The sequence below is a fragment of the Acinetobacter sp. ABJ_C4_1 genome (genome assembly GCF_044538495.1).
Lineage (GTDB): Bacteria > Pseudomonadota > Gammaproteobacteria > Pseudomonadales > Moraxellaceae > Acinetobacter > Acinetobacter nosocomialis_A.
This window is the reverse complement of the sequence record NZ_JBIUCQ010000020.1, coordinates 1-49,740: the sequence shown is the minus strand read 5'-3', so window position 1 is coordinate 49,740 and position 49,740 is coordinate 1. Positions and strand designations below refer to the sequence as shown.

The 49,740-nt window shown below is 38.3% G+C and carries 45 protein-coding genes and 1 pseudogene; 19 read left to right on the top strand and 27 right to left on the bottom strand.

Annotated elements, in window-relative coordinates:
• Positions 1-609: 609 nt before the first annotated feature.
• Positions 610-1,842: a tyrosine--tRNA ligase gene (gene tyrS, locus ACIF8R_RS17395; protein WP_024438169.1), complete on the bottom strand. Its 1,233-nt coding sequence runs from the start codon at positions 1,840-1,842 to the stop codon at positions 610-612.
• Between the two features lie 61 nt (positions 1,843-1,903).
• On the opposite strand from tyrS, the gene ACIF8R_RS17390 reads away from it, so the two are divergent.
• Both ACIF8R_RS17390 and ACIF8R_RS17385 read left to right on the top strand, forming a co-directional pair.
• Positions 1,904-3,031: an anhydro-N-acetylmuramic acid kinase gene (locus ACIF8R_RS17390; protein WP_396482221.1), complete on the top strand. Its 1,128-nt coding sequence runs from the start codon at positions 1,904-1,906 to the stop codon at positions 3,029-3,031.
• A gap of 126 nt (positions 3,032-3,157) precedes the next feature.
• Complete coding sequence (locus tag ACIF8R_RS17385; RefSeq protein ID WP_396482219.1) at positions 3,158-4,003, top strand: alpha/beta fold hydrolase; 846 nt, start codon at positions 3,158-3,160, stop codon at positions 4,001-4,003.
• A gap of 56 nt (positions 4,004-4,059) precedes the next feature.
• On the opposite strand, the gene erpA is transcribed toward ACIF8R_RS17385, so the two are convergent.
• The 4 genes from erpA to ACIF8R_RS17365 all read right to left on the bottom strand — a co-directional run bounded on the left by erpA (position 4,060) and on the right by ACIF8R_RS17365 (position 8,138).
• Entirely contained in the window at positions 4,060-4,395 is a 336-nt protein-coding gene (gene erpA, locus ACIF8R_RS17380; protein WP_000993572.1) for an iron-sulfur cluster insertion protein ErpA, read from the bottom strand.
• Positions 4,396-4,519: 124 nt separating this feature from the next.
• Positions 4,520-5,524, bottom strand: a complete 1,005-nt coding sequence (locus tag ACIF8R_RS17375; protein ID WP_024438166.1) for a putative solute-binding protein — start codon at positions 5,522-5,524, stop codon at positions 4,520-4,522.
• A 346-nt stretch (positions 5,525-5,870) separates the two neighbouring features.
• Positions 5,871-6,878: a putative solute-binding protein gene (locus ACIF8R_RS17370; protein ID WP_311070333.1), complete on the bottom strand. Its 1,008-nt coding sequence runs from the start codon at positions 6,876-6,878 to the stop codon at positions 5,871-5,873.
• Positions 6,879-7,133: 255 nt separating this feature from the next.
• Positions 7,134-8,138 (bottom strand): putative solute-binding protein, encoded by a 1,005-nt coding sequence (locus ACIF8R_RS17365; protein ID WP_396482216.1) that lies wholly within the window; start codon positions 8,136-8,138, stop codon positions 7,134-7,136.
• A gap of 252 nt (positions 8,139-8,390) precedes the next feature.
• Here ACIF8R_RS17365 and ACIF8R_RS17360 point away from each other — a divergent pair, with 252 nt between their 5' ends.
• Positions 8,391-10,322 carry an ATP-binding cassette domain-containing protein gene (locus ACIF8R_RS17360; protein ID WP_263612613.1) on the top strand — a complete coding sequence of 644 codons (1,932 nt, stop codon included), beginning with the start codon at positions 8,391-8,393 and terminating at the stop codon, positions 10,320-10,322.
• 266 nt (positions 10,323-10,588) lie between these two features.
• Entirely contained in the window at positions 10,589-11,146 is a 558-nt protein-coding gene (locus ACIF8R_RS17355) for a VTT domain-containing protein (RefSeq protein WP_396482214.1), read from the top strand.
• An 88-nt stretch (positions 11,147-11,234) separates the two neighbouring features.
• On the opposite strand, the gene cybC is transcribed toward ACIF8R_RS17355, so the two are convergent.
• The 5 genes from cybC to dnaA form a co-directional block, all read right to left on the bottom strand.
• A complete protein-coding gene (gene cybC, locus ACIF8R_RS17350; RefSeq protein ID WP_022575180.1) occupies positions 11,235-11,630 on the bottom strand; it encodes a cytochrome b562 in 396 nt (131 codons plus the stop codon).
• Between the two features lie 37 nt (positions 11,631-11,667).
• Positions 11,668-14,136, bottom strand: a complete 2,469-nt coding sequence (gene gyrB / locus ACIF8R_RS17345; RefSeq protein ID WP_263612614.1) for a DNA topoisomerase (ATP-hydrolyzing) subunit B — start codon at positions 14,134-14,136, stop codon at positions 11,668-11,670.
• 52 nt (positions 14,137-14,188) lie between these two features.
• The gene (recF, locus tag ACIF8R_RS17340; RefSeq protein ID WP_396482212.1) at positions 14,189-15,271 is read right to left on the bottom strand and encodes a DNA replication/repair protein RecF; all 1,083 of its coding nucleotides are present in this window, start codon (positions 15,269-15,271) and stop codon (positions 14,189-14,191) included.
• Positions 15,272-15,285: 14 nt separating this feature from the next.
• On the bottom strand, positions 15,286-16,434 hold the full coding sequence (gene dnaN, locus ACIF8R_RS17335) for a DNA polymerase III subunit beta (RefSeq protein ID WP_396482210.1): 1,149 nt from the start codon (positions 16,432-16,434) through the stop codon (positions 15,286-15,288).
• A 97-nt stretch (positions 16,435-16,531) separates the two neighbouring features.
• Entirely contained in the window at positions 16,532-17,929 is a 1,398-nt protein-coding gene (gene dnaA, locus ACIF8R_RS17330) for a chromosomal replication initiator protein DnaA (protein WP_396482208.1), read from the bottom strand.
• 670 nt (positions 17,930-18,599) lie between these two features.
• Here dnaA and rpmH point away from each other — a divergent pair.
• The 5 genes from rpmH to mnmE all read left to right on the top strand — a co-directional run bounded on the left by rpmH (position 18,600) and on the right by mnmE (position 22,701).
• Positions 18,600-18,734, top strand: a complete 135-nt coding sequence (rpmH, locus tag ACIF8R_RS17325) for a 50S ribosomal protein L34 (protein ID WP_000831329.1) — start codon at positions 18,600-18,602, stop codon at positions 18,732-18,734.
• Positions 18,735-18,764: 30 nt separating this feature from the next.
• Positions 18,765-19,157: a ribonuclease P protein component gene (rnpA, locus tag ACIF8R_RS17320; RefSeq protein WP_396482206.1), complete on the top strand. Its 393-nt coding sequence runs from the start codon at positions 18,765-18,767 to the stop codon at positions 19,155-19,157.
• Between the two features lie 10 nt (positions 19,158-19,167).
• On the top strand, positions 19,168-19,488 hold the full coding sequence (gene yidD / locus ACIF8R_RS17315) for a membrane protein insertion efficiency factor YidD (RefSeq protein ID WP_311087029.1): 321 nt from the start codon (positions 19,168-19,170) through the stop codon (positions 19,486-19,488).
• A 5-nt stretch (positions 19,489-19,493) separates the two neighbouring features.
• Positions 19,494-21,254 carry a membrane protein insertase YidC gene (yidC, locus tag ACIF8R_RS17310; RefSeq protein WP_311087028.1) on the top strand — a complete coding sequence of 587 codons (1,761 nt, stop codon included), beginning with the start codon at positions 19,494-19,496 and terminating at the stop codon, positions 21,252-21,254.
• Between the two features lie 91 nt (positions 21,255-21,345).
• Positions 21,346-22,701 carry a tRNA uridine-5-carboxymethylaminomethyl(34) synthesis GTPase MnmE gene (mnmE, locus tag ACIF8R_RS17305; protein ID WP_396482204.1) on the top strand — a complete coding sequence of 452 codons (1,356 nt, stop codon included), beginning with the start codon at positions 21,346-21,348 and terminating at the stop codon, positions 22,699-22,701.
• Positions 22,702-22,746: 45 nt separating this feature from the next.
• On the opposite strand, the gene ACIF8R_RS17300 is transcribed toward mnmE, so the two are convergent.
• Positions 22,747-23,010 carry a metal/formaldehyde-sensitive transcriptional repressor gene (locus ACIF8R_RS17300; RefSeq protein ID WP_100291111.1) on the bottom strand — a complete coding sequence of 88 codons (264 nt, stop codon included), beginning with the start codon at positions 23,008-23,010 and terminating at the stop codon, positions 22,747-22,749.
• A gap of 242 nt (positions 23,011-23,252) precedes the next feature.
• On the opposite strand from ACIF8R_RS17300, the gene ACIF8R_RS17295 reads away from it, so the two are divergent.
• On the top strand, positions 23,253-23,951 hold the full coding sequence (locus ACIF8R_RS17295) for a DsbC family protein (protein WP_396482203.1): 699 nt from the start codon (positions 23,253-23,255) through the stop codon (positions 23,949-23,951).
• A gap of 47 nt (positions 23,952-23,998) precedes the next feature.
• On the opposite strand, the gene ACIF8R_RS17290 is transcribed toward ACIF8R_RS17295, so the two are convergent.
• From ACIF8R_RS17290 to ACIF8R_RS17255, 8 genes are all read right to left on the bottom strand, one after another.
• Positions 23,999-24,250 carry a GlsB/YeaQ/YmgE family stress response membrane protein gene (locus tag ACIF8R_RS17290; RefSeq protein ID WP_000269732.1) on the bottom strand — a complete coding sequence of 84 codons (252 nt, stop codon included), beginning with the start codon at positions 24,248-24,250 and terminating at the stop codon, positions 23,999-24,001.
• 173 nt (positions 24,251-24,423) lie between these two features.
• A complete protein-coding gene (gene hpt / locus ACIF8R_RS17285; protein ID WP_002051884.1) occupies positions 24,424-24,951 on the bottom strand; it encodes a hypoxanthine phosphoribosyltransferase in 528 nt (175 codons plus the stop codon).
• 214 nt (positions 24,952-25,165) lie between these two features.
• Entirely contained in the window at positions 25,166-26,491 is a 1,326-nt protein-coding gene (gene guaD / locus ACIF8R_RS17280; protein WP_396482200.1) for a guanine deaminase, read from the bottom strand.
• 56 nt (positions 26,492-26,547) lie between these two features.
• Positions 26,548-27,603: a Rieske 2Fe-2S domain-containing protein gene (locus tag ACIF8R_RS17275; protein WP_396482198.1), complete on the bottom strand. Its 1,056-nt coding sequence runs from the start codon at positions 27,601-27,603 to the stop codon at positions 26,548-26,550.
• Positions 27,604-27,893: 290 nt separating this feature from the next.
• Positions 27,894-29,054 carry a glutathionylspermidine synthase family protein gene (locus tag ACIF8R_RS17270; RefSeq protein ID WP_396482196.1) on the bottom strand — a complete coding sequence of 387 codons (1,161 nt, stop codon included), beginning with the start codon at positions 29,052-29,054 and terminating at the stop codon, positions 27,894-27,896.
• 21 nt (positions 29,055-29,075) lie between these two features.
• Positions 29,076-29,441 (bottom strand): hypothetical protein, encoded by a 366-nt coding sequence (locus ACIF8R_RS17265; RefSeq protein ID WP_396482194.1) that lies wholly within the window; start codon positions 29,439-29,441, stop codon positions 29,076-29,078.
• A 187-nt stretch (positions 29,442-29,628) separates the two neighbouring features.
• Entirely contained in the window at positions 29,629-30,585 is a 957-nt protein-coding gene (locus ACIF8R_RS17260) for a TerC family protein (RefSeq protein ID WP_396482192.1), read from the bottom strand.
• Positions 30,586-30,903: 318 nt separating this feature from the next.
• On the bottom strand, positions 30,904-31,500 hold the full coding sequence (locus tag ACIF8R_RS17255; RefSeq protein WP_396482190.1) for a phosphatase PAP2 family protein: 597 nt from the start codon (positions 31,498-31,500) through the stop codon (positions 30,904-30,906).
• A 135-nt stretch (positions 31,501-31,635) separates the two neighbouring features.
• Between ACIF8R_RS17255 and ACIF8R_RS17250 the strand changes: the two genes are divergently transcribed.
• Positions 31,636-32,886, top strand: coding sequence for a low temperature requirement protein A (locus ACIF8R_RS17250; RefSeq protein ID WP_001266006.1), 1,251 nt, complete (start codon positions 31,636-31,638; stop codon positions 32,884-32,886).
• 70 nt (positions 32,887-32,956) lie between these two features.
• On the opposite strand, the gene mpl is transcribed toward ACIF8R_RS17250, so the two are convergent.
• Positions 32,957-34,330 carry a UDP-N-acetylmuramate:L-alanyl-gamma-D-glutamyl-meso-diaminopimelate ligase gene (gene mpl, locus ACIF8R_RS17245; protein ID WP_396482188.1) on the bottom strand — a complete coding sequence of 458 codons (1,374 nt, stop codon included), beginning with the start codon at positions 34,328-34,330 and terminating at the stop codon, positions 32,957-32,959.
• Positions 34,331-34,571: 241 nt separating this feature from the next.
• Here mpl and ACIF8R_RS17240 point away from each other — a divergent pair, with 241 nt between their 5' ends.
• From ACIF8R_RS17240 to ACIF8R_RS17225, 4 genes are all read left to right on the top strand, one after another.
• Complete coding sequence (locus ACIF8R_RS17240; protein ID WP_396482186.1) at positions 34,572-34,934, top strand: DMT family protein; 363 nt, start codon at positions 34,572-34,574, stop codon at positions 34,932-34,934.
• A 183-nt stretch (positions 34,935-35,117) separates the two neighbouring features.
• Positions 35,118-35,630 (top strand): 5-(carboxyamino)imidazole ribonucleotide mutase, encoded by a 513-nt coding sequence (gene purE, locus ACIF8R_RS17235; protein ID WP_000994663.1) that lies wholly within the window; start codon positions 35,118-35,120, stop codon positions 35,628-35,630.
• A 9-nt stretch (positions 35,631-35,639) separates the two neighbouring features.
• Positions 35,640-36,761 (top strand): 5-(carboxyamino)imidazole ribonucleotide synthase, encoded by a 1,122-nt coding sequence (locus tag ACIF8R_RS17230; RefSeq protein WP_396482184.1) that lies wholly within the window; start codon positions 35,640-35,642, stop codon positions 36,759-36,761.
• Between the two features lie 678 nt (positions 36,762-37,439).
• On the top strand, positions 37,440-38,738 hold the full coding sequence (locus ACIF8R_RS17225) for a lytic murein transglycosylase (protein WP_396482182.1): 1,299 nt from the start codon (positions 37,440-37,442) through the stop codon (positions 38,736-38,738).
• Between the two features lie 61 nt (positions 38,739-38,799).
• On the opposite strand, the gene ACIF8R_RS17220 is transcribed toward ACIF8R_RS17225, so the two are convergent.
• The 6 genes and pseudogenes from ACIF8R_RS17220 to ACIF8R_RS17195 form a co-directional block, all read right to left on the bottom strand.
• Positions 38,800-39,174 (bottom strand): hypothetical protein, encoded by a 375-nt coding sequence (locus tag ACIF8R_RS17220; RefSeq protein WP_077164428.1) that lies wholly within the window; start codon positions 39,172-39,174, stop codon positions 38,800-38,802.
• A gap of 101 nt (positions 39,175-39,275) precedes the next feature.
• Entirely contained in the window at positions 39,276-40,289 is a 1,014-nt protein-coding gene (locus tag ACIF8R_RS17215) for a M57 family metalloprotease (RefSeq protein ID WP_396482180.1), read from the bottom strand.
• 81 nt (positions 40,290-40,370) lie between these two features.
• Positions 40,371-41,288, bottom strand: a complete 918-nt coding sequence (locus ACIF8R_RS17210; RefSeq protein WP_396482178.1) for a matrixin family metalloprotease — start codon at positions 41,286-41,288, stop codon at positions 40,371-40,373.
• A 329-nt stretch (positions 41,289-41,617) separates the two neighbouring features.
• Positions 41,618-43,558, bottom strand: a complete 1,941-nt coding sequence (gene dnaK, locus ACIF8R_RS17205) for a molecular chaperone DnaK (protein WP_289736561.1) — start codon at positions 43,556-43,558, stop codon at positions 41,618-41,620.
• Positions 43,559-43,710: 152 nt separating this feature from the next.
• Positions 43,711-44,265, bottom strand: coding sequence for a nucleotide exchange factor GrpE (grpE, locus tag ACIF8R_RS17200; RefSeq protein ID WP_086223625.1), 555 nt, complete (start codon positions 44,263-44,265; stop codon positions 43,711-43,713).
• Between the two features lie 128 nt (positions 44,266-44,393).
• A pseudogene (locus ACIF8R_RS17195) lies at positions 44,394-45,322 on the bottom strand (LysR family transcriptional regulator).
• A 107-nt stretch (positions 45,323-45,429) separates the two neighbouring features.
• Here ACIF8R_RS17195 and ACIF8R_RS17190 point away from each other — a divergent pair.
• Entirely contained in the window at positions 45,430-46,296 is an 867-nt protein-coding gene (locus ACIF8R_RS17190) for an MBL fold metallo-hydrolase (protein ID WP_396482176.1), read from the top strand.
• A gap of 391 nt (positions 46,297-46,687) precedes the next feature.
• Positions 46,688-46,918 (top strand): hypothetical protein, encoded by a 231-nt coding sequence (locus tag ACIF8R_RS17185; RefSeq protein ID WP_002051903.1) that lies wholly within the window; start codon positions 46,688-46,690, stop codon positions 46,916-46,918.
• Positions 46,919-47,086: 168 nt separating this feature from the next.
• Here ACIF8R_RS17185 and ACIF8R_RS17180 read toward each other — a convergent pair whose 3' ends face one another.
• Positions 47,087-47,413: a hypothetical protein gene (locus tag ACIF8R_RS17180; protein ID WP_086223627.1), complete on the bottom strand. Its 327-nt coding sequence runs from the start codon at positions 47,411-47,413 to the stop codon at positions 47,087-47,089.
• 210 nt (positions 47,414-47,623) lie between these two features.
• Here ACIF8R_RS17180 and ACIF8R_RS17175 point away from each other — a divergent pair, with 210 nt between their 5' ends.
• Positions 47,624-48,694 (top strand): alpha/beta hydrolase, encoded by a 1,071-nt coding sequence (locus tag ACIF8R_RS17175; RefSeq protein ID WP_289736556.1) that lies wholly within the window; start codon positions 47,624-47,626, stop codon positions 48,692-48,694.
• Positions 48,695-48,839: 145 nt separating this feature from the next.
• On the top strand, positions 48,840-49,397 hold the full coding sequence (locus ACIF8R_RS17170) for a peptidylprolyl isomerase (RefSeq protein WP_396482173.1): 558 nt from the start codon (positions 48,840-48,842) through the stop codon (positions 49,395-49,397).
• Positions 49,398-49,740: the final 343 nt, after the last annotated feature.

Sequence of the window (49,740 nt, the reverse complement as noted above, 5' to 3'; positions counted from 1 at the left end):
AAAACTTATTCTCAAAACCAACTTATCATCAAATTCATCACTTAAAGCAATCAATTCAATCTCAAGTAACTGTTTTTCAACAAGTTTCTATCTGCATCACCGCCGATGGATGTGCATTATAGACTATTAAATCCCATTGGCAAGGGGTATTTCAGCCTTTTTCTCTTGAGTGCCGTTTTTTTCTACTATTTTGCGAAAAAAGTGATATATATGGCTTTTTTTTAGGCATTTTCACTACTTTTATTAATTTTATTTTGAGAAAAATACTGTTCTTCTTAGATTTTACATGTCTTCTTATAGAACTTATACGCCTATATAGCATTTTAGATTCCAAAGATTCCAAAGATTCCAAAGATTCCAAAGATTCCAAAGATTCCAAAGATTCCAAAGATTCCAAAGATTCCAAAGATTCCAAAGATTCCAAAGATTCCAAAGACAGAATAGAGCAAATACTCTAGTTATTGATTAATACTTTTATTATTTCCTTATTCTTTTTTCTACTTATTAAGTTAATTACAAATTGTTCCACGTGGAACGCTTAATTGATTTTGTGATCCAGAAATAAAAAAAAAGCAGGACTACTCCTGCTTTTTTTACTATATAACTTTCTTAGTCAGTGAAAGTTACACGTGCAATTGCTTTCTTACCTGACTGAATAATGAAAGTCCCATTTTCTTTTACAGAGAAACCTGCATCAACTACATTCCAGTCAACTTTTACTGCACCACGTGCTACTGCATCTTTTGCAGCTGCTGCATTTGGGTTTAATCCTGCTACACGTAGAATCGTAGCAATGAAGATCTCTCCACCAAACTCACCACGTGAAATAGTCACTTCAGGTGTATCTTCTGGCACCTCACCTTCTGTAATACGGTTACCCGCACTCTTATGAGCATTGGCAGCAGCTTCGGCATCATGGAAGCGTTCAACCAACTCAAGCGCAAGAATACGTTTTACTTCTTGTGGATTACGCCCAGCAGCGATTTCGTCTAATAAAGTTTTGATCTCATCAAGAGATTTGAAGCTTAATAAGTCGAAGTAGCGTTCGATTAAAGAGTCAGGCATTGATAATACTTTTTGGTACATTGCACCTGGAGCATCAAAAACACCAATATAGTTACCTAAAGATTTAGACATTTTATTTACGCCATCTAAACCTTCTAGAATCGGCACAGTGATACACACTTGGGATTCTTGGCCATAACGGCTTTGTAACGTACGACCCATGAGTAAGTTAAAGGTTTGGTCTGTACCGCCTAACTCAACGTCAGCTTCAAGCGCAATTGAGTCATAACCTTGAACTAAAGGATATAAGAACTCATGAATTGCAATTGGCTGATGGTTGCTATAACGCTTAGTAAAATCATCACGCTCTAACATACGTGATACGGTTTGTTGACTTGCTAACTGAATAAGGTCAGCAGCAGACTTTTGGTTAAACCATTCTGAGTTAAAACGTACTTTTGTTTTATTCGGGTCTAAGATTTTAAAAACTTGTTCTTGATAAGTTTTAGCATTGGCTTCGACTTGTTCACGTGACAACGGCGGACGAGTTGCGCTTTTACCAGTTGGGTCACCAATCATCGCTGTATAGTCACCAATCAAGAAGGTAACTTCATGGCCCAAGTCTTGGAACGTTTTTAGTTTGTTAATAAGAACCGTATGTCCTAAATGTAAATCTGGTGCCGTAGGGTCAAAACCAGCTTTAATTTTAAGAGGACGATTCTCTTTAAGCTTTTTCAGTAAATCTTCTTCTGAAATAATTTCGTGCGTGCCTCGTTGGATGAGGGCAAGCTGTTCTTCGGCGGGCAAGAAATTTGACATCACAAAACCTAAACACATCAGTTATTCAATTTGTGCGATATACTAACATTTTTTCAGCGTCTTGCAGGGGAAGTTGCATATGAGCGCAATCTATATCGGCGTAATGACTGGCACTAGTATGGATGGTGTAGATATTGTTGCGGCTTCATTTAAGCCACTACAGCTTCATGCCACTCTTACAGTTCCATTCGAACCCGAGTTACGTGATGAGCTTATGGCATTAACTTTACCCGATGACAATGAAATTGACCGTATGGGTAAAGCTGATGTTGCTCTAGCGAAAATGATTGGTCATGGGATTAATAGCTTAATTGAGAAGCACCAATTAGACCGTAGCCAAATTAAAGCGATTGGTTCGCATGGGCAAACTATTCGTCATCGTCCAGAGCATGGCTTTACGTTACAAATTGGCGATCCCAATATTATTACTGAAATCACTCAAATTCCGGTTGTTTCAGATTTCCGTCGTAGAGATATGGCTGCAGGCGGACAAGGTGCTCCATTAGTTCCAGCTTTTCATCAGGCATTATTTCAACATCCAAGTATTCATCGTGTGATTTTGAATTTAGGTGGCATTGCCAATGTAAGTATGTTGCCTGCCAATAATGCTGACGGCGTATTTGGTTTTGATACGGGACCTGCGAATATTTTGATGGATGCATGGTGTCATCGCCATACAGGTCATCCATATGATGAAAATGGCGATTGGGCTGCTTACGGTCATCCTATTCGTTCATTACTCGACCGTCTTCATGCTCATGAGTATTTTTCTAAAGAGCCACCTAAAAGCACAGGTCGTGAAGATTTCAATATTGACTGGTTAGATGATCAGTTAATCGATTGGCGTAATGATTTAACTTATGATGAGTTAGAAGATACACCTGAAAATATTCAAGCCACCTTATTAAAGCTTACTGTACGTGCTATTCAAAAAGCGATTTATCGCTCTGACATGGAAACAGGTGAAGTATATGTATGTGGTGGTGGAGCTTATAACTCTTATTTGTTAGAACAATTACGCTGGCGTTTACGTAAGCACAATTGGTCAGTTCAAACCACAGATGTTTTAGGACTTTCCCCTACTTGGGTCGAGGCTACAGCGTTTGCTTGGTTAGCAATGCGTTTTGTGAATGGTTTAAGTGGTAATTTACCAGCAGTAACCGGTGCATCTGATTTTAGAATTTTAGGAACAATCACGGCGGTATAAGATTTTTTATAAGTTCTTTTACCTAGATTCGACCTCATAGCACATTTACTGACCCGAAATGCTGTTATTTAAATGTGCATAAAAACTCATGATAAATGCCAACAAAAATAAGTAAGGCATGTTGTTATGGATTTGACCAACCGTATTCATCAATACACACGTGGGGCCTGGACATTCGATGTGGTTGATTCAGGCCCTATCGATGGTCCGCTCGTAGTTTTATTACATGGTTTTCCTGAGACAGCCCATAGTTGGGAGCAAACCTCTGAACTATTGCATCAACATGGCTTTAGAACGCTTGCGATTCATCAACGTGGGTATAGTTTAAATGCTAGACCGCAAAGCCGCTTTGAATATGCTTTAAGTGAGCTAGTCGAAGATGTAGCGAGTTTTATTGAGCAGCTTGGTCGGCCAGTTTATTTAATTGGGCATGATTGGGGTTCTGTAATTGCGTCTAGTGTAGCTATGAAGTATCCACAATATATTCAACATCTCACTTTAGTTTCTGTCCCCCATCAAGCTGCATTTTTAAAAGCTTGTTTTAGCAGCAGACAACTTTTTAAATCTTATTATTTTGCAATTTTTCAGCTTCCTATTCTGCCTGAACTTTTATTTAAAAAGATACCTAAATTAGGCCGTAACTTTCTTAAGTCATCTGGCATGACCGAGCAGCAAATTGAAATATTCGAGACTGAGTTTATAAAAGAAAATAGGCTAACTACGGCGTTGAATTGGTATCGTGGATTTTTCTGGGAGAAACCTCAGAATCCATTTAAATTAATAGATGTGCCAACTCTGTTTATTTGGGGTAAAGATGATATTGCCGTTACTGAAAAAAGTGCCGAGCTAAACTCACGTTATTTTAAAAATAGTTATAAAGCCATTTTCATGAACGCTTCTCATTGGATTCCTTATCAGAATGCACCTGAACTGGTTCAATACTTTTTAGAATCTATAGATGATCGCGGATAATTTCATCAATAAAAAAACCTCTCAAAATAGAGAGGCTTTTTTATTTAAAATTCTTTTTAAATCGAGAATGAAGAACCACAACCACAAGTTGTTGTCGCATTTGGATTCTGCACAATAAAGCGTGAACCTTCAAGGCCTTCAACATAATCAACCACTGAGCCAACTAAATATTGATAGCTGAGTGAATCAACCAGCATCTTTACATCGCCATTTACAAATTCAGCATCATCTTCATTTACGCTTTCGGCAAAATTGAAGCCATATGAAAACCCTGAACATCCACCACCTGTTACATATACACGTAACATGAGATCGTCATTCCCTTCACTATCACGGAGTTGGCGTACCTTATTGGCAGCATTATCTGTCAAAACTAGAGCTTGGGCATTCATGATGATTGTTCCTCGGATTTTGCTGTGCCTTTCAAAATAAAAAAGACCCTATATTGAGTATAGCATAATCAATATAGGGTCTGTCTTCGAAGTTTAAAGCGAATCTTGAGTATTTTTATCAAGATTATTTGTAATTCTCATCTTGTAAGCCACATTCGAAGTTTTTCGCATCTTGTTTACAACGGAATTGCCATAATAGTTTCATCATCCGTTTATCATAAACGCCGCGCTTTGTAAGGTTAATTCGTGATTCACGCATAAGCTTTTGATAGCCTGGTTTATCCGCAGCCGGTACATCCATCCAGTATTTTTGCGGAATATCCGCTTTCATTTTACCTAAGATAGTAAAGGCACGTGGTAACTGGCCTGCCACCCACTCTCTAGATTTTTGACCAAATCCAGCTGGGAATTTATCTGGACGGATAATAATATTTCCAGTCACTTGTAAGATTGGATAGTTAACGATTGCTCCTTTCGTACCTAAGCCTTTTTGTAGTTCTAAAGGTTTAAAAGCTGCTGCTGGTGCACCAATAATATCGACCTGATGATTATTAAATTTAGCGCCAAAGTTCGTCACATCTGCACTCACAGCCTGTGCACCGACCTGCTGAACCATAATTTTTTGTGCTTCATCATAGTCAAGAACAGCAATTTTTTTACCCGCAGCTTTCGCTACTGTATTAATACTACGGTCGTTTACTAAAAGGTAAGCATCCCCTACCGGAATAACACCCACGACCTCATAGCGTCCGTTGACCATATATTTACTAAAGGTTTGACTCGCTAAACCTTGCATGACTTTAACAGCAAGTTTGAGATCTGGAATCGCACCAATTGCATCTAATGAACCTGTAAATGAGTTAAATTGACGTCCGCGCATACCTGATACGCTAATGCCGTCACATTTACCAGCTTTAAAATCTTCAGCAATCACTGCTTCGTTTTGATTTACTTTGAGTTCGATATCAGCTCCCCAGTTTTTCGCTGCAAGCTGATAATCTTTCATGAGTGCATAGACATCACCATTTTTACCAACGAAGTCAAAAACACAAATGGTTTGTTTGGCCTCGGCTGCAAATGAAATTGTTGTGAGTCCCATCGCAAGTAAAAGCGTTTTGGAAAATCGCATATTCTTTTCCTTTCCTTGTAGATTTTTTGTTTTTGGCATCAAGAAATTTCACGCTGGTTGGCATGATTCTCATGAGATATGCTTCATCTAAAATTCACGATTAAGATATTTTTACGAGCAATTATGTTTATATGAGCTCAAGTAAAGAAAAATAACTATTTAAATATCTATAGTAGCTCTTTGATCACTCACATCCTTGTTCCCTTTTAATACCTTCATATATCCAGATGAAGTTTTATCCTTAATTTAGATTAGCGACTTTTTAATTCATCACAATGGCTGAATTGACAGCCTACATAAAGCAAAAAAGCCTAGAATAAATCTAGGCTTTTAAGTTCAATATGAATTATTCGCCAGGCATTGAACATTCAAAGTTAGCTTTGTCTACAGAACAGCGTGCTTTTTTCAATACAGACATCATACCTGCATCGTAAATACCACGTTTAGTTAAATCCATACGACCATCACGTAACATTTTTTGGTACTTGAGTTTGTCTTCAGCACTTAGGTTCATTTTGTATTTACCTGGAATTTGCGCTTCTAAACGGTTAATCATCGCAAAGTTTTTAGGTAATTGTTTTACAAACCAGTCACGAGACTTTTGACCAAAACCAGCTGGGAATTTATCTGCACGTAATACAAGGTCAGCAGTTACATGTAATACTGGGAAGTTCCACATTACACCATTTGCACCCAAACCTTTGTTCAATTCTAATGGTTTGTATGCATAAGCAGGTGCACCTACCATATCTACCTGACCATTGTTAAATTTAGCAGCAAAGTTTGAAATATCAGAAAGAACTGCCTGAGCACCTACACGTTGCACCATAATTTTTTGTGCATCGTCATAGCCTAATACGGCGAATTTTTTACCCGCAGCTTTTTCAACAGAGCTGATGTTTTTGTCACGTACGAAAATGAATGCTGAACCTAATGGAGAGATACCAGCAACTTCGTATTTTTTACCACCAAGGTTAGTTGTCATTTTTGCAGCATTACGTGCATCTAATACATAGGTAATAGCACGTTGCGCGATTTGGTTATTAGGAACACCACCAAGCGAGTCGATTGATCCTGCGAATTTGTTATATTGGCGTGCACGCATAGCAGTCATTGCTACAGCATCACATTTACCAGCTTTGAAATCATTATCTGCAACAGCCTCGTCCTGACGAGGAACCAAGTTAATTTCAGTACCCCAGCCTTTTGCAGCTAGAGCCCATTCTTCCATCATTTTATATGAGTCGCCTGCTTTTCCTAAGAGGTCGAATACACACACGGTACTCGCTGCTTGCGCTGAAGCAGAAAAACCAACAACAGAAGCGGCAGCCATAGCAAGTACGATTTTTTTCATTTTCTTCATCCTTCCACGGAACAGATTTTTTGTTTGAAGTTTCCTTTCAAACACAGATATTAATCATGTTTTTTAGAAAAAAATAGAGCTTTTACTCAAATATTTTTATCTAATTGGATCATTGTTTGTTCTATTTAAATTATTTATGAGAAGTAAAAATCTCTAATTTTCCGTAAGTTACTTTTTATATTCACAATTTTCATACCCATATTCAGCTTTGAAATATGTGTAGCGATTTTGTGATTAAAAAACAATCTACTCTCCATTAAGCGTACATTCAAAATTTGTACGTTCAATGGTACATCGGGCACGCTTCAACACACTCATCATTGTCGCATCGTATACACCTTGCTTTGTTAGACCAAGGCGACCTTCCCGTAATATTTTTTGGTATTTCAATTTATCTTCAGCTGAAAAATTTAATTTAATTTTAGGTGGTACTCCAGCTTCTAACTGTTTCACCATTGCAAAATTCTGCGGCAACTGCTTAATAAACCAATCACGAGACTTCATTCCAAAATTGGCTGGGAATCTATCACTTCTTGCAATTAAGTCCCCTGTAACGTTGACCACGGGAAAAGTAAACATGGCTCCATTTGTTCCAATACCCTTGCCTATTTCTAAGGGTTTATACGCATAAGCAGGTGCGGCAATCGCATCGACTTGGCCACTATTAAACTTTTTCACAAAATCGGTAATTTCTGACGGAATAGGATGTGCACCTACACTTTCCACCATAATTTTTTGAGCTGCGTCATATTGTAAAATAGCAAATTTAGTACCACGTACTTTTTCAATTGAGTTCAGGTTTTTATCTCTTACAAACAAGTAAGCCAAACCAATCTGGACAATTCCAACAACCTCATAGTTTGTTCCATTTTGTGCAGTTACCATGCGATGTTTATTGCGCTGGTCCAAAACATAACTAATTGCCTTTTGAGCAATGGCATTACTGGTCACACCACCAATCGCATCAATCGAGCCTGCAAATTTATTGTAATTTCGCGCTCGCATTGAGGTCATATAAGCTGCGTCACATTTGCCCTCACGCAGTCTACGATCTACTAAAGCTTCGTCTTGAAATGGAATTAAAGTAATGTCAGCCTGCCAGCTTTTAGCTGCAAGTGCCCACTCTTCCATCATTTTGTAGGATTCACCCGATTTTCCCAATAAATCGAATACACATACATTTTGTCCGGCATGTACTGTTCCCATAGCACAGCAAAATACTGTACCAATTATCCCCAATCCTTTTTTCATTTGACTTTCCTTAGTCTAGTTTTATTAGGAGTTCATTTATCAACCAAGTTTTAAATTGTTTTTATTTTAGCCATATTTTTTAAAATGTGGTCTATCTCGTTAAAAATTTAGATATTTTCAGACGAATAGCTTAAATAGAGATAGGTTAAGCCATGCAATCTCAGCATTTATAAACTAAAACTCTGAAAGTTTTGTCTTCACGGTCAGTTCTCTTTAAAATACAGCATCCCTAACTCACCTCGATAAGACAAGATGATTCAATTTGACCAAGTTTCTTTACGCCGCGGTGGACGTGTTCTCTTTCAAAAAGCGTCTATGCAATTACACCCAGGTTGGAAGATTGGTCTGACTGGGGTCAATGGTGCAGGTAAATCAACGTTATTTGCAGCATTACTGGGCAGCTTAGGCGCAGATGAAGGTACACTTACTCGTCCTTCAGTCTGGACTGTGGCGCATATGGCGCAAGAAGTTAAAGCTCTAGACATGCCTGCCCTCGATTTTGTTCTATCTGGTGATGAAGAATATTGGGATATTCAAAATAAGCTTGCTCAACCAGATCAACTCACAGATTCAGACTTGGCTAAACTACATGGCCGCTTTGATGAAATTCACGGTTATTCAGCGCCATCTAAAGCTGCCCAGCTCATGGCAGGTCTTGGTTTTCTAGAGCATCAATTACGTTTAAATGTTGCTAGTTTTTCTGGTGGATGGCGTATGCGCTTAAACTTGGCGCGTACATTAATGAGTCGTTCTGATTTATTATTACTAGATGAACCAACCAACCACTTAGATTTAGATGCAATTTTGTGGTTAGAAGATTGGCTTAAAGCCTATGAAGGTACTCTCATCCTCATTTCGCATGACCGCGATTTTTTAGATGCAATTACAGATCATATTCTTCACATCGAAAATCAAGAACTGACGCTTTATACGGGTAATTACTCCACATTTGAAACAACTCGAAGTGAACGTTTAGCACAACAACAACAAGCTTTTGAGAAGCAACAAGAAACACGTGCTCACCTACAAAAATTTATTGACCGTTTCAAAGCAAAAGCCACTAAAGCTCGTCAGGCACAAAGTCGTATTAAACAACTTGAGCGTATGCAACAACTCGCACCTGCTCATGTCGATACGCCGTTTACTTTTAGTTTCCGTGAACCGACCAAAATGAGTTCACCCTTGCTGACGTTAGACAATGCCAGCATAGGTTATGGCGATAAGCAAATTGCTGAAAAAATTAAACTTCAAATTACACCGAACTCACGTATTGGTTTACTTGGTATGAACGGCGCAGGTAAATCAACTTTGATTAAGAGCTTGGTCGGTGATTTACCACTTCTAGCAGGTGAACGTAAAGCTTCGGAGTTGCTTAATATTGGCTACTTCGCACAGCACCAAATGGATGCTTTAGATGGCCATGCTAGCCCGATGCTTCAACTTGCTCGTTTGGCAGATAAACAAATTAGTGAAGCCACCTTACGCTCGTTCCTTGGTAGTTTTGGGTTTAGTGGTGAACGCATGGATACACCATGTGAAAGCTTTTCTGGCGGTGAGCGTGCTCGTTTGGCTCTAGCACTGATTGTATGGCAGCGTCCAAACGTTTTAATTCTGGATGAACCAACGAACCATTTAGATCTTGATATGCGTCATGCACTAAGCATGGCTTTACAAGATTTTGAAGGTGCTGTTGTTCTGGTTTCTCACGAACGTCAACTTATTGCTAGTGTGTGTGATGAGCTTCTTTTAGTACACGGCGGCAAATGTACCGAATTTGAAGGTGATTTGCAGGATTATGCTAAATGGTTACGTGAAGCACGTCAGCAGCAAATCAATGCTCAAACTGCTGTAGCAGCAAATAACTCATCATCTGCTGCCCCTGCTCCAACTAAAGTTGATAAAGAAGCACAGCGTAAAGAAGCCGCACGCCGTCGTGAACAGACTCGACCTATTCGTAAAAATATTGAGAAGGTTGAATCACAAATTGAAAAGCTTCAACCGCGACTTGCTGAAATTGAAGAAGCTTTAGCGGATAGCTCATTATATGAAGCGAATCGTAAAGACGATTTGCTGAAATTGATGAATGAACAGACTGAGCTGAAGGCTAAGCTTGAACAACATGAAGAGCAACTTTTAGAACTCATGATGGAACTTGAGGAAATGGAAGCCTCTTTCGAAAACTAAGTTCTTGCCAGTACTGGTATTTTTAAGGACCAGTACTGGCTTTTAGTTCAAATCAGACCTTTATTTGCGCTACTATATAAAAATTTGAATGACTTTTAATAATATTTCATTCAGCTGTTAAATTTTTGAGATAGATTCAAATTTGATAACATATAAGACTTAAGCTACATCTTAAGGGTTGCGATACACAGATAATTTAACTAAATTCTGTAACTTCGTTTTTACCCTTCTTGAGTAGGTATTTAATTCGGGATCAGACAAACTGAATGAATTTTATTGATTTTCTTACTAATTTTGAACATTTTTTACCTATTTTAATTCAGGAGTATGGCGCATGGGTCTATGCCATACTCTTTTTGATTATTTTTTCTGAAACAGCTTTTGTATTTATGTTCTTTTTACCTGGAGATAGTTTACTTCTCACTGTAGGGGCGCTTTGCTCAGTGATCGAAATGATGCATCTGGGTTATATGATTACTTTACTTACCGTAGCTGCCACCCTAGGCTATATTGTGAACTACTCTATTGGTCGTCATTTTGGTAACCGTATTTTTGAAGCAAAATCACGCTTTATTAAAAAAGAATATTTAAATAAAACCAACCGTTATTTCTTGCAACACGGTGGGAAAACTATTCTTCTGGCACGTTTTATTCCTTTTGCACGTTCTTTTGCACCATTAGCTGCGGGCTCTAGCAATATGAGTTATGGAAAATTTTTAATCTATAATGTCGCTGGAGCTATTTTGTGGATTTGTATTCTCTTAACAGCAGGATATTTGTTTGGCCACGCGCTCATTCAGGTTACAGACTTAGTAGAAAATTGATCTTTTAAGGTTTAATACACTCAAATAGACCAAAAAATAAAGGGAATGATTCAATCATTCCCTTTATTTTATTTAGATCAAAATGAATTTATCTAAATTTTTTGTGGTTTTCATTACGGATATTAACCAGATTAATTGCTTCTGATTTTGCTTGGTCTAATTGGCCCTTATCAACCAATACAGTCACTCGATCAATTTCAGCAACCAACTGATCTAAACCCGCTTGATATTGTTTTACCTGTACATTTTCCGGCGGTAAACCTTCCAACTTATGAGGTAAAGATTTTTTTGAAGATACTGCTGCCTGACGCATAATCACAAGCTGCTGTTTTGCGTTATTGAGATCTTTCGCTTCAGCAAAGGCTTTTGTGCTCTTTGCTAAAGTTTTCATGTCAGCTTCCAACAAGTCAGCTGCAAATGCAGAATGACTCACTAAAGCTGCACATGAAATCAGCATACTTGCTATAAACTTTTGACTCATCATCTTCTCTCCTTAGACTGATTTAGAATCTAGCTATCAATTAAGCATCAATATCTGCATTTAATGCATTTTCTTCAATGAAGGCACGACGTGGTTCAACGTCATCACCCATTAAGCATGAGAACATACGATCTGCTTCGATTGCATCATCAATAGTCACCTGTAACATATTACGGTTTTCAGGGTCCATTGTGGTTTCCCAAAGCTGCTCAGCATTCATCTCACCCAGACCTTTATAGCGCTGGATCATCATTCCACGACGCGAATCTTGCAAAATGTGCTGCCATACCTGATGGAAGTTAGCCACTTGAATACGGCGATCACCCTTCTGTAAATATGCACCATCTTCAATTAAATTGAACCAACTCTTAGAGTTCTTCAATAAACGTGCATATTCTGCTGAGTTTAATAAGCCAGCATCAAGCAAGTAAGCATGTGGCAAGTTATGAACATATACCGTCACACGTGGCCAATAATGCGCTGTTTTCTCACCTTGAGCATTTTCACGTTCGAAGGTTTCAAGCGTAATTTCAGGACGCAAACTTGGCTGTAGTCTTTGTACAGCTTCGCGTACTTGATCTGCCCATTGCTGAACATAAGCCTGATCGTGGTTCTGATCAGCTTTAAACGCCTCTACTTCAAGTAATGCATCAAGTAAGCTTGCTGGATAACGCAACGTTAAACGTTGTAAGCTTTTTTGTGAAACTTGATAATCTTGAATTACTTTTGCTAATGCTTCGCCTGTAATTGCAGGTGCTTCTGCACTAATATGCAAAGCAAGCTCATCAATTGCATTTGAAATTAAATAAGTTTCCAAGGCATCATTATCTTTAATATATTGCTCTTGCTTACCTTTTTTCAGTTTATACAAAGGTGGCTGTGCAATATAGATATGACCACGCTCCACCAACTCCGGCATTTGACGGAAGAAGAACGTTAATAACAATGTACGGATGTGCGAACCATCGACGTCGGCATCGGTCATGATAATAATTTTATGATAACGAAGCTTGTCAGGATTATATTCTTCACGGCCAATACCACAGCCAAGTGCTGTAATTAATGTACCGACTTCCTGACTCGAAATCATTTTGTCAAAGCGGGCACGTTCAACGTTCAAGATTTTACCTTTCAAAGGTAAAATAGCCTGCATTTTACGGTTACGACCTTGCTTGGCACTACCACCAGCAGAGTCACCCTCGACAAGATATAATTCAGAAAGTGCTGGGTCTTTTTCCTGACAGTCAGCTAATTTACCTGGTAAACCAGCGATATCTAATGCGCTCTTACGGCGTGTCATTTCACGTGCCTTACGCGCAGCATCACGTGCACGAGCAGCGTCAATAATCTTACCAGCGATTGATTTTGCAGCTTGTGGGTTTTCAAGTAAGTAAGCAGAGAACTCTTTATTCATTGCTTGCTCAACCGCCGGTTTTACTTCACTTGATACCAATTTTTCTTTCGTTTGAGACGAGAACTTTGGATCAGGAACTTTAACCGAAATAATCGCCGTTAAACCTTCACGCGCATCATCACCAGTCACATTGACTTTTTCTTTCTTGAGAATGTTTTCATTTTCAAGATATTGGTTTAAGCCACGTGTTAATGCCGCACGGAAACCTGCTAAGTGCGTACCACCATCTTTTTGTGGAATGTTGTTTGTGAAACAACGAACATTTTCTTGATAGCTATCATTCCATTGCAATGCAACTTCTACAGCGATACCGTTATCTGCATCAGCCGTAAAATGGAAGATTTCATTCAGATGGTTTTTACCTTCGTTAATGTATCTAACAAACTCAGATAAACCGCCTTCATAATCATAAACATGCTCAAGATTAATGCGCTCATCACGTAAAACGATACGTACACCAGCGTTTAAGAAAGAAAGTTCACGTAAGCGGCGTGCTAAAATTTCAACGTTGAAAATGGTTTGACTAAAAGTTTCTGCACTTGGCCAGAAGCGTACAATCGTACCCGTGTTATCCGTTTCACCAATCACACGTAATGGATATTGCGGATCACCATGTTGATATTCTTGTTCATGTACTTGGCCAGCACGATTAATAATTAAATGTAATTTACTAGAAAGTGCGTTTACAACTGAAACACCTACACCGTGCAAACCACCTGAAACTTTATAGCTGTTGTCATCAAACTTACCGCCTGCATGCAGAATAGTAAGAATAACTTCTGCTGCAGAAACACCTTCTTCAGGGTGAATATCTGTTGGAATACCACGGCCATTATCTGAAACACTCACAGACTCATCTTCGTGAATCGTGACAATGATTTCATCACAGTGTCCTGCTAAGGCTTCATCGATTGCGTTATCGACAACCTCGAATACCATATGGTGTAAACCGGTACCGTCGTCTGTATCCCCAATATACATGCCCGGACGTTTACGAACTGCATCTAATCCACGTAATACTTTAATACTAGAGGAATCATAAGCCTTTTCATTGGTTTGTTCTGTTTGAGAGGCTGATTGAGACTCTGAACTCATGGTTTCTCCCTAGCAAATATAGGTTTATTCAAAGATGGTTAACATCAAAAAATTATGGTGAAGCAAGACTAACTTGACCGGATTCAACACTGAATAATTGATATGAAATAGACAGATCACGTAAATGTTTTTTTACCGATGCATGATCTAAAGTTGTCATAAAAACCTGGCTACCAAGTTGGCTTAATCGTTCAATTAAACGTTGTTGTGCGGTTAAGTCTAATTCTGCTGTCAGATCATCTAATAATACCACAGTTTCCTTATTACTCGCATGCAACATTGCAATTTGTGACAGTTTTAAGGCAATAATCAAGAGTTTTTTCTGACCTCTTGATAAAACATCATCTGCGTGTCCAAAAGGCGTTTTTAAGCGCAAATCAGCCCGATGTGGACCATACTCTGTATAACGTCTTTCAATGTCTTTTTGGTGCTGATTCAGCAAGTCTTGCATGAGCCCCTGCTCTGTATGAAAACCGGGGCTATATTCCAGCTCAATCTCTAAATCAGGCAATAACTGACTTAAGTCATTTTGAAAATAAACGTTCCATTGCTCTACGATACTTAAACGCTGTGAGTGTAAAATTTCTCCATAATCACTCAACATTTTGTTCCACGGCTCTAAGTCAGCTAAGGAAAGATTGCGTCTTGTTTTGAGTAAGGTATTTCGCTGTTTTAAAGCTCGAGAGTAATATTGCCAAGCAAAATAAAACTCAGGTTCCACGTGGAACATTAGCCAATCTAAAAGCTGACGTCTTGGCTTAGCACCATGGTCAATAATATCTGTACTTTGTGGATCAATATGCTGTAAAGGGAGCAATTTGGCGAGTTGACCTTGAGTCGCAACTGTATCGCCGTTGACTTTCATCAACTGCTCACCAGAAGCGAGTTTCTGCATACCGATTTTTTCAGTTGTTGACTGAGCAAATACAATCGCGTCGTCAGCTTCATACTGAATATAATTTTTGGGAATATGTGTACGGAATGAACGACCAGTTGCAAGCAAATGAATCGCTTCTAAAATTGATGTTTTACCCGAACCGTTAGCGCCATAAAAAACATTAAACGGTTGCAAACCATGGAGTGCAACCGTTTTTAAATTACGCACGCGTTCTATATTTAAGCGCGTAAGATGCATAGAATTAAACCAAATTAAACACGCATCGGCATAACGACATAAGTCTGGTCAGGATGAGCTGGATCTTGTACCAATACTGACTGGTTCGCTTCAGTCATGCTCATATTTACGTCATCACCATCTAATACACCCAACACATCAAGCAAATATTGAGCATTAAACGACATTTCTAATGGGGTATTTTGATATTGGATTGCTAAATCCTCAATCGCTTCATCTTGTTCAGGGTTATTTGCACGAAGCTGCAAAGAATCCTGATTAAAGTTTAAGAAAACACCACGTAATTTTTCATTACTTAAAATTGCGACACGTTGTAATGATTGTTTAAATACATCATGACCAATCAAAACGTGTTTATCACCACCACGTGGAATCACACGGCGGTAATCAGGGAATTTTCCATCAATCAATTTTGTCGTAAAACGAACAGTAATATCACCTTGTTCTTTATCACGGCTTGGCGTATTGATCGTTACATTTAATAATTCACGGCCAATAAGCAAAGTAAGTTGCTCATCTTCAATACTAAGTAGGCGTTGTAATTCACCAACAGCTTTACGCGGTACAATTGCTTGTACTAATTGAGATGAACTAGAAGAAGCCAAAATTTCACAAAGAGCAAGACGGTGACCATCTGTTGTAACTGCACGCAATTGATTTTCATCAATTTCCAACAACGTACCAGTTAGATAAAAACGCACATCTTGTACGGCCATCGCAAAAGCAGTTTTTTCAAATAAACGCTTTAATTCACGTTGAGTCACCTGTACTTGCGTACCTTGGCTATTCTCAGTATTTAACAACGGATAATCTTCTGCTGGTAAAGTACCTAGCACAAAACGGCTATTACCAGACTTTAAAATACATCTTTGATCTTCAGTAATTTGTAAGTCAATCAATGCGGCAGTAGGCAAAGATTTACAAATGTCCATCAATTTACGAGCAGGAACAGTCGTTTCACCTGTTTCGAGGCACGCCCCTTCTGATAAAGCAGTGCTCGCCACCAGTTCAACTTCTAAATCCGAACCAGTAATGGTGAGTGCTTGACCATTAGCCTGAATTTTGACGTTTGAAAGAATATTCAAGGTATGACGACGTTCTACCGCACCGACAACATGCGATAAAACATTGAGTAAACTTTCTTTAGCGATTTTCAAACGCACGATTCATTCCTCTAGCAACTTGGAGCAAACATTTCATTTTTTAGCTGTGTACTATGCTGCACTTATGGAGACTTTGCAACAACGTCTTATGATTTCATTAACTCTGAAGAAGACGTAGTAAATTCTTATAATCTTCGTCAAAGATAGGATCTTCTTCCCGTAAACTGACTACTTTTTCACAAGCATGCATCACGGTACTATGGTCTCGACCACCAAAAGCCATTCCAATTTCTGGAAAACTATCACCAGTCAACTCACGGGCAAGCCCCATCGCCAATTGGCGTGGTCGCGCATAGATTCGTGTTCGTTTTGGACCTACGAGTTCTTTGAGTGGGATGCGGAAATATTCACTCACCACACGTTGTATATTTTCCACACTAATTGTACGCGCACGGATCGCCAATACATCTTTTAAAGACTCTCGTACGACATCAAGATCGATTGGCGCACCTTTAAAACGTGAGATTGCGACAACTTTATTCAATGCACCTTCAAGTTCACGTACGTTCGCTACTACTTGTTGTGCAATAAATAATGCGCAGTTTCTTGGCAAATCAACGCCACTATTTTCAGCTTTTTTAAGCAGAATCTCGATTCGTGTTTCAATATCTGGTGGTTCAACACCTACTGATAGTCCCCAAGAAAAACGAGAAACCAATCGAGGATCAAGTTCTGTTAATTCTTTAGGATAGCGATCAGAAGTTAAAATAATTTGTTTAGATTCATCTAGTAAGGCGTTAAATGTATAAAAGAATTCAACAAGGCTAGCTTCTTTACCAGCCAAAAGGTGAATATCATCAACTAATAACAAATCTAAAGAACGACAATTTTTCTTAAACTCTTCAACCTTTCCTTTTTGTAATGAACTCACAAAATCTTGTACAAAACTTTCTGAAGTCATATACATGACTCGCGCATTCGGCTTAGCTTGAAGTAAAGCATTACCAACTGCTTGCATTAAGTGAGTTTTACCAAGACCCGTTGGGCCATATAAAAACAAAGGGTTATGCTGAGAAGCACCTAATTGCGTTAATACTTTTCTACAAGTTTCCGCTGCCATTTGGTTAGAACGGCCTTCAACAAATAGTGAAAAAGTAAATTGGGGGTTTAATAGTTTCTTTTTTGAGGTTTTCGGGCTAACTGCAGTGTTGGCAACAGGTTCAGGTTCTCTTTTAACCTTAGTTGGTTGCGATACAGGCATACTTTGTAAGGCAGCTGTAGTTGTTGCCGGTTGTTCATTAGAAGACAAAATACTACCAGGACGAGAATCGACTAAGATTTCTACCTGACGTACACGTCCTTCTGACAACTGTTCTGCCAATATAGAAATTAACTCTAAATGATTCTCTTGAATATAACGTGTCCAATAAGGGTTAGGAGCATATAGACGTAGTATGCCCTCCACTTCTTCAGCTACTAGAGGGCGAATCCACATCGCAAAGACGTTATCAGAGAGCTCTTGTCGCAAGCGAGTTAAGCAGTCTGTCCAAAGCATGTGTATCCCCTATGTCTGCGTTTTAAATTCAAATCATTTAAAGATTAACCCTTCCTGATAAGAAGGGGTCGCCATTCTACCCAAGTTATCCACATCTGTCATGACGAATTCGGTTGATTTTGCCTAAAAAGAAATCTCTTGTGAATAAATTTAAATTCAAAACCAATTGTGAATAACTTTTTGCACATCCTGTGGATAAATTATCACATAAACTTATCCACAATCCATAAAGATAATAAAAACAGAGTTATCAACAGTTCAAATATATGTTTTTTAAATTTAAAACCGTGAAATCCACAGAAAAAATCCACACTAATAAGAATAAATTTAAATTTTAAAATTTGAATTTATTTAATAGGGCTACTTCAAATTGTGGATAACTAAAAAATATGAATTTAAATTCAAATATACCAAAACAAAACTCATTTCACATCTAGGTTTGTTGATAAGTATGTAAATAAGAAGTGTATATCTTAAAAGTCATAATAAAAATAAACAATTACTTTGTGTATAACTTTTAAATGATAAAAATTGACTTAATATAAAGAGAGGATGAATAAGTAAAAATTTGACTTAAATACAAAACTTTCTCTGTTTATCATTGACAGAGTAAACATTGCACAATAAAATCGCGGACCTTTATAGAAAGATCATTTTTGGGAGTTTCGATATGAAACGTACTTTCCAACCATCTGAATTAAAGCGTAAACGCGTTCATGGTTTCCGTGCTCGTATGGCAACTAAAGCTGGTCGTCAAGTATTAGCTCGTCGTCGTGCAAAAGGTCGTCATAGCTTAACTGTTTAATTACTGTTACGCTGACCAGACTTGGGTGTGATGGCACTTTACAGTTTTAGCACAGATCGTCGTGTGCGCTGTGCTGCAGATTATAAAAGTGTATTTGATGGTGCGCTTTTTAAAGTGCATCAACCCCATTTTTTATTTCTTGCAAAATTAACCGAACAGCCTAATAGCCGTTTGGGTGTTGTCGTTGCTAAGAAAAAAGTGCGCCGTGCGCATGAAAGAAATCGAATAAAGCGTCTTGCTCGTGAGAGCTTTCGTCTAAATCAGCCGAAATTTGGGTTAGACATAGATGTTGTTGTAATGCCTAAAGTTGGTATTGAAACGATTACGAACGCTGAGCTATATCAACAATTAGATTTTGCTTGGCAAAAATTACAACGCTTGGCAAAAAAACATTCTAAAGTTGTCCCAACCTCGCAAAATTAAGAGATGACCAATGGTTCGTATTTTGCGTTGGTTCATTCGACTGTATCAAATTGCGATTAGTCCGCTTCTTGGACCCCGTTGTCGTTATATCCCAACTTGTTCCCAATATGCGATAGAAGCATTACAAACTCATGGTGCAATGAAAGGCGTTTGGCTATCTTCTAAACGTATTTGTCGATGTCATCCATGGGGAGGCTCCGGATATGATCCGGTACCGCCAAAAGCAATTCGTTTTATTTCGTTTCATCAAATAGATTCTCAAACGCATCATGTTGCTGTACCCTTTCGTGATCGTTTAATGAAGCAAAATCTCTCTAACCATTTGGGGTAATAGATATGCAACAATGGGCCAGGTTTGCAATTCTCGGGGCCATGTTTGTCACCGCATATTTGCTCATTTTGGCTTGGCAAAAAGATTATGGAAATGCTGCAACTGCACCGCAACAACAAGCGGCGGCTGTAAGTTCACATGAAATATCTGCTGATTTGCCAAATGCTAAAACTGCAACAGTGGCTTCCGATGTGCCACAAGCAAATATTACGCAGTCACAAACCACAGATGCGACAGCACCTGTGAATCAACAGCTTATTTCAGTACAAACTGACCTTTATCATCTTTGGATCAATCCAAAAGGTGGTGATATTGTTCGTATTGAATTACTCTCTCACGACAAAAGTAAAGACAGTAATCAACCATTTGTTATGCTTGAAAATGATGCCAAGCGTACATATGTTGCTCAGTCTGGCTTAATTGGTTTGAATGGACCAGATAGTAGTCGTGGTGGTCGTCCGTTATATGCGGTTGAAAAAACATCATATACTTTGGCTGATGCTAAGGGTGTACAGGATCAAAAGGGTCAGTCTGAAAAAGTTTTAAACGTGCCGATGGTATTTAAGACACCAGAAGGCGTTGAAATTATTAAAACTTTCACCTTTACTCAAGGTCAATACCCGATTGTTGTAAGTCATCAAGTCATTAACCGTAGCCAACAAAATTGGCAAGGTCAGATGTTTGGACAGTTAAAGCGCGATAACTCTGAGGATCCTGGTAAGTCTTCTCAAGGTATTTTCACTCTAGGAACTTTCTTAGGTGGTGCCTGGGGAACGCCTGATTCACATTATAACAAGCTTAAGTTTGCTAACTTCTCAGAAGAAAAAGTAAATGCTGATGCTAAAGGTGGATGGGTTGCAATGGTTCAGCACTACTTTGTAAGTGCTTGGATTCCTGGAAACCTTAAACTGACTCAAGCAAATGGTCAGCCTTATGTTGCTAAGCTTGAATCTCGTCAGTCTGCGGATCATATGAATATTATTGGCTTTACTTCGCCAGTAATTAATGTTCCAGCTGGCACTTCAATGGAAGTAGATGCGAAGCTTTATTCAGGTCCAAAAGTACAATCTGAATTAAAAGATTTGGCTGTAGGTTTGAACCAGACTGTTGACTATGGTTGGTTATGGCCAATTGCTAAGTTATTGTTCTTAGGTCTTCAATTCTTCCATAGCATTGTAGGCAACTGGGGATGGTCAATCATCTTGCTTACCATTATGGTGAAGATGATTTTGTGGCCTTTATCTTCAAAAAGTTATCGTTCTATGGCGAAAATGCGTGTGATTGCACCAGAAATGCAACGCATGAAAGAAGAGTTCGGTGAAGACCGTATGCGCTTCTCGCAAGAAATGATGGCGCTTTATAAACGTGAACAAGTTAATCCACTATCAGGTTGTTTGCCGCTATTGCTACAAATGCCGATTTTCCTTGCCTTGTACTGGGTACTCATGGAAAGTGTGGAATTACGTCATGCACCATGGTTAGGCTGGATTCAAGACTTGTCTGCAATGGATCCATGGTTCATCTTGCCGTTAATTATGGGTGCGACAATGTTTGCTCAGCAAATGTTGAACCCGCAACCGGCTGATCCAATGCAAGCGAAAGTATTCCGCATTATGCCGATTATGTTCACGGTATTTATGTTGTTCTTCCCTGCGGGTCTCGTGTTGTACTGGATTGTGAACAACAGTATTACCATTTTACAGCAATGGTTTATTAACAAAAGTGTTGAAAAAAGTCGTCTAAACAAGACTGAATCAGCGTCTTAATCGTTGAACTTTTGCTGAATCAATCCGCTTAAGATGGTAATCTTAGGCGGATTTTTCTTTGGCTGTATTTTAGGTTTTTTAGGTGAGTAATATGCAAAGTCAAACCACAATTGCTGCAATTGCAACGCCGCCAGGGCGTGGTGGAGTGGGCGTGATTCGCTTATCTGGACCTAAGGCCTATGAAATTGCTCAAAAGCTGACGCAAAAAAACTTGCCTGAAGCACGCATGGCGGGTTTCCGTAAGTTTTATGATGCTGATGGAAGCATCATGGATGAAGGGATTGTCTTGTGCTTTCCAAATCCGTATTCGTTTACTGGTGAAGATGTTGTCGAGCTACAAGGGCACGGCGGTCCAGTCATTCAAAATGCTCTCCTTGGCCGTTTGTTTGAGCTAGGTGCAATTGCTGCAAAAGCTGGTGAGTTCTCCATGCGAGCTTTTGAAAATGGCAAAATGGACTTAGTACAAGCTGAAGCGATTGCCGATTTAATTGATGCGACTTCTCAAGCTGCAGCTCGTTCGGCGGTCCGCTCTTTACAGGGTGCATTTTCAACAAAAATTAATACGGTTTTAGAAAAACTGATCCATTTACGATTACATGTCGAAGCTGCGATTGATTTTCCTGAAGAGGAAATTGATTTCTTGGCAGATGGTAAGATTTTAGCTTTACTCGAAGATGTCCAGCAGTCGGTACATGCGGTTCAAACTTCTGCACGGCAAGGGCAACTCTTACGTGAAGGTTTGCAAGTTGTTATTGCGGGTAAACCGAATGCGGGTAAATCGAGCTTATTAAATGCGCTTGCTGGTGTAGAACGCGCTATTGTGACCGATATTGCTGGCACAACTCGCGATGTTTTGCATGAAAAAATTAGCTTAAATGGTCTGCCAATTACCTTAACAGACACCGCTGGTCTTCGTGAAACAGGTGATATTGTTGAAAAAGAAGGGATTCGTAGAGCAATTAAAGAAATTGAACAAGCTGATTTATTGTTGTTAGTTTATGATTTAAATCAAGGCGACGACCCCTTAAAACTCGCTCAAGAATATTTCGCTGAACATATTGAACCACGTCGTTTAATGTTAATTGGTAATAAATGCGACTTAACTGGACAGGTAGCTGAAATTACTGATTTTCAAGGGTTCCGTCATATTACCGTTTCTGCAAAACAAGAGATGGGCGTACAAGGCCTCGTAGATGCGATTACAGCTCATGCAGGCTTTCACCCTGAGGAAGATACGTTTATTGCAAGAACACGCCATTTAGACGCAATGAAGCGCACACAGCTCTATCTTTCAGAAGCACGTGAGCAACTTGTTGTATTTAACGCTGGTGAGCTTGTTGCCGAATCATTACGCCTTGCTCAAAATGCTTTAGGTGAGATTACAGGTGACTTTAGTGCTGATGACCTACTTGGCAAAATCTTTGGTTCGTTCTGTATTGGAAAATAATAAAAAACTGGATGATGTAGAGTATTATGTCATCCAGTACTTTTCTCAGCCGTATCTCTTTAAAACTTTTAAAAATTCATCTAACTCATTTTGATCGACTTCTGCACCTTGAAGTACATGGTGGTGTAAGTGTTGTTCCATCAATTCACTCATTAAACCGTTTATTGCACCTTTTATAGCCGCAACTTGCTGCAAAATATCAATGCATGATGATTCTGGTTGTTCTATCGCATTTTCAATGCTGTTGATTTGCCCTTTTAGTCGTTTTACACGATTAAGAATTTTTTTATCCTGACCAATGTGACTCATCTGTTTTCTCTTAATAATTTAATATACTGGTAGGGAGTATATTGGGTTTGAATGTTATACACGCCCATAGTGTATCACGTCGTGATCAAAATCAGGTTGAAGGACTTTCTAAAAGCGACTTATGTTCCACGTGAAACATAGGCATAATGATGTGGGAATTTGGTTATAACTCGGTAATCAGTTCTGTTTTCATGAGCTGAACTGATTAAAATGATCTCCTCTCTTACCAATGAGTTGGTTTTATGCTTAAAAAGTTAGGAATATTGGCATTATTTAGCTTAACTACAAGTTTGAGCTTCGCTAATGTAGATACTGTTCGGGAAAATATTAAAAAACAATATCCTAATTTGAAAATTAGCAATATTCAAAAAACCGAAATGCCAGGGCTATATAGCGCCAATCTTGATCAACAAATTATTTATCTTGGTGAAGATGGTCAGCATATGTTGGTAGGTTCTATGATTCGCTTAAAGGATCAGAAGAATTTAACCAAAGACTTGGTTTTAGGACAAAACTCAATTGATTGGAAGCAATTGCCTTTAAAAGATGCCATTAAAACAGTCAAAGGTAACGGTCAGCATGTTTTAGCGGTATTTTCTGACCCAAATTGTCCTTACTGTAAGAAGCTTGAACCTGAACTCGATAAGCTTAAAGACGTAACAATTTACACGTTTATCTATCCTTTAAAACCTCAATCTATTGTCGTTTCCAGACAAGTTTGGTGCGCACCGAACCAATCATACTCTTGGAAAAAACTGATTGAGCAAGGTGTAAAACCAACAGTTGCAAGTTGTGCAAACCCAATTGATCGTAACTTAGAGTTGGGTAAAAAATTAGGTTTTAATGCTACTCCTACCCTAGTTTTTGCAAATGGTTTTAAATTGGTAGGTGCAAGATCTGCTGAAGAAATTCAGGAAGTTTGGAAAGAACTAGGTCTATAAATAAAAAAAAGCACCACAAGGTGCTTTTTTTATGAACGAATTAAAGTTTAGCTTTTTCGGGCAATCAAGTTGTAAATGAAAAGAATAATGACTGCACCAATCACGGAAGCGATAAAGCCTGCAGCTGAGTTTTCGCCGTAAAGCCCAAGCAAACGACCACCATAAGTGGCTAGAAGTGAACCTGCAATACCAATCAAAGTCGTAACGATGAAACCTGCTTTATCATCACCAGGATGCAAAGCACGAGCAATTAAGCCAGCGAAGAAACCAACCACAATAGCAACAATAAGTGACCACATATTTGTTCTCCAGTTGTTTTTTTGATGAAGTTAATGATTTTGCTTCATATTCTATCGTGCGACAGAGCTGTCTGTTTTGTCTGTAGCAGATTGCGACTTTTTGTGTCTTTTTTGTTCAAAGCTAAAACGTTATATAAAAAAAATAGCACCTTATGGTGCTATTTTTATGAAATTTATAGGCCAATTTCACCAATAAAAGGCAGATGACGATATTTTTGATCGTAATCTAAGCCATAACCCACAATAAACCTATCTTCAACTTCGAAGCCTAAAAATTTAACTTCGAGATCAATTTCACGGCGAGACGGTTTGCTCACTAATGTGCATAATTGAATTGAATTTGGTTCGCGAGTTTGCAACATTTCCACAACTTTGCTTAAGGTGTTGCCTGAGTCGATAATGTCTTCAACCACAAGCACATCTTTACCGCGAATTTCACCGTCAAGATCTTTTAAGATTTTAACATCTCGACTTGAAGTGGTACCACCGCCGTAGCTAGACACTGTCATGAAGTCGAGTTCGTGTGGTTTGGTAATGGTACGGCATAAGTCTGCCATGAAAATAACAGAACCACGAAGTAGACCAATCAGAACCAATTCTTTGTCACTATTTGCATAGTGAGAATTGATTTGCTCGCCGAGCTCTTTGACTTTTGCTTGAATTTCTTCGGTTGAAATCATGATGCTCATTGCAACAGTCATGGCAGATTCCTACAAGATATAAAAGAAAAAATAAAAAAGGTGTTGACCTGCAACACCTCGAAAAACTGAGTTAATGGTAAAATTTTAAAGCAAAATGACGTTTCATGCACCCTTTGATGGCTGAGAAATTTTATCATTTTGCGGAATATGTCGATCACGTTTTAAAGCAACAGCACATATTCCAAATAATAACAAAAACTTAACAATGCCTTTTTTACTGGACTGTTTCTTTTTGATAAGCACGTTTTCCATAAATATAAGTCGCCTCAATATTACGATCATCACCTAAGGTGAATAATGCAAACAGTGAATCTTCAACAGACTTAGATTTAGACTGGCGAAGTTGCTGGAGTGCGGTTGGTTTTAGGTTGAGTACCACAAAGTCTGCTTCTTTACCGACGTTGAAGTTTCCTAACTGATCCTGCAAATCGAGTGCTTTTGCTCCGCCTAGGGTTGCATGATAAAGCGCTTCATAAGCTGAAAGTTTATCACCTTGTAATTGCTGAACCTTATAAGCCTCATTAACGGTTTGCAGTAAGCTGAATGATGTACCCGCGCCAATGTCTGTACCCAAACCTACTTTGACTTGTTTTTCCCATGTTTTTTTCAATGGGAATAAACCACTACCTAAGAACAAGTTTGAAGTCGGACAAAATGCGATAGCCGATTGCGTATCATGCATACATTGCCATTCTTGATCTTCCAAGTGAACGCAATGTGCAAAAACAGAACGCTTACCAGTTAGGCCATAATGTTGATAAACATCTAAATAGCCCGCTTGTTCTGGAAATAAAGATTTCACCCAAGCAATTTCATCTTTGTTTTCACTTAAATGCGTATGGACATAAACATCTGGAAATTCTTGTTTTAGCTGCCCTGCTCTTTCTAACTGTTCAGGTGTAGAAGTAGGTGCAAAACGTGGTGTAATCGCATATAGAGCACGGCCCTTACCATGCCATTTTTCAATGAGTGCTTTAGTGTCGCTGTAAGCTGTTTCTGGTGTGTCACACAGCGCTTCAGGGGCATTGCGGTCCATGAGTACCTTACCGGCAATTAAACGCATCTGAACGCGTTCTGCGGCTTCAAATAAGGCATCAACAGACTCGGGATGAACTGTACAGAAAACGAGGGCTGTAGTTGTACCGTGTTTTAAGAGTTCCTGAACAAAGAACTGGGCAATTTCACTTGCATATGCTTTGTCCTGAAATTGGATTTCAGTTGGGAAAGTATAAGTATTGAGCCAACTTAGAAGTTGTTCGCCGTAAGCTCCTACCATTTCGGTTTGTGGAAAGTGGATATGGGTATCAATAAAGCCAGGTACAATCAATTGCTCTGGATAATGTTGAACCTCAACTCCAGCAGGAAGATGCTGTTGAGCGTCTTCCCATGCACCAAACCATTTGATTTTTCCATGTTCACTAATCAATACACCATCTTCTAAATAACGCACTTGATTTGGAATATCAGTTGGCTCAGAGACAGTTTGTTGAATATCTAAAAAACGACCACGCACAACGGTGGTATTTGCGATCAATGACATGGAAAGCCTTTATATTTTCACTTTTTTCGATTGATTGTACCCCACTTAGCCAAGATTTAAACGGTATAACGTTTACTTAGTCCCCATTCTGCCAAAATCCGTCGATAAGTCGTTGATGAACGGTCTGCTTCAAAATGTGCTTCCATCATTAAATCAAGCGGCAGGTCTTCTGGCTTTTGTGATTCGACCATCTCTTGGTCTTCAGCAAAAATTTGTGCATTAAATGCATATACCTTTTCTAAATCGCCAGTTTGGTCAAAGTTACGGGTGAGTGGAACAAATAAACGGGTCTTATTGCTTGAAACAGGACAACAGGCATTTAAAATTTTTAAAACCCCACCTTCTGGAAAATCGACCGTAAGTACAGCTGAAAAAGGTGGATAGACATCAAAGGTGCGCTTCCACAAAAAGCCTTCTGGTTCGAGATGTTTTAGTTCATGCGGATAGTTACTGACATTGCTGATATAGACTGTTTTTAAGCCGTAGGCGGTCCGTTCAGTGTGGTACTTAGGGACAACGGGATTATCGCGACTGGCAAAGGCATTGTGATGCACCCATGCAAAATGAGCGACATCGATAAACCCTTCAAGTTGACGCCCGCTAGAACCGCCAATATCGACAAAAGGCGGTAAAATTGATTGATGCTCTGCATGGTCCCAAGTATCTAATACAGGAATATTAGCTTGAGTAACATCACGACCATGAATACTGGTCCAAATCAGACCATATCGTTCAACAACTGGAAATTTGGTCAGAGAAAAACGATCAGAAATTTTGGTTAACTCGGGTTGAGCTGGTATTTGGGTACATTTCCCTTCGGTGTTATAGCGTAGACCATGATAAGGACACACAATTTCTTCACCATCGACCCAACCTTTGGTTAAAGGCACGCCACGATGTGGGCAAATGTCTCGAACTAGATGAATTTCGCCACTTTCTGTTTTATAGAGGGCCATGTTGACGTCTAGTAGCGTGACGCGTTGAGGCGCTGTAGAGACGTCTTGAATGCGCGCAACCGGATACCAGTGACTTGATAAAATTTCCCAATCTTTTGCTTCAAAACTGCTGTTACACGGCATGGCAAGTGGCGTTAAAGTTGGAATAGCATTCATGGCATCACTCCTTAAAAAAAATCAGGGCTCTCGCGAGCCCTTAAAATCTAGGCTTTTTTCTTTTTAGGAGATGCAAAGAACTTGCCAATATTGATTTTTAATAGAGAGAATAAGGAAAAATTATTAAAATACATAAATTTATATTATTGTGTTTTTGAATTTTTGTTCTAATTTAACTTTAAAAATGAAAGCTCATTATTCGCTGTTTACTTAAAATGCACTAATTGATCGCAAGTAAGACCCAATAAAAAAGCACTTAAAAAGTGCTTTTTTATATATCGATGCGCTTATCACTCGACAAAATAATGTGCTGCAAAGTGAGCATCATTACCAATAATGTCGTAGCAATCTTCACGAATAGACATGCCTGCACATTGATGTCCAACCATCCATAAACCGAGTGTAGGCAGTTGTCCTGAAAATAATGGGGTATCTACCCATTTCTGTACGACATAACCATATTTGTCATAGTCATCAAAATAAAAGCTACCAGAAGCCGCACCTTGGTCATGGCCGTCTTGTAAAACTCGAATATTGGCCCCTTCTCTTGCCAAAATCGGCTTTTTCACCCATTTACCTGACAAAGCTCGTTGCGGGTCATAGGTATGGGTTTCGACCAACAATGGATGGTTTGGATAACGCTTCCAAAGCTCAACCAAAATCGCTTTATTTGAAAGTAACATTTTCCAGCAAGGTTCAATCCACTGTGTTTGTGGATGGATATATTGAGAAAATGCTTCTTCCCAGATCCATTCCCATGGATAGAGTTTAAATATGTTTTGAATGGGGTGATTATGAAGATCGACAAAATCTTGCCCGTTCCAGCCTATGTTTTCCATAGAAAGCTCGGAAACCTGTAGATGAGCTTGATAAGCGGTATCCATCAAGTACTCTAAATTGCCCCAGTCTTCCCTTCCAGCCTCCTGACAGGCAGCAAAATGCACATGGCTACCACGCGGTAAAATTGTCTTCCAGCGTTTAATCAGGTCTTCATGAATACTATTGAACTGGTCTCGATTTGCAATGCCTGAGACTTGTTCTATCCACAGCCACTGTGCGACAGAGGCTTCGAGTAAGCCAGTCGGCGTATCGGCATTATATTCCAGCATTTTGATATTTCGCCCATCGTAAGCGAAATCAAAGCGACCATAGAGCATGGGAGCATTTTGTTTCCACGAATGTTCAATATGGTTTATGGCGACTTCAGGAATTTGAAAATAAGCAGGATAGTCGCCCCGTTGAATGAGGTCTCCTACTACCGATAAGCACATCTGATGCAGTTCATTTGCTGCATCTTCAAGTTGTTCAATCTGCTTAAGCGTAAATTCATAAGCAACTCCTTCAGACCAGTAAATTGAGCCATCGAGAGAAGGTAAATTAAAATAATCAAAACCAATATTTTGATGCTCCACTTGCCAGTCTGGACGTGGAGTAAATATTTTTCTTTTCATGTTAAGTGAATGCCTAAAGACTTAGCCGCCGAAAGAAAAACCGCTACGACCAAAACCCCCACGAATTGGGGATGAGGAAGATGCGCTTTTCGCCGTACTTGAAATAATGGGGTGACCTACACTCAAATTGCTGTAGGGATGCAAGGTATTTCCGTGAAAAGAAACTTCCCGATTATTTCGATAATACGCAGGACCTAAATAGCGGCTACCGACATAACTAGAACCATGTCCACTTGAGCTATTTTCTTGTTTACATGTTTCGTTATTCCAGTCGCGAGCACAGTCATATTGGTTGTTATATACATCTTGTACTAAAGGACTATCATTATGGCTACATGCCGTGAGTAATAAAGGGACCACGACAAGATTAATTTTTTTAGAACGCATGAGACTCCACACATTTTAATAAGTATGTTCGGCATAAAAACCGAATCGCTGTTATCTATTATGTTTCTGATTAGGAAAGATAAATTTTAGGTTGGCATATGATATTAATCTGCTTTTTTAAAGTACAGCCTATTTTAAAGATTTAAATGACAAGGCATCTCACGTGTAGATGCCTTGTTGTGATGAGTTAAGACTGCAATTGCTTTTTGTTGTGTCGTAAAGAGAGATAAGCAGTAATTGCTAAGACTATTACGATAAAGCTTAACGAAATCCAGATTGGCATGTGGAATACATCAAGCAACAACATTTTTGCGCCAATGAACAATAAGATGATGCCTAAACCATACGGTAAGTAATGTAGTTTAGAAGCAGCGCCAGCAAGTAAAAAGAACATTGCGCGTAAACCTAAAATTGCCATTAAATTCGCTGTTAAAACAATAAACGGATCGCTAGTAACCGCGAAAATAGCAGGAATAGAATCTACCGCGAAAATCACATCTGAAGCTTCAACTAAAATCAACACTAGAAATAACGGCGTTGCCCACAATAAACCATTTTGACGGACAAAGAATTTGTCACCATCAAGCTGTGGGGTAATACGCATGTGCTTACGTAGCCATTTTAAAACTTTGATATCTTCGATATTGGTTTCTTCTTCTTGGCCCTTTAAGAACTTAAAGCCTGTATATACCAAGAATGCACCGAAAATATAAAGCACCCAAGAGAACTCTTGTACGAACCATGCACCAATAAAGATAAAAAGGGTACGCAGTACGATTGCACCTAATACGCCGTAGAGCAAAATTTTACGTTGTAATGCAGCTGGAATAGCAAACGCCGCAAAAATCATTAACCAAACGAAAACGTTGTCAATTGCGAGGGACTTTTCAAGTAAGTAACCTGCAAAGTATTCCATGGTTTTTTGGTTTGCTAAGGTCACCCCAACCGTTTGTTGTAGGTAAAGCCATAAACCACCACCAAATAAGGCTGCGACGCTTACCCACGCCACGCTCCAGTAAGCAGCTTGCTTAATTGAGACATCTTGACCTTGTTTTTGCTTAAAGCCCAAGAAATCGATCAAAAGCATGACAATGACAATGCCAAAGAATGCTACGTACAGCCATAAATTGCCGATTGTTTCCATAAATCCTCCATACATCCGGCAACTGGGCATAAAAAAACCTCGACCAGTTGCCAGATGAATTAAACATCTGTATCAACATGATCAAGGTCTTGCCTACATCATGAATTTCACGATGCTCAGATACCGACTTTTTAATAAAAGTGTATTGACGATATCTGACACATAACATTGCTGTTATGTTTGGAGGAGGCTACTCCCCTTGTCAAACTAAATTCTGTTTTGGATAAAACCTATCCAATTTCACATAGAATGGCAGATTTTTTTATATTACGCAACTGAACTTAATCTCGTGGTTTTAATATAAAAAAGATCTACGGATTATTTAATCAAACCGCGATCTAAAAGTGGTTTGCATATAATTTGGTAAAGGCGAATAAAGAATGCGGTCAAACTTGTACCGTAAGCATTCCAGAAGTAATAACCTGCCGTATTGACCAGAAGCGCAACAATAAAAGCCCCCAACATGTCTAAAGGGAAATGCACACCTAAATAAATACGTGACCATGCCACCACAAATGATAAGAATAAAAGAATAATTCCAATCATTTTGCGCTGAGCAAATAAATAAGACAGGGCAATGGTGCTAAAAATTAGCATATGATTACTTGGAAAAGACGCTGTTGGCGCATGTTCAATAAAGGTGGTGCCCACACCCATCACAAACGGTCTTGGGTGATGGTAAAACAGAGAAATAACGTAACCGACTAAAAGCGATACACAGGTTAGAAAGACAGATTTAATGACCCTATTTTTTAAATCTTGATCGCCATAAAACCATAAAAATGTAAGTATGAATAAAAGAATATAGAGGAGATCATTAGCAAAAAAGATAGCAAGACGAATGATAAATTGACTCGCATCCTGAGCCCCATTAATGACATGGAATAAGCTAAGGTTGAGTGTTTCTAAAGACATTCATATTCCAAACAAGAACAAAAACGTGAGCTATGATAAAGAATTAAGCTTAAGGTCTTGATAAAGAATTGTCACAAAAATGAAATATAGTTTATTTGTGAGTAAATAATAGACGGTAAGGCTAGATAATTTTTAATGCGTGTTCGGGGCGTTAATATTAAAGTGTTAACGTGTTGGCACTTTATTCGAGAACGTTATTTTATGACTACTCAAGAAAAACAGAAAAAATTAAGTTTGAGGCCCCTATCTCCAAGAGATCCAGAACAGCCGCATAGAGCAGCAACTCCCCTTGAATTATTATTCGATTTAATTTTTGTGGTCGCGATTGCAACAGCTGGTCAGCAGCTACATCATGCAATTATTGAAAATCATCTATGGCATGCATTACCAAGTTATCTGATGGTATTTTTTGCGCTGTGGTGGGCATGGATGAATTTTTCATGGTTTGCCTCGGCTTACGATAATGACGATGCATTATATCGGTGTCTTACCTTTGTACAAATTGTAGGGTCATTGGTCATGGCCGCAGGTATTCCTGATGTGTTCCATAGTCAGGATTTTGACATCATTATTGTCGGCTATGTGATTATGCGTTTGGCTTTAGTCACCCAATGGCTAAGAGCCGCAAAACATGACCCTGAACGGCGAATTACAGCGTATCGCTATGCCATAGGTATCGTATTGGTACAAATTGGCTGGCTTGTTGCTAACTTTGCTCATGCCCTTTCAATTCCTTTATTTTTACTTCTGGTTGTGGTCGAGTTATTTGTTCCTATCTATGCAGAAAAATATTCGCCTACGCCGTGGCATCCTCATCATATTGTAGAGCGCTATGCCCTTCTTACTATTATCGTTTTAGGGGAATCCATCGTAGGTAGCTTTAATGCCATACGTGATGCGCTTGCGGCTCAATCTATTAATATTCCGGCTGTTTTTTTAATGATTGGCGGATTAATGTTGATGTTTGCAATGTGGTGGGCTTACTTTGACCGCAGTGAACAGCATCATCATGTTAAAGGTGTACGTCCGTTTGTTTGGGGATATGGCCATTATTTTGTTTTTGTGAGTGTTGCTGCCGTAGGTGCTGCCCTTGCTGCTGCTGTGGATGTCACCACCCACCATGCCCATATTTCTGATTTATACATGGGTGTAATTGTCGCGGTGAGTGTGGTGCTTTATACCAGCTGCATATGGATACTTTACGAGTTTCAGTGCTTATCTGGAATTACTAAATGGTTTTATCCTATTACTGCACTCATTATTTTATGTATTCCGTTTATTTGTAATAACGTGGGATATAGCGTGTTTGCGATGGGTATTGTCTATACGTTACGTTTATTCATCTCGAATAAATTTATGGAAAATATAGAGCCAAAACAGGTTTAAAAAATAATTAAACTAGAAAAACGGGTTTCAATTTGAAACCCGTTTTTTATTGAATCATCTGGAGCGAAAGTTAAGCAGCTTTTGCTTTTAATGCGCTCATAAGTTTTTGATGTAAGCCACCAAAACCACCATTAGACATAATTACAACGGCATCACCCTCACCTGCTTCATTGACAATACGTTCAATAATTTCATCAAGTGAACGGCTGACTTGGGCATGGTTAGTCGCGGCTTCAATCACAGGTTGTAAATCCCAGTCTAGGCCTTCTGGCTGATACCAGATCACTTCGTCTGCTAAACGTGCAGAATGTGCCAAGCCATCTTTATGGCTACCCATGCGCATGGTATTTGAACGTGGCTCAATAATGGCCCATAAACGACGTTCGCCTAAACGTTTGCGTGCGCCATCTAAAGTCGTGTCGATTGCTGTGGGATGGTGAGCGAAGTCATCATAAACCTCAATACCATTGATCGTGCCGAGTAACTCCATACGGCGTTTTACACCGCCAAAGTTAGACAAAGCTTCACATGCCTTTTCAAGCGAAACGCCTACATGCTGAGCGGCTGCAATCGTTGCCAATGCATTCGCTACGCTATGCTGCCCTGTCATGCTCCATTTCACTTCGCCAACAACATTGCCATTTTCGAGTACTTTAAAATGGCTGCCATCAATTGAAATTAATTCGGCAGACAAAGTAGCTTTTTCATTTGCTTCTAAACTTGTACGAATCACTGGTGTCCAGCAACCCATTTCAAGTACTTCATCAATATGTGTTTCAGTAATTGGCGCAATAATACGGCCTTCACTTGGAATAGTACGAACCAGATGATGGAATTGCTTTTGAATCGCTGCTAGGTCATCAAAAATATCCGCATGGTCAAATTCAAGGTTATTTAAAATTGCCGTTTTTGGATGATAATGAACAAACTTAGAACGTTTATCAAAGAAAGCTGAGTCATATTCGTCGGCTTCAACGCAGAAGTATTTACCACCGCCTAAACGAGCGCTTTCACTAAAACCAAGTGGAACACCACCAATTAAAAAGCCTGGGTTTAAACCAGCCTGATCAAGTACCCAAGCCAACATGGTTGTTGTAGTTGTTTTTCCATGAGTACCCGCCACACCAAGGACATGTTTGCCTTGTAAAACGTGATCGGCAAGGAACTGTGGACCAGAAATATATGGCAGGCCTTCATTAAGCATGTATTCGACGGCATCAATACCACGTTTCATGGCGTTGCCGACAATAACCAAATCCGGATGAGGCTGTAAATGGCTACGGTCATAGCCTTGCATGAGTTCAATACCTGCATTTTCTAACTGGGTAGACATTGGCGGGTAAACGTTTGAATCGGAACCTGTTACCTTATGTCCTAAATCACGAGCTAAAAGTGCTAAAGAGCCCATAAAAGTGCCACAAATACCCAAGATATGCAGATGCATTGCTCGCCTTCTCCACTGCTTTTGTACACAGTATTAATGTGAATTACTGTGTTTTCATTATTGATAAATTTGCCAGCAACGATAGCAAGGCTCAACTGGAAAAGATAGTCAAAATTCGTTGTTGTTCTATGTGTTTGAGGCACTCATAAAAGTACAGCTTTATTTTTTAGATTTAAGCTGAATTATAGTTTTATCTTTTATAATGTTTTTGATCCATATTCATACTTAAATCATCGTGACGATGAAGGATGTGCCTTTGAGCCCAACGGTTTTAGCTTTTATGCTATTAATTATTTCGAACTGTTTTATGACACTTGCATGGTATGGGCATCTTAAGTTTTTGCACCATGCTCCATTCTGGCAAGCGATTTTATTCGGTTGGATTATTGCCCTACTGGAATATAGTTTTATGATTCCAGCAACTCGAATCTTGAGTGATCAAAACTGGACTTTGGGTGAAATGAAAATTACCCAAGAAGTAGTCACTCTCATTGTATTTGTGCCATTTATGGTGTTGCTATTTAAGCAGCCGTTTAAATTAGACTATGTTTGGGCCATGTTATGCCTGTTTGGCTGCGTCTATTTTGTATTTAGAAGCCAGTAAAATTATTTGAAATCAGGTTTTCAGACAGATCGTTGTTAAATCCATCGGATTCATGCTTTTTCCTCATAAACTTGGGCTTTGGGGTGAGTGAAAAAACAGCTATAATATTGGCCTCATCTTTTTCTCTCATGCTTGGCTTGGTACAAGTCGAGTTTTTACCATTTTTACGCTTTGGAAATGCCAATGAACGCGGTCGCAACAGATACCCAACCTTTAGTCGGAATTATCATGGGTTCCCAGTCCGATTGGGCAACGCTTGAACATACTGCCAATATGCTTAAACAGCTTGGTGTACCATTTGAAGCGGAAGTGGTATCTGCTCACCGTACGCCAGACCGTTTATTTGAATATGCAGAAACTGCGCGTGATCGCGGTATTCAAGTGATTATTGCAGGCGCTGGTGGTGCTGCGCACTTACCAGGTATGTGTGCTGCAAAAACTGACTTACCTGTGTTGGGTGTACCAGTTAAATCATCAATTTTAAATGGCGTAGATTCATTGCTTTCAATCGTACAAATGCCAGCAGGTATCGCAGTCGGTACTTTGGCAATTGGTCCAGCTGGTGCGACCAATGCTGCGATTATGGCTGCTCAAATCTTAGGTTTAACTCGTCCTGAAATTGCAAAAAATGTTGCAGATTTCCGTGCTGCTCAAACTGATAAAGTTGCAAGCAACAATATTCCGGGACAGGTTTAAGAGGCTGAAATGGATAAAACTATCGGTATTTTTGGTGGTGGACAATTGGGCCGTATGATGGCGCAAGCAGCTTTACCATTAAATATTCAATGTACTTTTTTTGAAGCAAATACAGATTGTCCAGCAGGTGTTTTAGGCCAAGTTTTTTCTAGCCAAGACGAACAAGGTTTAAAGCAGTTTATTGAAAGCGCTGATGTTTTCAGCCTTGAGTTTGAAAATACGCCTGTTGCGGACGTAGATGTTTTAACACAAACCAAAACATTGCACCCTCCTCGTGTTGCTTTAGCGACTGCGCAAAATCGTTTGTCAGAAAAAGCATTGTTTGATGAACTTGAGATTCCTGTTGCACCGTATCGTGCTGTAGATAGCCTAGAAAGCTTGAAAAAAGCTGTTGCTGAGCTTGGTTTACCGATTGTACTCAAGACGGCAACAGGCGGATATGATGGCAAAGGTCAGTTTGTACTTCGTTCAGAAGACCAAATTGATACAGCTTGGGCAGAGCTTGGTCCTGCAAAAAGTTTAGTTGCTGAAAGCTTTGTGAAATTTTCTCGCGAAGTTTCGATTATTGCAGTACGCGGTCAAAATGGTGAAGTAAAAACTTGGCCATTAGCTGAAAATCACCATCACAACGGTATTTTGTCGCATTCAATCGTACCTGCACCGAGCAGTGAAGCTCTACAACCTGTTGCTCAAGACTACATTACGCGTTTGTTAAATCATCTCAACTATGTAGGTGTGCTAACTCTCGAGCTATTTGTGACAGAACAAGGCTTATGTGCAAATGAGATGGCACCACGTGTGCATAACTCTGGCCACTGGTCAATTGAAGGCGCCGTATGTTCACAGTTTGAAAACCATGTTCGAGCTGTTGCAGGACTACCATTGGGCTCAACAGACGTTGTTCGACCAACGGTTATGATCAATATTATTGGTCAACATCCTAAAACTGAAGATGTTTTAGCATTAAATGGCGCTCATCTGCACCTGTATAACAAATCAGAACGTGCTGGCCGTAAGTTGGGTCACATTACATTAATGCCTGTGGATAGTAATGAATTGACGAGTTTGTGCCGTCAATTAGCGAAAATTTTGCCAGAACCACTCGCATTAACAGCTGATATGACCATTTAATTAAGTTAAAATTTCTAAAAAGCGATCTTCGGATCGCTTTTTTTTGTCTTTTAAATTTAAAAAACCTAGTGTTGTTCTGCTGTGGATAACTTTCGGTAAGCTTTTTGAATTTAAATAAAGGTTCTAATTTTGAATTTAAAAATGAAATAAGTCGTTTTGGTGGTTTTGAATTTAAAATAAGTTATCCCCAATACCTAAAGTTTGAATTTAAATCGGGTGCTCTAACTTATATTTTTTTGAATTTAAAAAGATGTATGTTGTCTGGGTGGTGTTTTGAATTCAAAACCACATCTAACTTTTAAATTTAAAACGTATATTCATGAGTAGCCAAGGGCTTGTACTTCACAAGAGTTATGAAAAGCATAAAGAATATAGTGTGTAAGGCAGTTTAGGTGTGTGGTTTTATAAGTTATCCACAGATAGAATGGGTTTAGGCTTTTAAATTTAAAGTAACATTTTGAATTTAAACTACAGGAAGGATTTTTGAATTTAAAAACCAATTAATCTTGTGTAAGAAGTTTTAAATTCAAAACTAGATGTAAAATTTGAATTTAAAACTTTGGAAATGAATTTAAAGAAGTAATTATGAATTCAAATTTACGATTTCTCTCTGAAAATTTTGAGTCCATAATGGTATGGTACAGACAAATTTAAATTTAAAAATTGAACTAGGATAATATGCGACGTTTTTCTTGTATTGTTGGGTCTATATTTTTGGCAATGACTCAGGCTCAAGCAGAGCTGGTAATAAATGGTTCTACTTCTACAATATCTAGTAATGCGACTGTTCCAGTAACGAATAGCAATACCTATACGCCTAATAATAATTTCCAGAGTTGTTTAGCAAATTTACGTTCACAAGCGATTGCTGCTGGAGTTTCAGGTAGTACTTATGACCGCTATACGCAAAATTTAACGCCGGATTACTCAGTTATTGATAAGTTAAATTATCAGCCAGAATTTTCTACACCGATTTGGGACTATTTATCTGGTCTTGTAGATGAAGAGCGTGTTGAGCTTGGGAAACAAAAATTAGCGCAATATCGAGATGTTTTAAATCGTGCATCTCAAGCTTATGGCGTACCGCCAGAAACAATTGTGGCGGTGTGGGGTGTTGAAAGTAATTTTGGGGATATTTCTGGAAAATATCCTTTATTGCAAGCACTTGGAACTTTAAGTTGTGAAGGGCGCCGACAAAGTTATTTCCGTACCGAGTTTTTTGCCACTATGCGTATTTTACAACGTGGCGATTTAACCGAAGATCAACTTAAAGGCTCATGGGCGGGTGCGTTTGGACATACGCAGTTTATGCCATCAACTTATGAACGCTTAGCTGTTGATTTTGATGGAGATGGTCGCCGAGATTTAGTGTCGAGTACGGCAGATGCATTGGCATCAACTGCTAATTTCTTAAATAAAGCGGGTTGGCAAACAGGAATGCCTTGGGGTTTTGAAGTCAAAATCCCATCAGGTATGTCAATTGATGGAGAAGGGCGCCGCTCGAAAAAATCATTGAGTAGCTGGAGTGCACGTGGAGTAACCCGAATTGATGGTACACCTTTAATTCAAGGTGCTTTGTCTGATAGTACACCTGCCGGTTTAATGGTACCAGCAGGAGCAAATGGCCCAGTGTTTTTAGTATTTAAAAATTTTGATGCCATTTATAGCTATAACGCAGCCGAAAGTTATGGACTTGCGATTGCACATTTATCTGATCGCTTAAAAGGTGGCAAGCCATTCGTTGCTTCTTGGCCAACAGATGACCCAGGCACTTCGCGTGCAGAGCGTCGAGAGATTCAGCAATTTCTGATTAATCGTGGCTATGATATTGGTGCTGTAGATGGCTTAATTGGTGATAAAACACGTATTGCTATCCGTCAAGAGCAGACTCGTTTAGGTTTAAATCCAACTGGACGGGCAGGGCAGCAAATTTTAAGAGCATTCCGTCAGGAACAAGCCCGAAAAATGATGCAATAAGGCATTAAATAAAAAAGGTCTGCATATGCAGACCTTTTTTATTTAGCAGTTAAACTATGGATTAATCTAGCTTTACAGCTTCCAAAATGTCCAAAATAACTGAAGTGACATCTTGGCTTAAATCACGATCATTAAAGATTTCATAAGCAGTAATAGTGACATCGGTGTCACTTGGTAACTGCTTCTGTTCTTCTTCGATTAGATGTTCGATGGGTAGTAATGTCTGCTTAACTTCAAGATGTAAAATATCTTTATATTCAATATTTTCATCTTCAAGTTCAATTTCTTGCTCATTAAAATAAGGCAGTAAAATAGAATGAAGGTACGGTTTAAGTTCAATAATATCAAATAGTTCGATATCTCGAGTTTGTTCAATCGTACTAATGTGGTCATTTACTTCAATCAGGATATGATAATAACTCATCTTGATCTCCATTCTATTTTAGACGGCTCTTACAACCACAATAACATGACTTTGACATGAATTTCGATGTATCTATTTATAAAATAGATACATCATTGATGTCTTGTATCTAATTATTGAGGTAAAGCGTTTAATAGATCACGATCAGCGTCAGTTAAAATATCACTTTTTTTATCGCTGTCTTTGCGAACTGAGTACATTAACGCGCCTGGTTGATCAGAGTGTTTTAAGCCAAGTGCATGACCTAATTCATGAGCAATCGTTAAACGTAAATCATCAATAGAGCTATACTCATAGATTGTGATTTGTTTACCGTTATAAAGACCTTTCTTAAATACATCAGCTTGGGCATTTTGTTTAAACTGATTTAATGATTGATTAAACTGGTCATTAATCTGGTTAAAGTGATTAACCTTTTTGTTTAAGTCCGCAGCTTGCTGATTGTAAGCAGCAATATCTTTCTTTAAAGAAACAGTTTGTTTCTGTAAATCTTTTTGAGTTTTCGCAAGAGATTTTGCTGTGTATTCAGGTGCTAATTTACCTTCGTTAAATTGCATCATTTGTTGATCAAAATTCTTCAATTTCTCATTTAAGATCTGTTTTTTGTTTTCAAGATCAGATTGAGTTTGACTTAAATTTTGCTTCAACTGCTTAATTTGCTGTTGTTCATCAACTACGCGTTGTTGATCTTGTTTAAATTGAGCAGAGATTTTTTGACGCTGTTCTGAACGATTTTTGCTGTCATCGTATACAAGACGAATTTCTAACTTTGCATTTGGATCATAAGTAAAGTAATTTTTACCCGTACCTTCTTTCCAGATATCAGCAGCTTGCTGAGTAATCTGAATCAATTGATCTTGACTTAAACCAAAACGAGGATCAACTTCAGCAATTTTATATGTCAAATGTTGAGCATCTTTTTGCTGAACTTGAGTATTCACAGGAGTTGCAAGGTGAGCATTGGCCTGAAAATTAGAAAAAGCAAAAGCCAAGCCTAAAAACAAAGAAGTTAAGCGCATAGTCGTCACGGGAGGGGAGATTTGAAAGAAACGTATTATAAGAAGATAAAATGAAAAATCAATCAAAAAATGTACAATTTCGACAAATAAATGAGACTTTAGTCTCATTATTTTTTACCATTTGCCAAATTATTTGTTAGAAAAATTTGATTAATTTTTAATTTATTTAGTTTATTTAATCAGTTGGTTTTAATGATTTTCGTTATTGGAACTATAAAATGAACTCAGTAAGACTAAATCTGAATGCGTTAATTTGAAGTTATGAATATCTTGCTCTTTTAAACGAGGATACATTAAAGATTTAGGGTCAGTAGTGTGTTTTAGTCCCAGTGCATGTCCAAATTCATGGGCAAGTGTTAGACGCAAATCATCAAATGAATTAAAACCATAAATCTGAATCTGGTTTTGACTGAATAAACCTTTGTGAAAAGCCTCTGGACTAGCCGTTGTAGTTAAATTAAATTGTTTAATAGATTGATTAAGCAGGCTTTGCTGTTGATTTATTTGCTTAATTTGTGCATTAAGATTTTCTATTTTATTGTTATGTTGAGAAAATTTTGTTTTTAACTTTAATGATAATTCGGTTAGCTCAGCTTGACGTTTAATTAAATCAGCTTGATTAAATTTACTATTATCTCCTTTGTTAAAAAGAGTTACATCCTTTTGATATTGTTCAAATCTATTATTTAGCTGAACTTTTGCTTCATTCAAAAGAGAAGTTTCCTGATCTATTTGTTGTTTAGATAATAGAACAGCTTTATTTTTCTCCCGCAATTCTTCCTGCTGTTGTAATAACTTATTTATATTAATTTTTCTTTCATTTTGAACCGCTTGATAATCATCAAAAACTAAATTAATTGTAAGTTCTGCTTGTGGGTCATAAATAAAATAGGTCTTTCCTGTCTCTTTCTGCCAAATCCCAGCAGCTTCTTGACCAATTTGAATAAATTGTTCCTTGGTAATATGAAAACGTGGATCTATATAATCAATCTTGTATTTTAGAGGTTGATTAAAAGAAATAGTTGATAAATGGCTTTGAGCAAAAGCAACTGTGTATAAGCTCATACTTAAGTAAAAGCTTATTCCCCACCATAGAAATTTTTTCATGGCAAAAATAAAAATATAAATAAATTCTTATTGTTAGTAAGTAATTCGGATTCGTCAAAGTGATAAAGAAGACCAGAGATAGTGGTTGTTTTGTGATCTTGCTAAAGAAAGGGAATAGATAAATCTATTTATTTGGCACTAATGGAAAAATTAATGGATTTAATAACAGTGATTTTAATTTTTTAAAATAGTTATAAATAATAGACAGTTAATTTTAACAATTGACTATTTTGACTACAAAACAACCAAATTAATATAAAAATAATAATTGTTACTTTTTGTAATCAATAAAAAACCGCGCTTTCGCGCGGCCTTTTTAAAGAGACAAATTATTTTTTGTCATCTTTTACTTCTGTAAATTCAGCATCTACAACGCCATCATCAGCTTTTTGTTGACCAGCATCGCCACCTTGGAATGCATTAGGATCAAAACCTTCAGCACCACCAGCTTGTTGTGCTTGTTCATAAGCACGTTGAGTGATCGGCATCAAAATGTTTTGTAAAGCTTCAGTTTTCGCTTTGATCGCTTCAACATCATTTTCTTTAGTTGCTGCTTCAAGTTCAGAAACCGCTGTGCTTACCGCTGTTTTTTCATCTTCAGTCACTTTGTCACCTAGATCTTTAACAGCTTTGTTCGAGCTTGAAATTAATGCATCAGCTTCGTTACGAGCTTTTGCAAGTTCTTCAAACTTACGGTCTTCTTCAGCATTCGCTTCAGCATCTTTAATCATTGCTTCGATTTCAGCATCAGATAAACCTGAGTTTGCTTTAATCTGAATTGATTGCTCTTTACCAGTGCTCTTATCTTTCGCAGATACTTTCAAGATACCGTCAGCGTTGATGTCAAATGATACTTCAATTTGCGGCACACCACGTGGAGCAGGTGGGATATCGCCTAATTGGAAGTTACCCAACAATTTGTTTTGTTGAGCCATCTTACGTTCACCTTGGTAAACTGAAATATCTACAGCTGGTTGGTTATCAGCAGCAGTAGAGAACACTTGTGATTTCTTCGCAGGAATCGTCGTGTTTTTCTCAATGATTGGTGTTAATACACCGCCCATTGTTTCAATACCTAAAGTTAATGGTGTTACGTCAAGAAGCAATACGTCATTCTTGTCGCCAGACAATACAGCACCTTGAATTGCAGCACCGATTGCAACTGCTTCGTCAGGGTTCACGTCTTTACGTGGCTCTTTACCGAAGAATTCTTGTACTTTTTGTTGTACAAGTGGCATACGAGACTGACCACCAACCAAAATTACGTCAGAGATGTCAGAAGTCGAAAGACCAGCATCTTTAAGTGCAATACGGCAAGGTTCAATTGTACGAGCAACTAAGTCAGCAACTAAACCTTCAAGTTTTGCACGAGTTACGTTGATCACTAAGTGTTTAGGACCAGTCGCATCAGCAGTGATGTATGGAAGGTTAATTTCAGTTGCATTAGATGAAGAAAGCTCGATTTTTGCTTTTTCAGCAGCTTCTTTCAAACGTTGTAACGCAAGTGGATCATTTTTCAAGTTCACACTTTGTTCTTTCTTGAATTCTTCAACCAAGTATTCAATTAATGCGTTATCAAAGTCTTCACCACCAAGGAAAGTATCACCGTTAGTTGATAACACTTCGATTTGTTGGTCGCCATCAAGGTCTGCGATTTCAATGATAGATACGTCAAAAGTACCACCACCTAAGTCGTAAACTGCAACTTTACGGTCGCCTTCTTTTTTGTCCATACCGAACGCAAGAGCCGCAGCAGTTGGTTCGTTAATGATACGTTTAACATCTAAACCAGCGATTTTACCCGCATCTTTAGTTGCTTGACGTTGAGCATCGTTAAAGTAAGCAGGAACGGTAATTACCGCTTCAGTTACTGTTTCACCTAAATAATCTTCTGCAGTTTTTTTCATCTTTTTCAAGATTTCAGCAGAGATTTGTTGAGGCGCTAATTTTTTATCGTTTACTTCAACCCAAGCATCACCGTTGTCTGCTTTGATGATTTTATACGGTACAAGACCAATGTCTTTTTGTACGGCTTGATCTTCATAACGACGACCAATTAAACGCTTGATCGCGAATAATGTATTTTTAGGGTTTGTTACTGCCTGACGCTTAGCGCTTTGACCAACCAAGATCTCGCCATCTTTATAAGCAATGATCGATGGAGTTGTACGTGCGCCTTCAGCGTTTTCGATTACTTTTACTTTATCGCCTTCAAGTACAGCAACACATGAGTTGGTAGTACCTAAGTCAATACCAATAATTTTCGCCATTTGGTGTGTTCCTCTAAAATTCTGTTGCAATGTTTTTGCTTGTTATTCGATATGAGAGTCAATCGGTTTTTTTCAAGCATTTTTATGAAAAAAAATCAAAAAACTCTCAAATTTTGTGCTTTTAGCGAAGCGATGCTTCGCTTTTGCTCATTTTATTGACCAACCATAACCATAGCAGGGCGCAACAAGCGACCATTTAAGGTATAGCCTTTTTGTAAAACGGTGCCGATTTCATTGGCTTTGGCATTTGGATCAATACCAACAGCTTGGTGTAAATCTGCGTTGAAACCATTTTGAGTATCAGCTTCTACAACGCCAAATTTCTCAAGAGTCGTTAACAATGACTTCAAAGTTAACTTAACACCTTCAAGTACAGGTGTTTCTTCGCCACCAGCAGCTTGAATTGCACGTTCTAAATTGTCGACAGAATCCAACAATTCTTTGGCAAATTTTTCAAGCACAGTTTCTTTATGCTTCTCAGACTCACGTTGAATACGCTCTACACTTTTTTGTGCTTCGTAAACTGCATTGGCAGTACGAGCTTTTTCAAGTTTAAGATTTTCTTCTAGTTTAGTGATTTGCGCTTGTAAAGATTCAACGGTAACGTCGTTTGCTTGCTCTACACCTTCAGCCTGAGTTTGCTCGTTAGATTGCTCAGCTTGCTCATTTTGAATGTCTTGAGCTTGCTCGTTTTGCTCATTAGCCATTGATGATCTCCGTTTAAATGGGTTTTTAAACATGTACAGTCCTTTTTGGCATCAGTATTTACTGTGTAAAACCTGAACTGCCATGCATATGCTGTAATTCATTAATAGGGATGAAGTATGGGCATTGCCTAAAAATTCAAGCGTACACGGCAATTTAAAGCTTTTAATTTTGCGGTTTTAAGTAAAAATCCAGATTTTCGATCATAAAAGCTATAAATTCTTGAGTGATTCGGGGTAAATGTTGCCTAGAAGCATACACAACCGACAAACTTAACGCAGGAGCCGTAAAATTTTTAAATAAAGCTGTCAGGCGTTTTTCTTTTAAATCTTTCTCAACTAATAATGACGGTAACATCGCAACTCCCTGGGCATGTAAGCACATATCGTAAAGCGCATTCACATCATTACTTTTAAAAGTAACATTTAAAGGATAGTTCTGAGGTTGTTGTTCATTATCAAAAAGTGTCCAGAATTGATGCTGGCTATGATGAGCAATACATTCATGCTGAATCAGCTGACGAGGATGCAGCAGGGGACTGTGCTGTTTTAAATAATCCGGATGAGCACAGAAAACAGACTCGATCTGACAAACTGGCCGAGCAATTAAACCATCAGCTACCTTTTGAGTAATACGTAGTGCCAAGTCCACTTGTGCATCTATAAGATCAATTGTGCTTTCAGTTAGGTAAACATCAAACTGAATATGAGGATGCTGTCGCTTAAATTGACGAATACATTCTGCTACCCCAAGTTCAAATAAAAATAAACCGCATGTAAAACGGATTGTACCGTTATGTTGCTCAGGCGCTGCGAGCTCTTGTAAAAGTTGTTGTTGCTGTAAAATATTTTCACAGTAGAGCAGAGCTTTCTCACCTGCGGGAGTAAGAGATATTTTTCGGGTATTTCTCTGAAAAAGTCGAGTTGAGAACGTGTGTTCAAGGTGCTCAAGATAACGCGAAACCATGGCACGAGAATAATTAAGATGCTCTGCGGCTTTGGTCAAATTGCCATGTTGTGCAATAGAAACAAAGACCTGAATTGCTTTTAAAGTATCCATATGTCTAGCTATTATTACAATATATGCAACAGTTTATCTTAAATTAGTGCATTTATCTTACATAAATTGCAATTTAAAGTGTTCTTCATGAAACAGGAGAATACCTAATGAAATTATTTAAATTAACCGCTTCTGTGCTTGCTACTGCAACGGCATTCACTATGGCTCAGTCAGCTTTTGCTCAAGATCTCAAAATTCAGAGTTTTCTTGCTAAACCAGAACACTTCGGTGTGACTTCAACCTTAATAGAAGGGGATAAGGAAGTTTTATTGGTTAATGCACAATTTTCAAAATCTGAAGCATTGCGCATTGCCGCAAATATTCTCGATAGCGGTAAAACATTAAAAACAATTTTTGTAAGCTATGGTGACCCGGACTATTATTTCGGCTTAGACGTATTTAAACAGTATTTTCCGAATGTACAGATTATTGCCACTCCAGAAACAGTAAAGCATATTCAAGATACTCAAGCGCTTAAAGTTAAATATTGGGGACCACAAATGGGTGCAAATGCACCTAGCCAAATTATTGTGCCTCAAGCTTATACAGCTAAAACTTTAAAACTTGAAAATGAATCAATCGAAATTAAAGGTAAAAAAGAACTTACCTATTTATGGGTACCGTCTGCAAAAGCAGTAGTAGGGGGAATCCCTGTGTCTTCAGGCATTCATTTATGGATGGCCGATACTCCTAAAACTAAAGATCGTGCGGAAGTTATTCAATCTTTAGAAAGTATCAAAGCCCTTCAGCCTAAAATTGTTGTGCCTGCACATATGGTTGAGGGAGCTCCACAAGGTCTCGATGCGGTTAATTTCTCAATTAACTATTTAAATAGTTATGAAAAAGCAGCTAAGGCAACTAAAAACTCTGCTGAGTTGAGCAAACTTATGCAAAAGCAATATCCAACTCTTCAAAGTGTGGATAGCTTGGAGTTAGGGGCTAAAGTTGTAAAAGGTGAAATGCAGTGGCCATAATCTAACGTTTAAGCCATATTCACTTTCAAAAAAGTCGCGATCATTCGCGGCTTTTTTATGAAGAAATCACTTGTAAGGGTAAAAAAGCTCTGTAACAGTCTACGTACCTTATATAGCGTTTCTATAAATGGAAAAATTTTAAATATAAGGGCCCAGCAGAATAAAAAGAAAAAATTGATAAAATTAAACAAACATTTATCTACGGTTTAATTTATAAATTAGGTTGCTCAGATTAAAAAATTGAATTTAATAAAAAATTGCAGAATTTGTACTTCTATTACTACAAAAGACAACCAATGATACGCACGTCAGAAAAAAAAATTGTGAATTATAGGCAGCGCGAAGATGAACTTTGCATTTAAACGTTTGTCGTAATGAAAGGAAAGCAATCATGAAAAAATTAGGTCTTATCTCTGTAGTACTTGCTGGTGTTGCTCTTACAGCTGTTGGTTGTGCATCTGAAGCTGGTTTAAACGCATCAGGTTCTGCTCAAACAAGTGCTAGCCCATCTGGTGTACACGCTGGTGCTGGTATCGATGCAGGTGTTTCTGGTCAAGCGCAACCAGGTCAAGTAGACGCTGGTGCTTCTGGTTCAGTTTCAGGTTCTGCAACTGCTCAGTAATTCACTGCTAAAATAAGAGATATGAGTTTATAGAACATATATGTTCAAGATGCCGATATATATATGAAATGAGCTGCTACTCATTTTCTATAAATGAAAGAGAATTTATATTTCTCAAAAAAGCCCCAGAAGACTTATCTCTTTGGGGCTTTTTATATAATAGTGAATTTAATCATCATGACGATAATCTCGGCGATCATGATCTCGATCTTCTACCCGTTTTTTATCCCAATCACGGTGCCTTTTTTCCCATTCACGACGATCTTTTTCTTGTTCACGAATATCTTTACGTTGTTGTTCATATACTCGTTGACGCTCTTCCCAACGTTTCCGTTCCCAATCATTATATCGACGTTGATCGTCACGATCATAGCGACGATCATGATCATGGTAACCATATCCGCCACCACGATAATAAGGGTCATCTGGATAAGCAACACAGCCTACAGTTAAAAGACTGGTTGCTAACATAGTAACAACTAGTTTTGCTGACATAGCAGTACCTCTTTTTGTCTGTTAACAATAATTGGCAAAAAAGTCCTGTTTTAATCGACAGATTTGTTAATGACATTTGCTATAAATCAGATTAGCGTAGATTGGTTTTTACCTTTGTATCTTGATTGCATGAGTTGTATGCGAATATAGTCAAACAACAAAGAATTCTGTAGAAAATATGAAGGATAAGAGGGATTCAAGGAGACAGGCATGACAGCATTTAATCAAAAAATTCAAACATTGCTAGATAAGGGGCAGGGCCCCGCTGCTCGAGCACTCGATAGGTTGCCTCGAATAGCCCAAGAGTCTCTCGCTAAAATTTTAGGATATTCTTATCAATATCCAGATCTCGATTCATTTACTAAATGCATGATGGCTGTGCAAATTAAACAGGGGAGAGTGGGCTTTATTGGTTCTGACCCAATTGAATCAAGAAGAATGTTTGATGCACAAATGCATGCCATACGTCAAAAACCAACCTATATTGAGTCGGTAGAGGATATTCGTCTGCCACTCCAAAGCGGCACAATCTTTGCCAGACATTATCATCCTGCTCCTAACAAGAAACTGCCATTAATTGTGTTTTATCATGGAGGTGGTTTTGTCGTAGGTGGTTTAGATACTCATGATGAGGTTTGTCGTTTATTAGCTAAATACGCCAGAGTACAGGTACTGAGTATCGACTATCCTCTTGCTCCGGAAGTTTCACCACAACATTTAATTCAGTCGTGTGAAGATGCATTAGCATGGGTTTATCAAAATCGCAGACAATTAAAAATATTAAAAAATAGAATTGCGGTTGCAGGGGACAGTGCAGGTGGAAATATTAGTACTGTTGTTGCGCAAAGATCAGTAAATAAAGCTTATGCTCCGCAAGCACAATTACTTATCTATCCAACAGTGGATTTCAAAAGCAGACATCCTTCTTTTTATGCTTATAACGAAGGGTTGGTTTTAACAAATACCGATATTGATTACGTCACACAATATTATGCAACTCAGCATAATGTGGAACTTGATGACCCAATTATTTCACCTACCTATGGCAACCTAAAGAAAAATCCACCGGCTTTTGTGATTACAGCTGGACATGATGTCTTACATGACGAAGCAAAAATATATAGTCATAAGTTAAGACAAAATGGCGTAAAAATGTATTACGAAGAATTTCCGGAACAGACTCATGGTTTTATTAACCTGACGCCAATTTCTAGAAAAGCAAAACGCCATACTATCGAAATTAGTAAAAATTTCAGAAAATTCTGGGATAAAAATAGTTAAGCAAACTCAATAATCCATGTTTCACGTGGAACATGGATTAAATAGAATATGGTATTAAAATTCTTAATAAATACTCACTAGAATTCTTCGCTGTAGACGATTAGATTTAATGATTATCTTTTTATAAAGTTTATTGTAGGAAAATATGAAAAAGCTATTGATGTTGTTTTGTCTAGGTTTAAGCAGTCACTCAGTATGGGCTAATAGCTTAGTTGAGATGCAAACAAATTTGGGCAACATCGAAATAGAGTTATACGACGATAAAGCACCGATTAGTGTGAATAACTTTAAAAGCTATATAAAGTCTGGTTTTTATAAAGAGACAATCTTTCATCGTGTGATTCCTGGTTTTATGGCACAAGGTGGGGGCATGACTGCAAATATGCAGGAAAAGACAACACGAACACCTATTAAGAACGAAGCAGGAAATGGTATTGCAAATACACGTGGTACTTTAGCTATGGCTCGTACATCAGATCCAGATTCAGCTACTAGTCAGTTTTTTATAAATGTTGCAGATAATAAATTTCTTAATCGTTCACCAGGAAATCCTGGGTATGCCGTTTTTGGAAAAGTGGTAAAAGGAATGGATGTAGTTGACCGTATTGTTCAGGTTCCTACATCAAACTATGGTATGCATCAAAACGTGCCAAAACAGCCTATAAAGATTGTAGATATAAAGATCAAAACATTGAAAAAATAAATTAACTATATAAATCAATTATTTGATAATTTTATAAGCTTTATTTGGGTGAAAAAGAACCGGTCGAACACGGATATTTATAAAAGTGCTTGCGTGCCGGTTTTTTTTCCCTATAATGCACTCATCCCGACGCGATACACGAGAATATCTTAGCTTACAGGGTTGAGATAAAAGCTTAGTATTGTGTCGAATCTGTCTCTGACGAAGAGCAGAAAAATCATTAAGAGAATTGAAGAACAACTTGTGTGGATTTTTACTGATTGATTAATCGAAATAATTTTCATTGATTGATTGGTTTAAATTACTCGAAGTTTATTTGAGCGAAATTTAAGTCAGTAATTGA

Excerpts from the sequence above, each read along its gene's own strand:
- ACIF8R_RS17265 (WP_396482194.1), bottom strand. The coding sequence starts at position 29,441 with ATGCGTTCTAAAAAAATTAATCTTGTCGTGGTCCCTTTATTACTCACG.
- guaD (WP_396482200.1), bottom strand. The coding sequence starts at position 26,491 with ATGTCATTGATCGCAAATACCACCGTTGTGCGTGGTCGTTTTTTAGAT.
- ACIF8R_RS17255 (WP_396482190.1), bottom strand. The coding sequence starts at position 31,500 with ATGTCTTTAGAAACACTCAACCTTAGCTTATTCCATGTCATTAATGGG.
- tyrS (WP_024438169.1), bottom strand. The coding sequence starts at position 1,842 with ATGTGTTTAGGTTTTGTGATGTCAAATTTCTTGCCCGCCGAAGAACAG.
- ACIF8R_RS17360 (WP_263612613.1), top strand. The coding sequence starts at position 8,391 with ATGATTCAATTTGACCAAGTTTCTTTACGCCGCGGTGGACGTGTTCTC.
- grpE (WP_086223625.1), bottom strand. The coding sequence starts at position 44,265 with ATGGCTAATGAGCAAAACGAGCAAGCTCAAGACATTCAAAATGAGCAA.
- ACIF8R_RS17230 (WP_396482184.1), top strand. The coding sequence starts at position 35,640 with ATGGATAAAACTATCGGTATTTTTGGTGGTGGACAATTGGGCCGTATG.
- ACIF8R_RS17275 (WP_396482198.1), bottom strand. The coding sequence starts at position 27,603 with ATGAATGCTATTCCAACTTTAACGCCACTTGCCATGCCGTGTAACAGC.
- ACIF8R_RS17375 (WP_024438166.1), bottom strand. The coding sequence starts at position 5,524 with ATGCGATTTTCCAAAACGCTTTTACTTGCGATGGGACTCACAACAATT.
- recF (WP_396482212.1), bottom strand. The coding sequence starts at position 15,271 with ATGCATCTTACGCGCTTAAATATAGAACGCGTGCGTAATTTAAAAACG.
- rnpA (WP_396482206.1), top strand. The coding sequence starts at position 18,765 with ATGGCACTTTACAGTTTTAGCACAGATCGTCGTGTGCGCTGTGCTGCA.
- ACIF8R_RS17370 (WP_311070333.1), bottom strand. The coding sequence starts at position 6,878 with ATGAAAAAAATCGTACTTGCTATGGCTGCCGCTTCTGTTGTTGGTTTT.
- yidC (WP_311087028.1), top strand. The coding sequence starts at position 19,494 with ATGCAACAATGGGCCAGGTTTGCAATTCTCGGGGCCATGTTTGTCACC.
- purE (WP_000994663.1), top strand. The coding sequence starts at position 35,118 with ATGAACGCGGTCGCAACAGATACCCAACCTTTAGTCGGAATTATCATG.
- dnaA (WP_396482208.1), bottom strand. The coding sequence starts at position 17,929 with ATGCTTTGGACAGACTGCTTAACTCGCTTGCGACAAGAGCTCTCTGAT.
- mpl (WP_396482188.1), bottom strand. The coding sequence starts at position 34,330 with ATGCATCTGCATATCTTGGGTATTTGTGGCACTTTTATGGGCTCTTTA.
- ACIF8R_RS17185 (WP_002051903.1), top strand. The coding sequence starts at position 46,688 with ATGAAAAAATTAGGTCTTATCTCTGTAGTACTTGCTGGTGTTGCTCTT.
- ACIF8R_RS17390 (WP_396482221.1), top strand. The coding sequence starts at position 1,904 with ATGAGCGCAATCTATATCGGCGTAATGACTGGCACTAGTATGGATGGT.
- ACIF8R_RS17215 (WP_396482180.1), bottom strand. The coding sequence starts at position 40,289 with ATGAGACTAAAGTCTCATTTATTTGTCGAAATTGTACATTTTTTGATT.
- ACIF8R_RS17170 (WP_396482173.1), top strand. The coding sequence starts at position 48,840 with ATGAAAAAGCTATTGATGTTGTTTTGTCTAGGTTTAAGCAGTCACTCA.
- rpmH (WP_000831329.1), top strand. The coding sequence starts at position 18,600 with ATGAAACGTACTTTCCAACCATCTGAATTAAAGCGTAAACGCGTTCAT.
- yidD (WP_311087029.1), top strand. The coding sequence starts at position 19,168 with ATGGTTCGTATTTTGCGTTGGTTCATTCGACTGTATCAAATTGCGATT.
- ACIF8R_RS17225 (WP_396482182.1), top strand. The coding sequence starts at position 37,440 with ATGCGACGTTTTTCTTGTATTGTTGGGTCTATATTTTTGGCAATGACT.
- hpt (WP_002051884.1), bottom strand. The coding sequence starts at position 24,951 with ATGACTGTTGCAATGAGCATCATGATTTCAACCGAAGAAATTCAAGCA.
- ACIF8R_RS17190 (WP_396482176.1), top strand. The coding sequence starts at position 45,430 with ATGAAATTATTTAAATTAACCGCTTCTGTGCTTGCTACTGCAACGGCA.
- dnaK (WP_289736561.1), bottom strand. The coding sequence starts at position 43,558 with ATGGCGAAAATTATTGGTATTGACTTAGGTACTACCAACTCATGTGTT.
- ACIF8R_RS17210 (WP_396482178.1), bottom strand. The coding sequence starts at position 41,288 with ATGAAAAAATTTCTATGGTGGGGAATAAGCTTTTACTTAAGTATGAGC.
- cybC (WP_022575180.1), bottom strand. The coding sequence starts at position 11,630 with ATGATGAGTCAAAAGTTTATAGCAAGTATGCTGATTTCATGTGCAGCT.
- ACIF8R_RS17290 (WP_000269732.1), bottom strand. The coding sequence starts at position 24,250 with ATGTGGTCACTTATTGTTGCTATTGTGGTTGGTTTCTTCGCTGGCTTA.
- ACIF8R_RS17180 (WP_086223627.1), bottom strand. The coding sequence starts at position 47,413 with ATGTCAGCAAAACTAGTTGTTACTATGTTAGCAACCAGTCTTTTAACT.
- ACIF8R_RS17175 (WP_289736556.1), top strand. The coding sequence starts at position 47,624 with ATGACAGCATTTAATCAAAAAATTCAAACATTGCTAGATAAGGGGCAG.
- ACIF8R_RS17270 (WP_396482196.1), bottom strand. The coding sequence starts at position 29,054 with ATGAAAAGAAAAATATTTACTCCACGTCCAGACTGGCAAGTGGAGCAT.
- ACIF8R_RS17260 (WP_396482192.1), bottom strand. The coding sequence starts at position 30,585 with ATGGAAACAATCGGCAATTTATGGCTGTACGTAGCATTCTTTGGCATT.
- ACIF8R_RS17295 (WP_396482203.1), top strand. The coding sequence starts at position 23,253 with ATGCTTAAAAAGTTAGGAATATTGGCATTATTTAGCTTAACTACAAGT.
- mnmE (WP_396482204.1), top strand. The coding sequence starts at position 21,346 with ATGCAAAGTCAAACCACAATTGCTGCAATTGCAACGCCGCCAGGGCGT.
- ACIF8R_RS17240 (WP_396482186.1), top strand. The coding sequence starts at position 34,572 with ATGAAGGATGTGCCTTTGAGCCCAACGGTTTTAGCTTTTATGCTATTA.
- ACIF8R_RS17385 (WP_396482219.1), top strand. The coding sequence starts at position 3,158 with ATGGATTTGACCAACCGTATTCATCAATACACACGTGGGGCCTGGACA.
- ACIF8R_RS17220 (WP_077164428.1), bottom strand. The coding sequence starts at position 39,174 with ATGGAGATCAAGATGAGTTATTATCATATCCTGATTGAAGTAAATGAC.
- gyrB (WP_263612614.1), bottom strand. The coding sequence starts at position 14,136 with ATGAGTTCAGAGTCTCAATCAGCCTCTCAAACAGAACAAACCAATGAA.
- ACIF8R_RS17250 (WP_001266006.1), top strand. The coding sequence starts at position 31,636 with ATGCGTGTTCGGGGCGTTAATATTAAAGTGTTAACGTGTTGGCACTTT.
- ACIF8R_RS17365 (WP_396482216.1), bottom strand. The coding sequence starts at position 8,138 with ATGAAAAAAGGATTGGGGATAATTGGTACAGTATTTTGCTGTGCTATG.
- ACIF8R_RS17300 (WP_100291111.1), bottom strand. The coding sequence starts at position 23,010 with ATGAGTCACATTGGTCAGGATAAAAAAATTCTTAATCGTGTAAAACGA.
- erpA (WP_000993572.1), bottom strand. The coding sequence starts at position 4,395 with ATGAATGCCCAAGCTCTAGTTTTGACAGATAATGCTGCCAATAAGGTA.
- ACIF8R_RS17355 (WP_396482214.1), top strand. The coding sequence starts at position 10,589 with ATGAATTTTATTGATTTTCTTACTAATTTTGAACATTTTTTACCTATT.